At 60.8% G+C, this 54,973-nt stretch carries 59 protein-coding genes, 1 tRNA gene and 2 pseudogenes (2 of these 62 cut by a window edge); 13 read left to right on the top strand and 49 right to left on the bottom strand.

What is annotated here, in order from left to right:
* Together ACXR0M_RS19925 and tpx are read right to left on the bottom strand one after the other, a co-directional pair.
* Positions 1 to 1,161, bottom strand: the 5' portion of a protein-coding gene (locus ACXR0M_RS19925) for an MdtA/MuxA family multidrug efflux RND transporter periplasmic adaptor subunit (RefSeq protein WP_458833475.1). Its footprint begins 147 nt before the window's first position; the window shows 1,161 of its 1,308 coding nt (coding positions 1-1,161); its start codon is at positions 1,159 to 1,161; the stop codon falls past the left edge of the window.
* A gap of 175 nt (positions 1,162 to 1,336) precedes the next feature.
* Positions 1,337 to 1,837: a thiol peroxidase gene (gene tpx, locus ACXR0M_RS19920; RefSeq protein ID WP_458833474.1), complete on the bottom strand. Its 501-nt coding sequence runs from the start codon at positions 1,835 to 1,837 to the stop codon at positions 1,337 to 1,339.
* Between the two features lie 372 nt (positions 1,838 to 2,209).
* On the opposite strand from tpx, the gene ACXR0M_RS19915 reads away from it, so the two are divergent.
* The gene (locus ACXR0M_RS19915; protein WP_458833473.1) at positions 2,210 to 2,641 is read left to right on the top strand and encodes a YciI family protein; all 432 of its coding nucleotides are present in this window, start codon (positions 2,210 to 2,212) and stop codon (positions 2,639 to 2,641) included.
* A gap of 108 nt (positions 2,642 to 2,749) precedes the next feature.
* Here ACXR0M_RS19915 and ACXR0M_RS19910 read toward each other — a convergent pair whose 3' ends face one another.
* From ACXR0M_RS19910 to ACXR0M_RS19895, 4 genes are all read right to left on the bottom strand, one after another.
* Positions 2,750 to 3,427, bottom strand: a complete 678-nt coding sequence (locus ACXR0M_RS19910) for a DUF3313 domain-containing protein (protein WP_458833472.1) — start codon at positions 3,425 to 3,427, stop codon at positions 2,750 to 2,752.
* 468 nt (positions 3,428 to 3,895) lie between these two features.
* Positions 3,896 to 4,870 (bottom strand): hypothetical protein, encoded by a 975-nt coding sequence (locus ACXR0M_RS19905; protein ID WP_458833471.1) that lies wholly within the window; start codon positions 4,868 to 4,870, stop codon positions 3,896 to 3,898.
* Positions 4,871 to 5,180: 310 nt separating this feature from the next.
* On the bottom strand, positions 5,181 to 5,660 hold the full coding sequence (locus ACXR0M_RS19900) for a DUF934 domain-containing protein (protein ID WP_458833470.1): 480 nt from the start codon (positions 5,658 to 5,660) through the stop codon (positions 5,181 to 5,183).
* On the bottom strand, positions 5,657 to 7,330 hold the full coding sequence (locus ACXR0M_RS19895) for a nitrite/sulfite reductase (protein WP_458833469.1): 1,674 nt from the start codon (positions 7,328 to 7,330) through the stop codon (positions 5,657 to 5,659). Before ACXR0M_RS19895 ends, ACXR0M_RS19900 begins: the two co-directional genes overlap by 4 nt.
* A gap of 353 nt (positions 7,331 to 7,683) precedes the next feature.
* Here ACXR0M_RS19895 and ccoN point away from each other — a divergent pair, with 353 nt between their 5' ends.
* From ccoN to ACXR0M_RS19880, 3 genes are all read left to right on the top strand, one after another.
* The gene (ccoN, locus tag ACXR0M_RS19890) at positions 7,684 to 9,111 is read left to right on the top strand and encodes a cytochrome-c oxidase, cbb3-type subunit I (RefSeq protein ID WP_458833468.1); all 1,428 of its coding nucleotides are present in this window, start codon (positions 7,684 to 7,686) and stop codon (positions 9,109 to 9,111) included.
* Between the two features lie 15 nt (positions 9,112 to 9,126).
* Positions 9,127 to 9,348, top strand: a complete 222-nt coding sequence (locus ACXR0M_RS19885) for a cbb3-type cytochrome c oxidase subunit 3 (protein ID WP_458833467.1) — start codon at positions 9,127 to 9,129, stop codon at positions 9,346 to 9,348.
* 257 nt (positions 9,349 to 9,605) lie between these two features.
* Positions 9,606 to 10,298: an aspartate/glutamate racemase family protein gene (locus ACXR0M_RS19880; protein ID WP_458833466.1), complete on the top strand. Its 693-nt coding sequence runs from the start codon at positions 9,606 to 9,608 to the stop codon at positions 10,296 to 10,298.
* A gap of 1 nt (position 10,299) precedes the next feature.
* Here the strand turns inward: ACXR0M_RS19880 and ACXR0M_RS19875 are convergent, their stop codons facing one another.
* The 17 genes and pseudogenes from ACXR0M_RS19875 to ACXR0M_RS19795 all read right to left on the bottom strand — a co-directional run bounded on the left by ACXR0M_RS19875 (position 10,300) and on the right by ACXR0M_RS19795 (position 26,909).
* Positions 10,300 to 10,818 (bottom strand): GNAT family N-acetyltransferase, encoded by a 519-nt coding sequence (locus ACXR0M_RS19875; protein WP_458833465.1) that lies wholly within the window; start codon positions 10,816 to 10,818, stop codon positions 10,300 to 10,302.
* A gap of 663 nt (positions 10,819 to 11,481) precedes the next feature.
* Entirely contained in the window at positions 11,482 to 12,057 is a 576-nt protein-coding gene (locus tag ACXR0M_RS19870; protein ID WP_458833464.1) for a hypothetical protein, read from the bottom strand.
* Between the two features lie 263 nt (positions 12,058 to 12,320).
* Entirely contained in the window at positions 12,321 to 13,298 is a 978-nt protein-coding gene (locus ACXR0M_RS19865) for a LysR substrate-binding domain-containing protein (RefSeq protein WP_458833463.1), read from the bottom strand.
* Between the two features lie 162 nt (positions 13,299 to 13,460).
* Positions 13,461 to 14,408 (bottom strand): peptidylprolyl isomerase, encoded by a 948-nt coding sequence (locus ACXR0M_RS19860; protein WP_458833462.1) that lies wholly within the window; start codon positions 14,406 to 14,408, stop codon positions 13,461 to 13,463.
* On the bottom strand, positions 14,405 to 14,878 hold the full coding sequence (locus ACXR0M_RS19855; protein ID WP_458833461.1) for a YbjN domain-containing protein: 474 nt from the start codon (positions 14,876 to 14,878) through the stop codon (positions 14,405 to 14,407). The genes ACXR0M_RS19860 and ACXR0M_RS19855 overlap by 4 nt, the downstream gene beginning before the upstream one ends.
* 18 nt (positions 14,879 to 14,896) lie before the next feature.
* The gene (locus ACXR0M_RS19850; RefSeq protein ID WP_458833460.1) at positions 14,897 to 15,526 is read right to left on the bottom strand and encodes a DNA repair protein; all 630 of its coding nucleotides are present in this window, start codon (positions 15,524 to 15,526) and stop codon (positions 14,897 to 14,899) included.
* Positions 15,527 to 15,544: 18 nt separating this feature from the next.
* Positions 15,545 to 17,242, bottom strand: coding sequence for a putative porin (locus ACXR0M_RS19845; RefSeq protein ID WP_458833459.1), 1,698 nt, complete (start codon positions 17,240 to 17,242; stop codon positions 15,545 to 15,547).
* 39 nt (positions 17,243 to 17,281) lie between these two features.
* Positions 17,282 to 17,986: an energy transducer TonB family protein gene (locus tag ACXR0M_RS19840; RefSeq protein ID WP_458833458.1), complete on the bottom strand. Its 705-nt coding sequence runs from the start codon at positions 17,984 to 17,986 to the stop codon at positions 17,282 to 17,284.
* A gap of 3 nt (positions 17,987 to 17,989) precedes the next feature.
* Positions 17,990 to 18,415, bottom strand: coding sequence for an ExbD/TolR family protein (locus ACXR0M_RS19835; protein WP_096821810.1), 426 nt, complete (start codon positions 18,413 to 18,415; stop codon positions 17,990 to 17,992).
* 11 nt (positions 18,416 to 18,426) lie between these two features.
* On the bottom strand, positions 18,427 to 20,226 hold the full coding sequence (locus ACXR0M_RS19830) for a DUF2341 domain-containing protein (protein WP_458833457.1): 1,800 nt from the start codon (positions 20,224 to 20,226) through the stop codon (positions 18,427 to 18,429).
* Positions 20,227 to 20,239: 13 nt separating this feature from the next.
* Entirely contained in the window at positions 20,240 to 21,838 is a 1,599-nt protein-coding gene (locus ACXR0M_RS19825) for a ShlB/FhaC/HecB family hemolysin secretion/activation protein (protein WP_458833456.1), read from the bottom strand.
* A gap of 75 nt (positions 21,839 to 21,913) precedes the next feature.
* Positions 21,914 to 22,525, bottom strand: coding sequence for a transposase (locus ACXR0M_RS19820; RefSeq protein ID WP_458833455.1), 612 nt, complete (start codon positions 22,523 to 22,525; stop codon positions 21,914 to 21,916).
* Positions 22,526 to 22,854: 329 nt separating this feature from the next.
* Positions 22,855 to 23,031: pseudogene (locus ACXR0M_RS19815) on the bottom strand (DSD1 family PLP-dependent enzyme); the annotation flags it as partial.
* A gap of 356 nt (positions 23,032 to 23,387) precedes the next feature.
* Positions 23,388 to 23,561 (bottom strand): annotated as a pseudogene (locus tag ACXR0M_RS19810) (DSD1 family PLP-dependent enzyme); the annotation flags it as partial.
* Positions 23,562 to 23,867: 306 nt separating this feature from the next.
* Positions 23,868 to 25,076 (bottom strand): DSD1 family PLP-dependent enzyme, encoded by a 1,209-nt coding sequence (locus tag ACXR0M_RS19805; protein WP_458833493.1) that lies wholly within the window; start codon positions 25,074 to 25,076, stop codon positions 23,868 to 23,870.
* 74 nt (positions 25,077 to 25,150) lie between these two features.
* Positions 25,151 to 26,479: a D-arabinono-1,4-lactone oxidase gene (locus ACXR0M_RS19800; protein ID WP_458833492.1), complete on the bottom strand. Its 1,329-nt coding sequence runs from the start codon at positions 26,477 to 26,479 to the stop codon at positions 25,151 to 25,153.
* Between the two features lie 76 nt (positions 26,480 to 26,555).
* On the bottom strand, positions 26,556 to 26,909 hold the full coding sequence (locus ACXR0M_RS19795; RefSeq protein ID WP_458833454.1) for a c-type cytochrome: 354 nt from the start codon (positions 26,907 to 26,909) through the stop codon (positions 26,556 to 26,558).
* 368 nt (positions 26,910 to 27,277) lie between these two features.
* On the opposite strand from ACXR0M_RS19795, the gene ACXR0M_RS19790 reads away from it, so the two are divergent.
* The 3 genes from ACXR0M_RS19790 (at position 27,278) to ACXR0M_RS19780 (ending at position 31,958) form a co-directional block, all read left to right on the top strand.
* A complete protein-coding gene (locus ACXR0M_RS19790) occupies positions 27,278 to 28,903 on the top strand; it encodes an NADP-dependent glyceraldehyde-3-phosphate dehydrogenase (RefSeq protein ID WP_458833453.1) in 1,626 nt (541 codons plus the stop codon).
* A 46-nt stretch (positions 28,904 to 28,949) separates the two neighbouring features.
* On the top strand, positions 28,950 to 29,990 hold the full coding sequence (locus ACXR0M_RS19785; protein WP_458833491.1) for an FUSC family protein: 1,041 nt from the start codon (positions 28,950 to 28,952) through the stop codon (positions 29,988 to 29,990).
* 78 nt (positions 29,991 to 30,068) lie between these two features.
* Positions 30,069 to 31,958 carry an acyltransferase family protein gene (locus ACXR0M_RS19780; protein ID WP_458833452.1) on the top strand — a complete coding sequence of 630 codons (1,890 nt, stop codon included), beginning with the start codon at positions 30,069 to 30,071 and terminating at the stop codon, positions 31,956 to 31,958.
* On the opposite strand, the gene ACXR0M_RS19775 is transcribed toward ACXR0M_RS19780, so the two are convergent.
* Positions 31,945 to 32,841 carry a DMT family transporter gene (locus ACXR0M_RS19775; protein WP_458833451.1) on the bottom strand — a complete coding sequence of 299 codons (897 nt, stop codon included), beginning with the start codon at positions 32,839 to 32,841 and terminating at the stop codon, positions 31,945 to 31,947. The genes ACXR0M_RS19780 and ACXR0M_RS19775 overlap by 14 nt on opposite strands.
* Positions 32,842 to 32,991: 150 nt before the next feature.
* Here ACXR0M_RS19775 and ACXR0M_RS19770 point away from each other — a divergent pair, with 150 nt between their 5' ends.
* Positions 32,992 to 33,429: an Lrp/AsnC family transcriptional regulator gene (locus ACXR0M_RS19770; RefSeq protein ID WP_311998139.1), complete on the top strand. Its 438-nt coding sequence runs from the start codon at positions 32,992 to 32,994 to the stop codon at positions 33,427 to 33,429.
* 39 nt (positions 33,430 to 33,468) lie between these two features.
* A complete protein-coding gene (locus ACXR0M_RS19765; RefSeq protein ID WP_458833450.1) occupies positions 33,469 to 33,795 on the top strand; it encodes a YceK/YidQ family lipoprotein in 327 nt (108 codons plus the stop codon).
* 78 nt (positions 33,796 to 33,873) lie between these two features.
* On the opposite strand, the gene ACXR0M_RS19760 is transcribed toward ACXR0M_RS19765, so the two are convergent.
* Positions 33,874 to 34,545: a Bax inhibitor-1/YccA family protein gene (locus ACXR0M_RS19760; protein WP_003224442.1), complete on the bottom strand. Its 672-nt coding sequence runs from the start codon at positions 34,543 to 34,545 to the stop codon at positions 33,874 to 33,876.
* 122 nt (positions 34,546 to 34,667) lie between these two features.
* Here ACXR0M_RS19760 and ACXR0M_RS19755 point away from each other — a divergent pair.
* From ACXR0M_RS19755 to ACXR0M_RS19740, 4 genes are all read left to right on the top strand, one after another.
* A tRNA-Ser gene (locus tag ACXR0M_RS19755) sits at positions 34,668 to 34,755 on the top strand.
* Between the two features lie 207 nt (positions 34,756 to 34,962).
* The gene (locus ACXR0M_RS19750) at positions 34,963 to 35,172 is read left to right on the top strand and encodes a hypothetical protein (RefSeq protein ID WP_458833449.1); all 210 of its coding nucleotides are present in this window, start codon (positions 34,963 to 34,965) and stop codon (positions 35,170 to 35,172) included.
* A gap of 84 nt (positions 35,173 to 35,256) precedes the next feature.
* The gene (locus ACXR0M_RS19745) at positions 35,257 to 35,982 is read left to right on the top strand and encodes a hypothetical protein (RefSeq protein WP_458833448.1); all 726 of its coding nucleotides are present in this window, start codon (positions 35,257 to 35,259) and stop codon (positions 35,980 to 35,982) included.
* Between the two features lie 23 nt (positions 35,983 to 36,005).
* A complete protein-coding gene (locus ACXR0M_RS19740) occupies positions 36,006 to 36,686 on the top strand; it encodes an SOS response-associated peptidase family protein (RefSeq protein ID WP_458833447.1) in 681 nt (226 codons plus the stop codon).
* 1 nt (position 36,687) lies between these two features.
* On the opposite strand, the gene ACXR0M_RS19735 is transcribed toward ACXR0M_RS19740, so the two are convergent.
* The 24 genes from ACXR0M_RS19735 to ACXR0M_RS19620 form a co-directional block, all read right to left on the bottom strand.
* Positions 36,688 to 36,918 (bottom strand): hypothetical protein, encoded by a 231-nt coding sequence (locus tag ACXR0M_RS19735; protein ID WP_458833490.1) that lies wholly within the window; start codon positions 36,916 to 36,918, stop codon positions 36,688 to 36,690.
* 178 nt (positions 36,919 to 37,096) lie between these two features.
* On the bottom strand, positions 37,097 to 37,603 hold the full coding sequence (locus ACXR0M_RS19730; protein WP_458833489.1) for a lysis system i-spanin subunit Rz: 507 nt from the start codon (positions 37,601 to 37,603) through the stop codon (positions 37,097 to 37,099).
* Entirely contained in the window at positions 37,603 to 38,136 is a 534-nt protein-coding gene (locus tag ACXR0M_RS19725) for a glycoside hydrolase family 19 protein (RefSeq protein WP_458833446.1), read from the bottom strand. The genes ACXR0M_RS19730 and ACXR0M_RS19725 overlap by 1 nt, the downstream gene beginning before the upstream one ends.
* Before the next feature lie 57 nt (positions 38,137 to 38,193).
* On the bottom strand, positions 38,194 to 39,243 hold the full coding sequence (locus ACXR0M_RS19720) for a phage late control D family protein (protein ID WP_458833445.1): 1,050 nt from the start codon (positions 39,241 to 39,243) through the stop codon (positions 38,194 to 38,196).
* A 93-nt stretch (positions 39,244 to 39,336) separates the two neighbouring features.
* Positions 39,337 to 39,543: a tail protein X gene (locus ACXR0M_RS19715; RefSeq protein WP_458833444.1), complete on the bottom strand. Its 207-nt coding sequence runs from the start codon at positions 39,541 to 39,543 to the stop codon at positions 39,337 to 39,339.
* The gene (locus tag ACXR0M_RS19710) at positions 39,518 to 40,363 is read right to left on the bottom strand and encodes a phage tail protein (RefSeq protein ID WP_458833443.1); all 846 of its coding nucleotides are present in this window, start codon (positions 40,361 to 40,363) and stop codon (positions 39,518 to 39,520) included. Before ACXR0M_RS19710 ends, ACXR0M_RS19715 begins: the two co-directional genes overlap by 26 nt.
* A gap of 12 nt (positions 40,364 to 40,375) precedes the next feature.
* On the bottom strand, positions 40,376 to 43,054 hold the full coding sequence (locus ACXR0M_RS19705) for a phage tail tape measure protein (RefSeq protein WP_458833442.1): 2,679 nt from the start codon (positions 43,052 to 43,054) through the stop codon (positions 40,376 to 40,378).
* Between the two features lie 145 nt (positions 43,055 to 43,199).
* Positions 43,200 to 43,511, bottom strand: coding sequence for a phage tail assembly protein (locus ACXR0M_RS19700; protein ID WP_458833441.1), 312 nt, complete (start codon positions 43,509 to 43,511; stop codon positions 43,200 to 43,202).
* A gap of 11 nt (positions 43,512 to 43,522) precedes the next feature.
* Positions 43,523 to 44,026 (bottom strand): phage major tail tube protein, encoded by a 504-nt coding sequence (locus ACXR0M_RS19695; protein WP_458833440.1) that lies wholly within the window; start codon positions 44,024 to 44,026, stop codon positions 43,523 to 43,525.
* A 12-nt stretch (positions 44,027 to 44,038) separates the two neighbouring features.
* Positions 44,039 to 45,205 carry a phage tail sheath subtilisin-like domain-containing protein gene (locus ACXR0M_RS19690; protein ID WP_458833439.1) on the bottom strand — a complete coding sequence of 389 codons (1,167 nt, stop codon included), beginning with the start codon at positions 45,203 to 45,205 and terminating at the stop codon, positions 44,039 to 44,041.
* A 103-nt stretch (positions 45,206 to 45,308) separates the two neighbouring features.
* On the bottom strand, positions 45,309 to 45,737 hold the full coding sequence (locus ACXR0M_RS19685) for a phage tail assembly chaperone (RefSeq protein ID WP_458833438.1): 429 nt from the start codon (positions 45,735 to 45,737) through the stop codon (positions 45,309 to 45,311).
* A gap of 2 nt (positions 45,738 to 45,739) precedes the next feature.
* Entirely contained in the window at positions 45,740 to 47,323 is a 1,584-nt protein-coding gene (locus ACXR0M_RS19680) for a phage tail-collar fiber domain-containing protein (RefSeq protein ID WP_458833437.1), read from the bottom strand.
* Positions 47,316 to 47,924: a phage tail protein I gene (locus ACXR0M_RS19675; protein ID WP_458833436.1), complete on the bottom strand. Its 609-nt coding sequence runs from the start codon at positions 47,922 to 47,924 to the stop codon at positions 47,316 to 47,318. The genes ACXR0M_RS19680 and ACXR0M_RS19675 overlap by 8 nt, the downstream gene beginning before the upstream one ends.
* Entirely contained in the window at positions 47,921 to 48,808 is an 888-nt protein-coding gene (locus ACXR0M_RS19670) for a baseplate assembly protein (protein ID WP_458833435.1), read from the bottom strand. The genes ACXR0M_RS19675 and ACXR0M_RS19670 overlap by 4 nt, the downstream gene beginning before the upstream one ends.
* Positions 48,805 to 49,131, bottom strand: coding sequence for a GPW/gp25 family protein (locus tag ACXR0M_RS19665; protein ID WP_458833434.1), 327 nt, complete (start codon positions 49,129 to 49,131; stop codon positions 48,805 to 48,807). The genes ACXR0M_RS19670 and ACXR0M_RS19665 overlap by 4 nt, the downstream gene beginning before the upstream one ends.
* Positions 49,132 to 49,136: 5 nt before the next feature.
* Positions 49,137 to 49,388, bottom strand: coding sequence for a hypothetical protein (locus ACXR0M_RS19660; RefSeq protein WP_458833433.1), 252 nt, complete (start codon positions 49,386 to 49,388; stop codon positions 49,137 to 49,139).
* 47 nt (positions 49,389 to 49,435) lie between these two features.
* On the bottom strand, positions 49,436 to 50,011 hold the full coding sequence (locus ACXR0M_RS19655; protein ID WP_458833432.1) for a phage baseplate assembly protein V: 576 nt from the start codon (positions 50,009 to 50,011) through the stop codon (positions 49,436 to 49,438).
* Positions 50,008 to 50,526, bottom strand: coding sequence for a hypothetical protein (locus ACXR0M_RS19650; RefSeq protein ID WP_458833431.1), 519 nt, complete (start codon positions 50,524 to 50,526; stop codon positions 50,008 to 50,010). Before ACXR0M_RS19650 ends, ACXR0M_RS19655 begins: the two co-directional genes overlap by 4 nt.
* Entirely contained in the window at positions 50,519 to 51,184 is a 666-nt protein-coding gene (locus ACXR0M_RS19645; protein WP_458833430.1) for a hypothetical protein, read from the bottom strand. Before ACXR0M_RS19645 ends, ACXR0M_RS19650 begins: the two co-directional genes overlap by 8 nt.
* Positions 51,181 to 51,501 (bottom strand): head-tail joining protein, encoded by a 321-nt coding sequence (locus ACXR0M_RS19640; RefSeq protein ID WP_458833429.1) that lies wholly within the window; start codon positions 51,499 to 51,501, stop codon positions 51,181 to 51,183. The genes ACXR0M_RS19645 and ACXR0M_RS19640 overlap by 4 nt, the downstream gene beginning before the upstream one ends.
* Positions 51,502 to 51,503: 2 nt before the next feature.
* Positions 51,504 to 52,499, bottom strand: coding sequence for a major capsid protein (locus ACXR0M_RS19635; RefSeq protein ID WP_041481041.1), 996 nt, complete (start codon positions 52,497 to 52,499; stop codon positions 51,504 to 51,506).
* A 62-nt stretch (positions 52,500 to 52,561) separates the two neighbouring features.
* Positions 52,562 to 52,906, bottom strand: coding sequence for a head decoration protein (locus ACXR0M_RS19630; RefSeq protein WP_458833428.1), 345 nt, complete (start codon positions 52,904 to 52,906; stop codon positions 52,562 to 52,564).
* Complete coding sequence (locus ACXR0M_RS19625; RefSeq protein WP_458833427.1) at positions 52,903 to 54,057, bottom strand: head maturation protease, ClpP-related; 1,155 nt, start codon at positions 54,055 to 54,057, stop codon at positions 52,903 to 52,905. Before ACXR0M_RS19625 ends, ACXR0M_RS19630 begins: the two co-directional genes overlap by 4 nt.
* Positions 54,054 to 54,973: the 3' portion of a phage portal protein gene (locus ACXR0M_RS19620; RefSeq protein ID WP_458833426.1), read on the bottom strand. Its footprint extends 562 nt past the window's final position; only the last 920 of its 1,482 coding nucleotides appear in the window; its start codon lies beyond the right edge, outside the window; its stop codon occupies positions 54,054 to 54,056. The genes ACXR0M_RS19625 and ACXR0M_RS19620 overlap by 4 nt, the downstream gene beginning before the upstream one ends.

Raw genomic sequence — 54,973 nt, 5'->3', positions numbered from 1 at the left:
GCCTTCAAGCACGACACGGTCGCCGGCGGCCAGGCCTTCGGTGACCACGGTGTTGGTGCCGTCGCTGGCGCCGATCTTCAACTGGCGGATAGTGACTTTCTTGTCGCCGTCCAACGCGTAGACGAAGGTGCCGTTGGTGCCGAACTGGATCGCCGCCGAAGGTGCCAGCACCACGCCTTTGAGCGTGTCAGCGAGCAGGTGGACGTTGACGAACTGGTTGGGGAACAGCGCCTGATCGCGGTTGTCGTAACGGGCCTTGAATTTCAGGGTACCGGTGGCAACGTCGATCTGGTTGTCGAGGCTTTGCAGCACGCCGTTGGCCTGGATTTTCGTGTCGCCACGGTCCCACGCTTCGGCCGGCAGTCTGGCGCCGCTGTGGTAGCGGGCAAGCACGGTTTCGAGGCTGTTTTCCGGCAGGGTAAACACCACGCTGATCGGCTGGGTCTGGGTGATGACCGCGAGGAACGTGGTGTCGTTGGCCGCCACCAGATTGCCGACGTCGAGTTGACGCAGGCCGACGCGCCCGGCAATCGGTGCGCGGATCTTGGTGAATTCGAGATTGAGCCTGGCATCGTTGACCGCCGCCTGATTGGTCTTGACCGTGCCCAGGTACTGGCCGACCAGCGCTTCGGCGGTGTCCAGGGTCTGCTTGGCGATACTGTCTTCTTTATACAGGCCGCGATAACGCTCGACATCGACCTGAGCGTTTTTCAGCTGGGCCTGATTCTGCAGCAAGGTACCTTCAGCCTGCAGCAAGGCGTTCTGGTACGGACGCGGATCGATCTCCGCCAGCAGGTCGCCGGCCTTGACCATCTGCCCTTCCTCGAAATGGATCTTCACCAGCTCGCCGCCCACCCGGCTGCGCACATTGATGGTGTTGAGCGCAGTCACCGTGCCCAGCGCCTTGTAGTACAGCGGGAAGTCCCCGGTGACCGCCGGTGCCACGCGCACCGGAATCGGTCCGGCCGCGCCGCCGAAGCCCGGCCGCATCATCCCCGAACGCCCGGTATGCCCGGCGGCAGCCTTGTCACCGCCCTCCTTGTGGGCCGAACCGGCGGGCCAGAATTTCCAGCAGAGCACGGCGATGACCAACAGGACGAGCAGGCTGATCAGCCAGCGGCGGGAGTTGCGAGGGGTCGATTGCATGGATTGATTAACCATTGGGCGCGTGGGCTTCTTTTACGGGAGGCTGAACGATAAGCACTGGGCGGATTTAAGCAAAGCAGCTTTACCGGCAATTTACCTTCAACTTACGTTTCAAGGTGTGAGGCAAGACACTGATACACAAATGAAAACGGCCTGGACAGGGCCAGGCCGTTAACAATTGTAAAAGCGCTTATTTCAGTACGGCGAGTGCTGCGTCGTAGTTTGGCTCTTCAGCGATTTCCTTGACCAGTTCGCTGTGCAGCACGGTGTCGTTCTCGTCCAGAACCACCACCGCACGGGCGGTCAGGCCTTTCAGCGGGCCATCAGCGATGGCCACGCCGTAGTTCTCGATGAACTCGGCGCCGCGCAGGGTCGACAGGTTCTGTACGTTTTCCAGGCCTTCAGCACCGCAGAAGCGCGCCTGAGCGAATGGCAGGTCAGCCGAAATGCACAGCACTACGGTGTTGGCGATGTCGTTGGCCTGGGCGTTGAACTTGCGTACCGACGTGGCGCAGGTCGGGGTGTCGACGCTTGGGAAGATGTTCAACACTTTGCGCTTGCCGGCGAAGTCTTTCAGGGTGACGTCGGACAGATTGCCGGCTACCAGGGAAAAGGCTGGCGCCTTGGAACCGGCTTGTGGCAACTGGCCGTTGACTTGAACCGGGTTGCCTTTGAGGGTGACTTGAGCCATGACTTGAGTCCTTCTAGCGTTTGGGTTGGAAAGCATGCAAGAGGCAGAAGTTAACCACGAAATGGCCCGGTGACCTATGCCCTGATTGAATTTGTCGGGGCAACTTGCAAAAAATTGTATACAACCGCGCGATTGTTCCCTGTAGGAGTGAGCCTGCTCGCGATGGCGTAGTGTCAGTCACAACATCGGCGCCTGGCACGCCGCCATCGCGAGCAGGCTCACTCCTACAGGTTCATCTTTTGGCAGACACATCCAGCACGATATTGATGTTGGTGAAATCGCCGGGATGGTCTTTTCTTCAGAGACCTGTCGATTCATGCGCGGCCCGTTCGACTACTCCATGAATCCTCCCCAATCCCTGGAGCAACCACCATGCGATTCATGATCCTCGTCAAAGCCAGCACCGACTCCGAAGCCGGCATCATGCCCAGCGAAGAACTGATCACCGCGATGGGCAAGTTTAACGAAGAACTGGTCAAGGCCGGCATCCTCATCGACGCCAACGGTTTACACCCCAGCAGCAAAGGTACCCGCGTGCACTTCTCTGGCGACAAACGCACCGTCATCGACGGGCCGTTCATCGAGACCAAAGAATTGGTCGCCGGTTACTGGATCTGGGAAGTGAAATCGAAGGAAGAAGCCATCGAATGGGTCAAACGCTGCCCTAACCCGATGCCGGGCGACTCCGACATTGAAATCCGCCAGATATTTTCCGCCGAGGACTTCGGTGCCGAATTCACGCCAGAAGCGCGGGAGCAGGAGGAGCGGGTTCGCGAGCAGGCGAAGAAGAATGCTTGCCCCTGAATGCTGTGCTGAATATTCAATCGCCATCGCGGGCAAGCCCGCTCCCACAGAAAAGCAGCTATCTGTGGGAGCGGGCTTGCCCGCGATGAGTCCGTCAACCTCGCTGGATTATTTCGATTCGGATTTCAGCTTGCGATAGGTCTGATGCAGGTCACTGGCCCAGCCATCGATCACCGGTTTGACGTCGCTGGCCTTCATCGCCTGGGTGTCGTTCTCCAATGGTTTGCCGGTGCCTTTGCGCACCACTTGCGCCACCACCTTGTTGCTCGCGCCGTCGAGGAATACCGCCTCGGTAGCCAGCGTGGTTTCCTGATCGCGAATACCACTGGCGGTGCTGACCGCAGCGGCCACCAGTGCAATCGGCACCACTTCATAGGCACTCAGGCCTTCGGTCTTGCTGCTCACGGCGGTGATCGCCGCCCGCACCACAATCACACCCGGGCCAGGCCCGGTGGCCAGCGGCAGGTCTTTGCCGATTTCGCGCTTGAGCGCCTGATCGTAATAGGAGGTGATGCCGTTGAGGGTCTGCTGGGAGATCTTTGCGGTCGGCTGTGGTTTCGGATAGAGCTGGGTCGGCTCGATGTAGACGCTGGTGAACTTGTTGATGTCGACCTTCGGATCGATCCAGCGCATCACTTCGGCGCCAGACGGGGACTTGGCCTCCTTGAGCTGGCTGTAGTCCTTGAGGAACCCGGAATATTCATCCGGAGCGACGGTTTTGCTGGAGCAACCGACCATGCCAAGGGTCGCGATACACAGTGTGCCCATCATCACTGCTAGCTTCATGCTGTAACTCCTGTCAGAAGGCCGAACACTTTTGGATAGGGGGAGCTACAGGTATAGCTAAAACCCCAATAATTGCGATGGCAAAGCACAATATTCACGCAAGGCTGTTCGGCGGATCACAAGCGTCATTGAAAGATGTCGAGCACCAACGCTGCATCGAGCTCCTGCCATTTGCACTGGAGCGAGCTGAGCCAGCCACATGTGCTGTCGCAGGGCTGGAGGTAGATTGACGTGGGCGACCTGCGCTTGAGTGACCGGCTGGAAATCGTATTCCCTCACCCTAGCCCTCTCCCAGAGGGAGAGGGGACCGATCGGGGGAGATTCGAGAGATACACCGACGTGAACGACAGGCTTTGAATCCATAATCGACACGGTTTGCCCGGCCGATACAGAGCACCAGACACCTCGGTCAGTCCCCTCTCCCTCCGGGAGAGGGTTAGGGTGAGGGGCTTTTCAGGGTTTACGCCGTTACCAGGACGATGTTGCCCCGCTCTTCAATGCCATTTCCCGCCGACTGTTGGCGCGGATGGCCTTGATCAGCGACACCGTACCCACCAGCAGAATCGCCGCGCCGAACAGGAAGTCGATGTTGTACAACTGGAAGTCCTGCACCGGCCCCACCAGCACCACGCGCACCACGCCAATCGCCACCAGCGTGGCAAGGAAATCGATCCCCGGTTCGTCGCGATAGAACACATGCAGCAGCGGCAGGCACAGCACCAGCAGCAACAACAACACCACAACCTTGAACGAGCCTTTGCGCTCGACGCTGAACGCGCATTCGTGCGGGCCGTAGGCTTTGTAGTCCTCGTCGCGGATCATCGAGTTTTTCTCGTTGATGTACTCGACGCGGTTGTACTTCTGGATCGGCGTGAAGGTGTTGGACAGGTCCATCAGCGTGGTGATGTTCTTGAAGCGCAAGTCGATGCGCTCGCTGCCCTTGAGGTAATACAGCACCGGTTTGTAGCCGTAGCGATAGGTGTCGAAAGGGAATGCGCTGGCCTGGCCCTGCACGCTGATCGGCCGTGGCTCGAGTTCGGCGTAGGCGCTTTTGGTTGGCGAGGCGAGGTTGCGGCTCAACGGCTGAACCTTGACCTGTTCGAGAAAGATTGGCGTGACGCCATACGACCACTGCAACGGTTCCAGACGCAAACGCAGTTCGTTGCGCCCCAGGTCGTAGCGGTTGAAGGTGCGTTCGGAAACCACCAGCGAACCGCTGAGCATGAACTCGCCGCGCAGGTTGTTAGTCACGCGCACGGTCAGTTGATCCTTGCCCAGCAACGCGGCTTCGGTGGACGGCGGCGTGCCGCACCACGCGGTGCTTTCACCAGGGCCACCCAACTGGCCGTCGCGGTTTTCCTTGATCACATAGAAGTAACTGGCCCACAGCGTCAGCATCAACAGCATCGCCACCAGGCCCAAAATCTTTTTGCCCGCACTCACTACCCAGACTCCCTTCTTCGTTCCGTCGTCCAGCCGAAAACCCGCTGGCGAGCGGGACTCTACCAAAAGGCCAGCATCGACCCAAGGGAAAATCAGGGGATGGCATGGGTTCTAGGGGTTTCCCCTGTATTGAAACGCCAGTGCATAAATACTGTGGCGAGGGGGCTTGCCCCCGTTGGGCAGCGCAGCGGCCCCAATAAAGGCGAGAGTACCAGATCAGCCAGACAGCCTGCACAGCATTGCGACTGCTGCGCAGCCGAGCGGGGGCAAGCCCCCTCACCACAACATCATTTGCCAGACATTGAATAGCTCAGCGTCTGCGGAACAATGGGCGCGGTTCTATGACCGAGCGCCCATACAGCACACTCATTCCCGCCAGCCCTTTCAACGCATCCTCCGCCGACTTGTCCTCGCGCACCGCAAAGCTGTCGAAGCCGCACTGGCGCATGTGGCTGAGCTGATCGCGCAACACGTCGCCAATCGCGCGCAACTCGCCAGCCCAGCCAAAACGGCTGCGCAGCAGATACGCCTGACTGTAGGCGCGGCCGTCGCGAAAGCTCGGGAAGTCCAGGGCAATCAATGGCAACGAGGCCAGCCACGGCACCACGCTTTCAACCTCGTCATCTGGCCCGAGCCACACCGCGTGGGTCGTCGGCGCCTGCAGCCAGTGCGCCAGCGGCAGGATCAGTAATCCCCGCGGCCTGCCCGGCTCCGGCTCGCGCACCAGCGTCCATGGATCGTCTTCGATCAACCGCGCCACACCCTGCTCCAGCCGCAGCAGATTATTCATGCCGAAACCTCCAGCGCTTTCGGGTAGACCCGCTCCTTGAACGGCTCCAGGCCAATACGCGCCACGGTGTCGACGAACAGCTCCTCGCTTTCGCGGTAACGCACGAAGGTGCCGATGATCCGCTCGATCACCTGCGGCACTTCGGTCGCGCTGAACGACGGGCCGATGACTTTGCCCAGCGTGCTGTTTTTGCCCTGCGCGCCACCGAGGGTGATCTGGTACCACTCGCTGCCGTTTTTATCGACGCCGAGGATGCCGATATTGCCAATGTGGTGATGGCCGCAAGCGTTGATGCAGCCGGAGATGTTCAGGCTGATCTCGCCCAGGTCGTGCAGGTAATCGAGGTGGTTGAAGCGCGCCTGAATCGCCTGGGCGATCGGGATCGACTTGGCGTTGGCCAGCGCACAGAAATCCCCGCCCGGGCAGGCGATGATGTCGGTCAGCAGGCCGACGTTGGCGGTGCCCAGACCGTGCTCGCAAGCCAGTTGCCAGAGCGCGTACAGGTCAGACTTCTGCACATCGGGCAGGACGATATTCTGCTCATGGGCAATGCGGATCTCGCCGAAACCGAAGCGCTCCGACCAGTCGGCGACAGCGAGCATCTGCAACCCGGTGACATCGCCCGGCGGCGCGGCCAGCCCCGGTTTGGTCGACAGCACCACACTGGTGTAACCGGGTTTCTTGTGCGGCTGCACGTTACGCGCAACCCAACGGGCGAACGCCGGGCTCTCGGCCAGACGCGTGCCGAAGTCCAGATCGGTGTCGGCCAGGCTGTGGTAGATCGGCGGCACGAACGCGCTGGCGACCCGTTCATATTCAGCCTCGGTCAACTGCGCCGGACCGTCCTTGAGGTGCTGCCATTCTTCTTCGACTTCGCGGGCGAACGCCTCGATGCCCAGTGCCTTGACCAGAATCTTGATCCGCGCCTTGTACTTGTTGTCGCGCCGGCCATGGCGGTTGTAGACCCGCAGGATCGCCTCGACATAGGACAGCAAGTGCTGCCACGGCAAGCCTTCGCGGATCTGCAGACCGAGAATCGGCGTGCGCCCCAACCCGCCGCCGACGATCACCCGCAGCAGCATTTGCCCGTCGCGACCCGGATAAAGGTACAGGCCGATGTCGTGCATCATGATCGCCGCGCGATCCTGCTTCGCCGAGCAGATGGCGATCTTGAACTTGCGCGGCAGGAACAGGAATTCCGGGTTGATCGTCGACCACTGCCGGAGGATTTCCGCCAGCGGGCGCGGGTCGATCATCTCGTCCGCCGCAACCCCGGCAAAGGCTTCGGTGGTGATGTTGCGCACGCAGTTGCCGGAGGTCTGGATCGCATGCATGTTGACCTGCGCCAGCCGTTCGAGGATGTCCGGCACCTCGGCCAGTTCGATCCAGTTGAACTGCAGGTTCTGCCGGGTGGTGAAGTGGCCGTAACCGCGATCGTAATCGGCAGCGATGCTCGCCAGAGCGCGCATTTGCTCGGCGCTCAAAGTGCCGTAGGGAATCGCCACCCGCAGCATGTACGCGTGCTTCTGCATGTACAGGCCGTTTTGCAGGCGCAGCGGCAGGAACTCTTCCTCGCTCAATTCCCCGGCCAGGAAACGCTCGACCTGATCGCGAAATTGCGCAACGCGCTCGAACACCAGCGCCCGGTCGTAATCATCGTATTGGTACATGCAGCGGCTACCCCGTCAGGATCGATCATGGATCAAAACTGTGGGAGCGGGCTTGCTCGCGAATGCGCTGTGTCAGTCAACAATTCAGTTGCCTGACACAGCGCATTCGCGAGCAAGCCCGCTCCCACAGGATTTTCCCAAACTATGGCCGAACGGCGCAGCACGTTACAGATTCACCTGAACGCATAAAAACCATATCAGGGCGTGGCAGAACGCCGCAGGCACTACCTCGATCTGATCCGTATAAATCAAATATTCCTGAGCCTGTTTTGTTTCTGGCGCTGTTCCTACAGTGCAGCTCGTGCCAGACCAGGGTGGCCTGGCAAGACTTTGCAACCGTGGATGAACTGACCATGAGCACAGCAACAATCGGACAGGCTTATAACTACAAGGTCGTCCGCCAATTCGTTATCGCGACGGTTTTCTGGGGTGTCGTCGGCATGGCGATGGGGGTATGGATCGCCTCGCAACTGGTATGGCCCGAAATGAACCTCGACCTGCCGTGGACCACCTTCGGCCGCTTGCGCCCGCTGCACACCAGCCTGGTGATTTTCGGCTTCGCCGGCAGTGCGCAATTCGCCGCCAGTTACTACGCGGTACAGCGCACCTGTCAGGTGCGGCTGTACTCGGACAAGCTCGCCGCCTTCACTTTCTGGGGCTGGCAGTCGGTGATCGTGATCATGCTGATCACCCTGCCGCTGGGCTACACCACCACCAAGGAATACGCCGAAATCGAATTCTCCGGCGCGGTGTGGATGGCAGTGGTCTGGGTCGCCTACGGCATCGTGTTTTTCACCACCGTGGTGCAGCGCAAAACCAGACACATCTACGTCGGCAACTGGTTTTTCGGCGCGTTCATCCTGGTGATCGCCATGCTGCATGTGGTCAATCACCTGTCGATCCCGGTGGACTGGTTCAAGTCCTATCCGGTGTATTCCGGGGCCACCGACGCGATGGTGCAGTGGTGGTACGGGCACAACGCGGTGGGTTTCTTCCTCACCACCGGATTCCTCGGAATGATGTATTACTTCGTGCCGAAACAGGTCAATCGCCCGGTGTATTCGTACCGCTTGTCGATCGTGCACTTCTGGGCGCTGATCACTCTGTACATCTGGGCCGGGCCGCACCATTTGCACTACACCGCGCTGCCGGACTGGGCGCAGTCGCTGGGCATGGCGATGTCGCTGATCCTGCTCGCGCCGAGCTGGGGCGGGATGATCAACGGCATGATGACCTTGTCCGGTGCCTGGCATAAATTGCGCACCGACCCGATCCTGCGCTTCCTGGTGCTGTCGCTGGCGTTCTACGGCATGTCGACCTTCGAAGGGCCGATGATGGCGATCAAAACGGTCAATGCCCTGTCCCACTACACCGACTGGACCATCGGCCACGTCCACGCCGGCGCTCTGGGCTGGGTGGCGATGATCACCTTCGGCGCGACCTATCACATGGTGCCGAAAGTGTTTGGCCGCGAGCAGATGTACAGCACGCCGCTGATCAACCTGCACTTCTGGCTGGCGACCATCGGCACGGTGTTGTACATCGCCTCGATGTGGGTCAACGGCATCACCCAAGGCCTGATGTGGCGGGCGATCAACGAAGACGGCACGCTGACCTATTCGTTCGTCGAAGCGCTGCAGGCCAGCCATCCGGGGTTCATCGTGCGCTTTGTCGGTGGGGTGTTCTTCCTCAGCGGCATGTTGCTGATGGCCTATAACGTCTGGCGCACGGTGCGCGTGGCCGATGTGGCGCTGGCACGCAGCCAGGCGCAGATCGCCTGAGTCGGAGAGCTGATCATGTTCGATATGTTCCTGAATGGGCTGGGCGTGGTGTTTCTGTGGCTGGCGGTGGAGTACTGCCTGCGCCACCAGACTTCAGAAAGCCTGGATGACGCGAGTATGGTGCCGTTTGCCGATGACCCGGAGGTGGCACGGCGGGTGGAGCTGGCGACCGGCAAACCCGTCAAGGCGACGGCACCGGAAGAACCCAAACCGGGCTGGATCAACCTCGATATGTAAACGCTCCCCCTGTAGGAGCTGCCGAAGGCTGCGATCTTTTGACTTTGATTTTTTTAAAAACAAGATCAAAAGATCGCAGCCTGCGGCAGCTCCTACAGGGGTAACGGCGTTTTCGGGACATTGGCGCCGCAGGGCACCATGACACCTGGCAACAGGATCAACGGTACAGTTGTTTTGCGCTGGCATCCGCCCTTGAGTCGATGGACACTCAGACGCAGCCCGGCTCTTCAACCCGGGCCATAGCCAGAGGAATTTCAATGCGCACCATCGGCCTGATCGGCGGCATGAGCTGGGAGTCCAGCGCCGAATACTATCGCCTCATCAATCAACAGGTCCGCGATCGGCTCGGCCCGCTGCGTTCGGCGCAACTGCTGATGCACAGCGTCGACTTCGGCCCGGTCGAACAGGCCCAGCATGCCGGGCGCTGGGACGATGCAGCGATGATTCTGGTGGATGCCGCGCGCCGACTGGAGGCTGGCGGTGCCGAATGCGTGGTGCTGTGTACCAACACCATGCACAAGGTGGCGGAGCAGATTCAGGCGGCGATCAGCATCCCATTCCTGCACATCGCCGAACCGGTGGCGCAGGCCGCGCTGGACATCGATGCGCACACGGTCGGCCTGCTTGGCACGGCGTTCACCATGGAGCAGGACTTTCTCAAGCAGCGCTTGATTGCCAAGGGTTTGACCGTGCTGGTGCCGGACGCCATCGAGCGCCAGGACGTGCACCGCATCATCTATGACGAACTGTGCGTCGGGGTGATCAGTGACGAGTCGCGCAAGATTTATCAACGGGTGATCGAATCACTCACCGCGCGCGGCGCTCAGGCGATCATCCTCGGCTGTACGGAAATCGGCCTGCTGGTCAAACCCGAACACAGCACCCTGCCCCTGCTCGACACCACCGAACTGCATGCGCAGGCGGCGGTGGCGTTTGCTTTGGGCGAGTGAGTCAGGTTTTTATGCGCGTGCGCAGACGGGCCATGCTCAGGGTGTCAACCCATTGCCCGTCACGCACTGCATAGTCGCGAAACAGCCCCTCGTCCTCGAAACCGAACTTGCGGTACAAACCGATGGCCGCGGCATTGTCGGCGTACACCGTAAGCTCGACGCGGTGCAGATTCATCCAGTTGTCGGCAACGTCCAGCGCCGCTGCCAGCAATCTGGAACCGACCCCCTTGCCCTGCCACGCCACAGCGACGCCCATGCCAAGACTGGCGGCGTGGCTGCGGCGCATCCGCGAATAGCCTTCCAGGCCCAGATTGCCGATCACCTGGCCCTGATGCAGCGCCACCAGCTTCACCGCCCGCTCGTTGTCCGCCATCAGCCGTTGCCGCCAGACCTCCGTGGACTGAAACGGCATCTGCAACACCTGCCGCGCCACGGCGGGGTCGTTGTACAGCGCGGTCACGCCCTCGACGTGGGATTCGTTGAAGCGTTCGAGGTGGATGGCGGGGCTGTGCTCGGGCATGGCGGATCCTTCCTGGATCGAGGTATGGCTGATCACTGTAAACCGCCGACCAAATTATCTGCCAGAGGTAAACACGTATGGGCCTTCGCCTGCTTGCGATTGCGTCGGTACACCTGACATCGCTTTGCCTGACACACCGCTATCGGGAGCAGGCGAAGGCCCACAGGAGATTGTTGTTGGTTTCAAGGACCTTGTTCAGTTCAACTCCGTCGAAACTGAGTGTTGCCGTGTTGAGCATTCCGTTCAGGTACGCTTGGGCGCTCTGCCGGCCCTGCGAACACTGGCTCGCCAGCGTCGCAAATTTCCCGGCGCGGTCTGAGCATTTTTGTACAGTCCCGTCGCCTGTTTGCGCACCGCTTCGATATTCTTCGGATCATTCACACCGAGAAAAGAAAGCCCAGTACGTCTGCAAGACGAATCGTTTGAGGGCTGAGCTGGCCAGTGAAAGCGCCAGTGCTGGCTAGATCGAAACTGTTGGATTTCAGTTATCAATGAATTACGCAAGAAACCGCGTTTAAGACAGGGCGACCAAAAGGCCGCCCGACATACAAAAATGAATAAAACATTTCAGCTCTATATACTTTTTACCAAAACTGCTATTACGACGCGCTCGATGAACACCAGCTCAACAAACAATTAAACAGAGCCCTCATTCCACCAGCACTAATTTGCCACCCATCGAGTGCCGAAATTTTTTTCACTAATAATTTCCTCTCTAGCTTTGTCATATGTATAGACGCTGCCATCGGCATTGCGACATCCGCCGTTTTTCAATCGATCGAGCACCTCATCAACTTCGGCTTTATAATCCGTGGTTTTAAATTTGAATCGTACACCGCCCCTTTGACCGATTATTCGAGCCTTCACCATTTCGTCTGGAATATCCGACAACCCAACCTGATGGTGAATTTTTTTGAACTCCGAAATTTTCTTGCCGTACTCGTCGATCAATTTCTGTTCTTCTTCATTTAGCGGTCTAGGAGGATCAACCCCGATACCACAGGCTCGGAGCGCATCGATTCTGGCAGAACCTTCCAAAGTGCCCGCCTCTTCCAACTTTTCAAGTTCTTTCCGAGATGACTCTTCCTGGGATGACCCCAAAGATTCAAACATAGTAATAATTGAGCGTCTAAAATCACTACCAAGGTCGCGATTAAATTTTTCAATCTGTGCCTTTCTGCTCAACGCATTGTTTGTATCAAGGTCGGCCGACGGAAAATCAACAAATTCCAATCCCATGATAGTTCTCCTTGAAAGTATGGGCATTCAGACGACTTCATCTTCCGCTACAAAAAAAATATAAACACCTGTCAGATTTAACAGGTATTTATATCAATTCGCGATATGGATAACTGACAGTTATAACATTAAAGGTGCAAGCCCACACGTAGATTGTTGACTACCATCAACTTCCCCTCAACTGCTGCTTGATATCGGATCTATTCGATCCTGTTTCTCGGCAAAAAAGGGCGAGGGGGATCAGCGCCTCGCCACTGAAGGCCTTACAGAAACCACTCCCGACGTTCTTCAAACGTGTGCTTAATCAAATCCACCAACACCTGTACTTTCCGGGCCTCCTGCGATTCACTATTCACCGCCAACCACACCTGCAACTGCATCGCCTCATCAAACAACCCCGGCAACGCCACCAGCCCGCGATCAAACCGGCTCATATACGCCGGCAACAACCCGATGCACGCACTGCAACGAATCATCTCCAGCATCAATTCATACGACTGCATCTGCACCACGCCGGCCAGGCGCTGTTCGACCAGCTCATTCCACGGCCGGAAGCTGTCGATGTGCCGGTCGGGTTGCCGTTGCACCAGCATGAAATCGCTCAGGTCGTCGGCCGTGGCCGGGCGGGCGGTGACGCGGGAGTAGCGTTTGGCGATGTGCGGCAGGTAGTCCAGACGCGCCAGCGCCTGCGGCTCCGTGGTGGCGAAGGTTGGACCGGGGCTCGGTTGTTGACCGGGGGCCAGCCACAGGACGATATCGGCGCTGACGGCTTGCAGGGCCAGTTCGCTGTCGAGGGCGATGATTTCCAGACGCAGGCTGGCGTTGCGCCGCAGCAAGGCGATCAGGTCGCGACCGAGGATGTCATGCAGGAGCGACTCGGCGACGGCCAGGCGCACCAGCGGCTGCTCGATCACTGGCAGTTTGCGCTCGTGAGCCATGGCCACCAGTTGCGCCTGCAGTTGCTGGCCCTCGCGGGTCAGGCTCAGGGCGCTGCCCTGAAAGCTGAACAGCGAGTGCTGCAGCTCGTGTTCAAGCTGCGCCAGTTGCTTGCGCAGCAGGGTCGAACGCACGTTGAGGCTGCGCGCCGCCTGCATGAAACAGCCACAGCGGGCGCTGACCAGAAAGTATTGGGCGACGTCGGCATCAAGGGTCGCAGCGCGCGCCAGCCATGGCTCGCGCTCGCCCTGTGCCCAGCGGTAATCGGCGCTACCCTGGCGTCCTGCGGGTTCGGTGAATGACATCGATGACTCCCTGTCGATCTATGTATTTTTGGAAAACGTCACGGCTCCAATGTGGGAGCGGGCTTGCTCGCGAAAGCGATGTGTCATTCAACGAACAAGTTGTCTGGCATGGCCCCTTCGCGAGCAAGCCCGCTCCCACAGGGGTTCAGAGGTGGATCTGAATCACAGTTTTTCCTCCAGCACCTTGTTCAGTTCAGCGCCGTCGATACTCAGCGTTGCCGTGTTGAGCATGCCGTCCAGGTACGCCTGGGCGATCTGCTCCTGACGTTGCGCACGCAATGCCTGGGTCAGTTGATCACGCAGTTCGTCGAGGGTCGCGGTGCGCGCCGGTTGCTGTTCGGTGAGTCTGATCACATGGAAGCCGGCGGCGCTTTGCAGCGGGTCGGACACCGCGCCGACTTTCAAGCGGGCCACGGCGCCTCGGACTTCCGGCACCAGTTGCTGCAACGGTTGCAGGCCAGTGTCGCCGCCGCGCTGCGCCGTAACCCGATCCTGCGAGAACTGCGTGGCCAGCGCGGCAAAATCCCCCGGTGTGGCTTGGGCCTTTTTGCTCAGTTCCGTCGCCTGTTTGCGCACCGCTTCGAGGTTCTGCGGATCATTCACGGCGAGGAAAATCTGGCTCACCCGGTACAGCGCCGGGGTCTGCCATTGCGCCTTGCCGGCGTCATACGCCTGCTGCAATTCGGCCGCACTCGGGTAATCCGCCGGCACGGCGCTGACCGAACGCAAATAATCGCGGAAGACGATCTGCTCAGTCGCGGCACGGGTTTGCCGCACCACGTCCGGACGCTGCGCCCAGCCTTGGGCATCAGCCTGTTCGAGCACGGCCTTTTCCGCCAGACGCGTGCGCAGCCAACGCTCCAGTGCTTCACGGTTGCCGCGCAGTTGTTCGCGGGTTGCCGGCGGTACCGTCGCCAGCAACGCCTGCAACTCCTGCGGCGTCACCTGCTGATTACCCAACCGCGCCAATGCCGGCCCCGCAGCAACGACCGCCAGTGGCGACGATTGCTGCGCGGCGACCGGGTCGGTGCCCGGTCGTAGCACCAGCGCCACGGCTACCACCAACAGCGCCACGGCTCCGGCGCCAATCACCATGGCCGGTTTTTTCACAGCGCGACTTCCTCTTGTCCGGCAACGGCGACTTTGGCGGTTTGCGCCGTTGCTGCCTGAGTGAAATCACGCAGGTAAACGATGAACTCCTGCAGCAGGCGATCCCACAATTCAAGATTGCCACGCAGGTGATCGTGGCTCACACCAGCGGCGACCACCACATCCATTTCCATCAGCAGAAACTCGCCCTGCAACGACAACCGCGCGAAGCGCCGAGTGGCGTTCCACTGCTCGGCCACACCCGCTGGCAACTCACCTTGCACCCGCAGCGCGCAGCTGAAGGTGAAGTCGACATAGCTGCCCTGCTCCGCCACCGCCGGGTTGCCGAAACGCACGGCATAGCCGATGCCCTGGCTGGCGCTGAGCAATTGCACGATGCCGTTGTGCTCGGTCTGGTTGACCCGGTAACCGGCGGCTTGCAGCACGTCGGTCAGGGACTGGGCGGATACGTGGCTGGTCAATTGAGTCATGCTGTCTTCCTTGTCAAATCAGTGAGCGAGCGCCGCTTGCGGGGCGTCGAATTGGGTCTTGTAGAGTTCATCGCCAAAGCCCTGGGCCAGTTCATCGAACTTGACCCGTGCGCTCCCCGCAAAGGGCTGGCGGATCTTCATCACCTCGGCCACGTCGATGTTTTCGTAGGCGGTGAGGATCTGTTTGGCGACCCCGTACATCTGCTGATTCTTGACTGAACATTGCTGCACTTGTGTGTCACGTTCAGTCAATTGCGCCTGAAGTTTTGCCCGTTCGGCCTCTTTGGCACGGGCCATGACCAGCAACTCGTCGTAGGCTTTCTTGAACTTGCCGACCTGCTCGTTGCTCGCTGCAACTTGCGCCTGAGCCTGGCTGTGCAGGTTCTGCTGCTGGTCAGCCAACTGCTCGGCGAGGCCTTTGGCCTTGGCCAGTTCGGCGCTCAATTGCTTGATCTGCGCTTGCGCGACCTTGGCCTCGTTTTGCGCCGCCAGTTGCGCGGCGCTGGCCTGGGCCTGCTGGCTTTGAAGGGCCTGCAGTTGCTGGGTGGTGCTGCGCAACTGAGTGCGCAGACGTTCCTCCATGCCTTCGGCACTGGCGCCCTGGGCGATGACCAGACTCAGCCCCAACAGTAAAACTCGTGCGTGCATGACCGTCCTCCCGGCGCCTTAGAAGCGCGTGTTGATCTCAAGCTGCAAGACGTCGATGTCAAACGGCGCGCCGTACACCGCCTCGGTGCTCAGCCAGCGGCCCGTGGCGTAGACGTTCTTCGCCAGACCGTAATTGCCGCCGAGGAAATAGCCCTTGGCGTTGGTGCCGCCGAGGTGGAACGAGGAGTCGTTGAAGCCGTCCGGCAAGGCGTCCGGCTGGATGTACTTGTAGCCGGCGAACAGGTTCCAGTCGCCCTGCTTCTTCAGGTCCAGCGCGTTGCCGAGGGTGAACTGCACCATCCACGCATTGGCGCCGCTTTCGATGTCGCCGCTGCTGTCGAGGTTGTTGACGAGCTGTCCTTCGGCGCGCTTGCGCATGTCGCCTTCGTCATAACCGAGGTTGTGGATGTAGTTGCCCTGGCTGCGCAATTTGAAGTCTTCAGGTAGGTCGGCGTCCCACACCAGGTTCAGATCGAGCAGGTTGAACTCCGACGCCAGGCCAACGAATTGCGGTTGCGCCGTGGTGGTCGGGTTGGCCGGGTTCGGCGTGATGTCGCGCAGCAGGAACACGCTGTTGCCCTTCTGCATGAACGCCGCGCGGCTGCCGTCGGTGTCGCAGCCCGGGGCGCCGGCCCACGGCTCGCAAGGGCTGGAGCGCTGACCTTGAATGTCGTCGAAACGGTAATAGGCCAAGGCACCTTTCAAGCGGTTGTTGCTGTTGATCGCCCATTTGGCGCCAAGCTGCGCGCCGTACAGCCACTTGTTGTCGCTTTCTTCCTTGTCGAAGCCGTTGCTGGTGCTGGTGTCATTGGTGTAATCCACCGGGAACGCACCGACGGTGCCGAACACGCCCCAGTCGCGGTTGAGCTTGTGGTCGAAAATCGCCGCCACGCCGTCGAAGTTGAGGTCGTTGGAATACAGCATGTCGGTGGACATGAACGGGTTGGCGAAACGTCCGCCGGTCAGGGTCAGCTCATCCGTAGGCTTCCAGTTCAGATAACCCTGATCGAGCCAGATGTCTTTCTTGGCGAAGCCGCCGCCAAGGTTCTGCGTGGTCGACACCGGGTTGTTGTCCGAACCGGTGCCGATGCGAATGCCGGCGGTCCATTCCGGCGTGATCACCGCTTTCATGCCCAGCCGCGCACGGATGCGGAATTGATTGGTGCGGTCTTCGCGAGTGTTGAGCAACGGCGGCAGGCTGGTGCTGCTGTTGGGGTTCACGTCGTACGGGCCGTTGTTGTTGAGCTTGGCGAAGTCGACGATTTCGTTGCTGTTGCTATCGGAGTAGTAGCGCGATTCGTCACGCAGGCGGATGTCGCCGTCGAAGCTGATGCGCGAGGCCCAGTCCGGGAAGGTATTGGGCGCTGCCCAGTTTTCCTGTTTGGCGGTGGCCATGACCTCGGCCTTGACCTGATCGCGGATCTGATCACGCACCGCAGCTGGCACATATTGCACGCGCACGTCGCCCGGCGCCGCCACCGGCCCGGCCGCCACGGCGGTGGAGGCCGCCGCCTGCTTGGCCTGCGCGGCTTCGTTCTGCGCCTGGGCGATCAGCGCGTCGGCCTTGTCCTGTTTCAAAATGCCCTGCTCGACCAGCAAGCGGATCAGATTGATCGTGGCGTTCTCCGAGGGCGCAGGCGCTGCTGCGGCCTGACCGACCAGGGTCGCGATGACCATGCCGACCGCCAGGGACAATCGATTCACATTGGAAATCATCTGCACACAACTCCTTTTGGCAAAGCTTGAAAATGGGGATTAACCCGGACGCCGCCCCTGCAGGGACAGGCGCACGGGCAAGGTCATCGAGGCCGGTGGCCGTTCGCTCAAATGTGGCGCGTTGCGCAGCGCCGCCAGTACCTGGGTGTCGATCTCGGGGTTGCCGCTGGACTTGATCAGCTCGACACGAGTGATCTCGCCCACCGCGCTCAGCCACACATCGGCCTGCAGCGAAAACGCGAGGTTGCGCAGGTCCGGGTTCTCGCGCAGCAGCTTCTGAAAGGTGAACGCGAGGAACTGGCTGTAAGTGCCGTTGCCCAGCCGCCCGCCGCCGGCACCGGCCATGCCGCCGCCCTTGCCCGCGCCGATGTTGAACGCGTCGCTGCCGCTCTGGGCCTCGCCGTCCATTTGCATCGGGTTGGCCAGATCGTCCGCCGGTGAGGGCGGCGCTTCCTCTTCGGGCTTGACCTCTTGCGGCTCGGGCGTCGGTTCGGGCTCGACGATTTTTTCTTCCACCGGGGTTTGCGGCTCCGGCGGTTTTTCCGGGGGCGGCGGCGGTGGTGGCGGCAACGGAATGATCGTCGGCACCTTCGGCGCTTCACGGCGGATGCCGCTCATGTCATTGGCCCACTGCCACAAAAAGTACGCGGCCAGCGCGCCGAGCAGCAGCCCGGCGCCCCACTTCAGGTAACGCAGTGGCGAGCGCTTCACCGGCAACGGTTCGATCGGGAGTTGTGCAGTCATCACTCAGCCCTGGCTCGGTTTGCCGGTCACCAGACCGACCTGGGACAGTTCGAGCCGGCGCAGCAGATCCAGCACTTCGATGACTTTCTGGTACTGCACCGTGGCATCGCCGCGCACGATCACCGGGAAGTCCGGGTTCTGCGCTTTCTCGATGCGCAGGCGTTCTTCCAGCTCCGGCAGAGTCACCGGGTAGGCATCGAGAAAAACCTGACCGCCGTCGTTGACCGAGATCGCCTTGGTCTTGGCTTCCGACAACGACACCGCGGCGCTGGCCTTGGGCAGGTTGATCTGGATCCCCGAAACCTGCGCGGTGGCGGTGAGGATGAACATCACCAGCACCACCATCAGCACGTCCACCAGCGGAGTGATGTTGATGCTGTCCACCGCTGCATCTTCGTCATCGTCGTGGGAGGCATTTACGGACGCCATGGCAATGCTCCTCAGGCCGGTACGGAGTGATTGGCGTGATGCCCGCGCGCATGCGCCGCTTCACTGGACTGGCCTTCGCCGTGCATCTCCGCCAGACGGGTGATGAACTCGTCGACGAACACGCGCATGTCGGCGCTGACTTCCTTGTTGCGGGTGATCAGGCGGTTGTAGCCAAACAGCGCCGGGATCGCGACGAACAGGCCCATGGCGGTGGCGAGCAACGCGGCGGCCATGCCGGGGGCGATGGCGTTGATGTTGACGTCGCCGGCCATCGCGGTGCCGAGGAACACCACCATGATCCCCAGCACCGTGCCGAGCAGGCCGATGTACGGGCCGCCGGCGATGGCGTTGGACAGGGTCGAGAGTTTCGAGCTGAGCGCCTGGTTTTCGCGGGTGCGCACGCCGTCCATCGAGCAACGGATGGCTTCGATGGTCGCGGCCGATACCGACGAGGTATCGGCGCCTTGCTCGCGGCGGGTGCGGATCTCCTTGACCGCCACCAGGTACAGGCGCCACAGCGACGAATGCTGCAGGCGCTGGGCCAGTTGCGCGTCATCGGCGAACATTTCCAGACGGGTGCCGACCTTGGCGAACTGCTCGCGAAAGGCTTCGTTGGCCTTGCTCACGCGGCTGAGGGTGCGGTTCTTGCGCAGCATGATGATCCACGACTGGAACATCATCAGCACCAGCACGGCGATGATCACCCAGGCATCCACCGGCACTGCATTGAGCAGGAAACCGAGACTGCCGAAACCGAAACCGGACTGTTCTTCATCGACGCCATAAGCCACCAATTTCGACTCGGCGCCTTGCGCGGTCGCGTCGGCCAGCAGCAACGCCGCCGGGCGCGCGACTTTCGACAGACGCAGTTCGTCGATGGCGCCCACGAACGGCTGGAACGGGCCTTGTTGCAGATCAGCGCCAATCGCCATGACCGAGTTGAACGCCGGCATCGCCTGAGCGAGGGTCGCGCCTTCACGGCCATTGTTGAACAGGCTGACTTTCGCCCCTTCGGCGGTCAGCGCGACGTGCTGCCATTGCCCTGGGTTCAGCGCCTGCGTGGCGACCGCGCGCTGGCCATTGATCTCCACGAACGGCACGCCTTGATTGACCCCCAGCAACAGACTGTTGGCGCCTTCGCGGCGGGCCAGAATCAGCTGCTCGCCATTGGCCTGATCCAGACGCAACCAGGCGCTGAAGGTGAACGCGCTGCCGGCGTTGTGTTGCAGCGACGGACTGGCCGGCAGCAGCAACGGCTGGGCACTGAACTGCAAGGCACGCCCGACGACACCGTCAATCGCCGCGCCGGTGGCACTTTGCGCGGTGTTGCCGTAAGCGGTGGTGTCTTTGGCCGGAGTGCCGGTGGCGCCGTCGAAGTGATACAGCGCGGTGTAATTCGGGTCGAAGGTCAACTGGCCGTTGCCGGTGGCCGGGGCTTTCTGATTGCCGTAGTACATCCAGATATCCTGACGCTGGCCGCCCTCGACATTCGGCACATCGACCCAGATCAGCGCCATACCCATCAGCGCGTCGAAGCTTTCGATCTGGTGGTTGAGCACGGTCTTGTCATCGGCGGCGACAAAGCGCAGATCCGAGCCGTCTTCCTTGACCCCGTCGAAGGTGAAGTTGCCGGTGTGCAGGCGCACCAGCAGCGCGGTGCGGCCCAGCGCCTGATTGATCGCGGCGCCCTGCGGCGTGGTGTCGACGGCGATCTGCTTACGGTAATGCCAGTCGTCCTGCCACCAGGCCTGCGCCGTGGCCGGGAGCACGAAGCCCAGGCAGATCAACAACGAAAGAATGAGGCGCTGCATGAATCGTGCTCCTTTAGAAAGTGGCTTGAAGGTTGAAGTGCAGGCGCGATTCCTGCTTCGAAGTGTTCGGCCCTTCGAGGAGCGGATAGCCCCAGTCGACGCTGCCGGACAGCCATTTGCTCAGGCTGGCGCGGGTGCCGAGGCCGATGCTGGCCAGCGCATAACTGGCGTCCTGATCCGGCAGTTCGTCGCGCAGGTACAATTGCGCGCCTTCGGCGAAGGCATAGAAGCGCCATTCCAGCATCCAACTGCCGGCGTATCTGGCCAGCGACGGGGTGCGCAGCTCCTGACTGAGCAGCACGCCGTCATCCGCGGTGCGCTCGGCGGCCAGATAACCGCGAACCGAAGTCGCGCCGCCGGCAGAGAATTGTTCGTTGGAAACCAGTGGTCCCGACGCCAGCTGGAACGCGCCTTTGCTTGCGCTCTGCCAGTCGTTGTCGAAGGTCCAGGTGAAGCTGCTGTCGCCCTTGAGCACGGCGAAACTCGGCTTGGCGCGGTAACGTTTGTAGTCGAAATCTTCGTCGGAACTGCCGTAGCCGAAAATGCTCCGGGTGGCGGCGACGAGGCTCAGGCCAAGGCCGAGCTGACTCTTTTCGCTGTAGCGGTAGCCGTTGTAGGCGAAGGTGAACGGTGCGTATTTCAGCGGCACTTTGTCGCTCTCGCCGGACAGGGTCAGGCGTTCGTCGAAGTCCTTGAAGTCGATGCCGGCCGACAGCGAGTTCGACCAGTTGCCGCTGGACGGAATCGTGTAGATCGCCGACACACCATAGGAATGGCCCTTGCCCAACACGTTGCTGCCGCCGATGGTGGCGACGTTGCTGTCGGACTGGTAACCGGAGAACTGCACGCTCCAGCGCTCGCTTAGCGGCGCGGTGTAGGAAGCCGACCAGACCTTGGCGTTGTCGGTGTCCTGCGGCGCGGTGAAGTAGGTCAGGTTGATGCTGTGGCCGAGCTGCCAGAGGTTGTTGTAGCCGAGGCTGGTCACGGCGCGCAGCTTCTCGGTGTCGGCGCTGTAATCGTTGTTGAGGCCGACACTGGCGGTCCACGGGTTCTGGTCTTCGACCTGCAAATCGACGTCCATGGTCCCGGGGCGCTGGCCTTCGCGCACCAGCGGCATGACCTGACGTCCCGGTGTCTTGTTGAGTTGCGCCAACTCGCCCTGGACCTTGGCGAAGTCCGGCACCTCGCCTTCCTTCAGTGCCGGGACGTTGTCGCGGATGTCCAGCGGCGAATAGTGTTTGGCGCCGACCACGCGCACCCGGCCGACCTTGGTTTCGCTGACCTGCAGGTAGACGATGCCATCGGCCACGGCCTGCTCCGGCAGTTCGACGAACACCGACTGGTAGCCTCGCTGCTGATAAATTTTCTGCAGCGCATCGCGGGCGCCTTCGATGTCGCTCATGGTCTTCTGCGGGCCGAGAAACGGGTACACCGCTTCTTCGATCGCCCGTGCGTCAAGCACAGTGTTGCCGCGCACGAAGTATTCGTTGACGTCCACCAGACGCTGCGGCGCAGCGCTTGCGGCGGCCTCGTCGGCAAACGCTGGCTGAGCGCCGGCCGTCACCAGCAGCCAGCTCCACAGCGCCAGCCGTGACGTGAAAATCTGATCCACACTACCCCCTGAATTCGCGATGACCTGTCGGCGCTGTTGCGCGCCTTTTGTGTGTTGTGTCGATGGCTGGCGCGGCTAATTGCTGACGGGCGAGGCACCGCTGTGCTTGCCGAGCCAGGTGTGCAGCAGCGCGAAGTTCAGGGAGAACTCGGGCATTTGCAGCAAGGCACCGCAGAACACTTCGCCGATGATTTTCTGGATCAGCAGCACCGCGCGCGGCTCGTTGAGCAGCGTGGCGATGTCGCGACTGAGGACGTTGAAGCTCCAGACTTTCTGGTTCAGGCCGAGGCCGACGAACCAGCGGAACAGCAGGTTGTAATTAAGCTGTTCATAGAGCTGCTGCTCGCTGGGCACCGAGTACAGCAGCTGCAGCAGCAGAATGTGCATCACCGTTTGCGCGGAAATCAGCATGCCGGGCTGGGCATTGAGGTCGTGCATGAGGTCTTGATGGGCGTCGAGCAAATCGTCGATCTGCGGGCGCAGCAGCACCAGCGAATGGCCGGGCGGAATGTAGCTGGAGACCTCTTTCAAGGCGCCCTGCCAGTCATCCTGCGACACGATCCAGACCCACGGCGCGCCGTAGCGATACACCGAAACCGGCTTCTTGCGCGCCGCTTCGACGATCTTCGACAGGCGTTGATCGAGCTCCTGCATGCCCACTTTCGAGTAGCGTTCCATAGTCCCCATTGCCTCACTCCCGGCGTCCCGCCTCGGCTTGTGAAAAGCGCCCCATAGGGCCCCTCAAGCGCGTTACATAGGCATGACCGGATGGGCAATGTGCTACCGAACTTTTGTCATAAAAGCTTCATTACAGAAATTGATCGGGGAATTGCAGACACCACAAAATCTTGTGGGAGCGGGCTTGCTCGCGAAGGCGTCCCGTCATCACCCTCTTAATGACTGACACACCGTTTTCGCGAGCAAGCCCGCTCCCACAGGGTTATGGGGTATTTTCAGAAAAACATTCCGTCAGGTATAGACGGGCCAAGTGTCGACGATTTTGCCGCCACGCACCGGCAACGCCCGTACACCCTATTGCTTTGCAAACCGGCAGGCGATTCGAACTCGGCCATCCAGTTGCCGCCGTAGGTGAAGAAGGTCTGGCGCTGGTTGGTGTCCCACCACGAGAACAGTTTCGACTTGTCATCCAGCGCCGGGATGTTCACCGCGCCGGTGCTTTTCAACCGGGACGTGTTCAACCAGCAAGGGTAAGCTGCCGCTCGCTGGGCACGAGTACAGCAGTTACAGCAGCAGAATGTGCATCACCGTTTGCGCCGGAATCAGCATGCGAGGCTGAGCATTGAGCTCAAGCATGAGGTCTTGGTGGGTCGAGCAAATCGTAGAAATTGATCGGGGAATTGCAGACACCACAAAACCTTGTGGGAGCGGGCTTGCTCGCGAAGGCGTCCCGTCAGTCACCCTCTGAGTGACTGACACACCGTTTTCGCGAGCAAGCCCGCTCCTACAGGGTTATGGGGCATTTTCAGAAAAACATTCCGTCAGGTGTAGACGGGCCAGGTGTCGACGATTTTGCCGCCACGCACCGGCAACGCCCGTACACCCTATTGCTTTGCAAACCGGCAGGCGATTCGAACTCGGCCATCCAGTTGCCGCCGTAGGTGAAGAAGGTCTGGCGCTGGTTGGTGTCCCACCACGAGAACAGTTTCGACTTGTCATCCAGCGCCGGGATGTTCACCGCGCCGGTGCTTTTCAACCGGGACGTGTTCAACCAGCAAGGGTAAGCTGCCGCTCGCTGGGCACGAGTACAGCAGTTACAGCAGCAGAATGTGCATCACCGTTTGCGCCGGAATCAGCATGCGAGGCTGAGCATTGAGCTCAAGCATGAGGTCTTGGTGGGTCGAGCAAATCGTAGAAATTGATCGGGGAATTGCAGATACCACAAAACCTTGTGGGAGCGGGCTTGCTCGCGAAGGCGTCCCGTCAGTCACCCTCTGAGTGACTGACACACCGTTTTCGCGAGCAAGCCCGCTCCCACAGGGTTATGGGGTATTTTCAGAAAAACATTCCGTCAGGTATAGACGGGCCAAGTGTCGACGATTTTGCCGCCACGCACCGCCAGCAGATCACCGAACTGCAACAGCACCGCCTCGGTCTGGGTCGGGCGCAGGAAAACCTGGTCTTCGACAGTCAGGCCCACGGCATTCGAGCCGTTGACCATCTCCTGATTCGAACTGCGCCCGTACACCCCATTGCTTTGCAAACCGGCAGGCGATTCGAACTCGGCCATCCAGTTGCCGCCGTAGATAAAGAAGGTCTGGCGCTGGTTGGTATCCCACCATGAAAACAATTTCGACTTGTCATCCAGCGCCGGGATGTTCACCGCGCCGGTGCTCTTCAAAACCGGTGTGGCGATATACACCGCCGGGACGTGTTCGACCAGCGACGGCAAGTCGTAATGCGTCGGCTTGAGCATCGCCGTGCCCACCGACACCTCGCTGCTCAGTTTCTCGTTTTCATGGATGTGATAGCTCGGGCTGCCAGCGGTGTTCAGGCACAAGCCGTCATGCCACAACGCGGGGAACTGCTGCCGGGTGAAATCGACGCAGCGCTGATAAATCACCATCACCTTGGCGAACAGTTCCTCCGGGGAGCCGAGAATCCCCGGCACGCCCATGCCCACGAACGGGTCGTAACCCATGAAGCCGGCGAACTCCAAATGTTGCGGGTTGGCGCTGATCAGCGTGAGCATCTGCCCCAACACATTCAGGTCACTGACCCCGCCGCGATGCAGGCCGACATCCAGCTCGATGTTGATGCGCATCCGCGTTCCCAACCCCTGCGCCAACGCCAGGTATTGCTGCAGGCGCTCCGGCCCGTCGAGCAGCCATTGCAGCTGCTTTGATGGATCGAACGGACCTTGATGATTTTGATAAAACAACTGCGCCGAGCGCACCGGCAATGGCTTGCCGAGCAGAATGTCGGACTGCGGAAACGTCAGCGCATCGTGATTGAGAAACGGCTGATGAAACGACATTAGCTTTTGCGTCCCGGCGCGTTGCGCGATGTAGCTCAACAGCTTCGGCGACGGCAGCGATTTTTCCACCAGCCGCAGTTGCTTGCCGCCGCGTCGGACCGATTGCATCACCACGTCGATGTTGTGGTCGAGGCGATCGAGGTCGATCAGCAGCACCGGGCGCATCGGCCCGTGGTCCTTCAATTCTTTATTCAGCGCGCGGAAATACTCGCTGTACGGCGCACCGTGATCCCCCGGGCGCAACCATGCGCCAACTCCCACCAACAAGGCACCGACACCCAGCGTGCCAAGGACAAAATTGCGTCGATTGACCGCCATCAGCTCACCCCCAGAATCGACGCCAAGTGCGCATTAAGAAACTTGCCGCTGGGGTCGAGCGCCTGACGCACCTCGACAAACTCGCGCCAGCGCGGGTACAGCGGCTGCAGCGTCCGGGCATTGAGCGTGTGCAATTTGCCCCAGTGCGGGCGGCCGTTGTACTTCCAGAAGATCGGCTCGACCGCGGCGAAGAAGTTGTGATGATCCATCTGGTAATGCTGATGCACCGAGATCGAACAGCTGTCGCGCCCCTCGAACATGCTCAGCGGGATGTCGTCGGCCTTGACGTAGCGATACTCGATGGGAAACCAGGTGCGCAGGTCCTTGTCCTGAATCAGCTTGAGGATTTCCCGCAGGCAGGTCGGGCCGTGTTCGGCAGGCACCGAGTATTCCATCTCGTTGAAACGCACGGTGCGCACGTTGGCGTAGATGTCGAACGAGTCGCCGACCCGATCCTCGAAACTCGCCAGATGGCGCAGGCTGTTGAGCAGGGTGCGGCGCAGTTCGGGGAAGTCGCTGCCGTACTTGTCGATCTTCTCGATCAGGGTGACGAACTCGTTGCCGCCTTCCTCTTCGGGCGGAATCGGCGGCGTGGCCGGGTCGCTGGTTTCGTTGAGCGCGATGGACAGCGCGTAGCCGGAATGGGTCACCACGAGCATTTCCCAGTGCTGGTTTTCCCGGGTGTTGTTGTCGACGTCTTCCAGCAGCTCTTCGGTCTTGGCGATCCACTGACGCTCGCGCAGGCGATAGGCCGGACGGTTTTGCAGGCGGATTTTGCTCGCCACGCCGAGAGCGCCCAGGGACACCCGAGCCGCATTGAACACTTCGGGATGGTGTTGACTGTCGCAGTCCAGCACCTCGCCGCTGGCGGTCACCAGTTGCATGCCGCAGACGTGCGCCGAGTAGGACTGAAAGGTCTTGCCGGTGCCATGGGTCGAGGTGGAGATGGCTCCAGCGAGGGTCTGGTAATCGATGTCGGCCATGTTTTGCAGGGCCTGGCCGATGTCCTTCAACGGCAGGCCCATGCGTGACATTGGCGTGCCGGCGCCGAACTCGGCCTGCAAGGTGTTCGGGTCATGATCGAGCAGACCGGTGAAGTAACTCAGCGACAGCAGCGTGCCGTCGGTGGGCACCAGCGCACTGAACGAATGCGCCGAGCCGACCGGACGGATCTTGCCCTGCGCCTGGCGAATTACGGCGGTCAATTCATCGAGGTTTTTCGGCGCCAGCCGCGCCGCCGGCAGGCAACTCTGCCCGCCCGACCAATTGCGCCACGGAATCAAACGTGGCGCACGCAGCAACTGCCCCAGCGCAGGATTAGCCGCCAGTGCACTGAACGCACCGACGATGCTTGCCCGCTGCAACAACTGGCGGCGTGTCAGATCCATGCTCATACGCGCGCCCTTATTGTGGGAGTGGCTGGTCGGCCATGAAGCCGATCAGTTGCAGGAATTGTTCTTCCGAACACTCGACACACTGGCCCATCGGCGGCATGCCGTTGTAGCCATTGATGGCGTGGTCGAGCAGCGTATCGGCGCCCTGCCGGATGCGTGGTTCCCAGGCGTTGCGATCACCGGTCAGCGGTGCGTTGGCGGCCGGGTTGGCGTGGCACAGCTGGCAGCTGTTGGCGTAGATCTGTGCCAAGGCCGGGTCTTTGGGGATCGCGTTGTGGGCGGTGGTTTGCGGCTTGGGTGGTTCGCCGCAACCGGGCAGCGTTGTGGACAACGCCAGCAGCAGAATGAATCGGAGTGCCTGCATAACGAACCTCAAGGATGGCCGTGCTTATTGTTGTGATCACACCTTACGGCAGCGGCGGCAATGGGTTGAGGGCATTGCGGGACAGTCATGGGGGCATCCGGGGCCAGTCAGGATTTACCCTGGATTCGACTACAAACCCAAAACCCTGTGGGAGCTGGCTTGCCAGCGATGGCGTCATCTCAGCAAATCTTTACTTCGCTGACAGTCCGCTATCGCTGGCAAGCCAGCTCCCACAGGGTTTTGCGGTGGTGCCAGACCCTCTGTTACGCGCCTTGGCGTGACATTCGCGTGACATTGGCGGGTTTAAATTTCAGCGGGTTCAGGCGTATAACTTGTCAGGACTTTCAATTGGCACGCGGGGTAGCGACATGAGCACAGCAAACATCCTTGGCAACCTGTTCCCTTCTGTCAGCGACATCCCGGAAAAATACCGCCTCGACGCGCAGATCGAGCAACGCGAATACCTCGTCGACGGGCAACTGCGGCGCTGGGACGGCCCACTCGCCACGGTGCGCAGCCCGGTGTACCTGCACGGCGAAAACGGCGATGAACAAGTGATTCTCGGCAGCACGCCGCTGCTGGATGCCGACACCGCGCTTACCGCGCTCGATGCGGCCGTGCGCGCCTACGATCGCGGTCAGGGCCTGTGGCCGACCATGCGTGTGGCCGAGCGCATCCAGCACGTCGAAGCCTTTCTCGGGCGCATGCGCCAGCAGCGCGAGGCGGTGGTCAAGCTGCTGATGTGGGAGATCGGCAAGAACCTCAAGGACTCGGAAAAAGAGTTCGACCGCACCTGCGATTACATTGTCGACACCATCAACGCGCTGAAAGAACTCGACCGCCGCTCCAGCCGTTTCGAACTGGAACAGGACACTCTCGGCCAGATCCGCCGCGTGCCGCTCGGCGTTGCACTCTGCATGGGGCCTTACAACTATCCGCTGAACGAGACCTTCACCACGCTGATTCCGGCGCTGATCATGGGCAACACCGTGGTGTTCAAACCGGCCAAGCTCGGCGTGCTGCTGATCCGGCCGTTGCTCGAAGCGTTCCGCGACAGCTTCCCCACCGGCGTGATCAACGTGATCTACGGCAGCGGCCGCGAGACCGTCAGCGCGCTGATGGCCAGCGGCAAGATCGACATTTTCGCCTTCATCGGTACCAACAAGGCCGCCAGCGACCTGAAAAAACTGCACCCGAAACCGCACCGTTTGCGCGCCGCATTGGGGCTGGATGCGAAGAACCCTGGCATCGTGTTGCCGGAAGTCGATCTGGACAATGCCGTCAGTGAAGCGGTGACCGGTTCGCTGTCGTTCAATGGCCAGCGCTGCACCGCGCTGAAAATCCTCTTCGTGCATGAGGATGTGGTCGACGCCTTCATCGAAAAATTCAACGCCAGACTCGCCACACTCAAGCCGGGTATGCCGTGGGACAGCGGCGTGGCACTGACGCCGTTGCCGGAGTCGGGCAAGGTCGATTACCTGCACGGCCTGGTGGCCGACGCGCAGAGCCATGGCGCACAGGTGGTCAACCCGAATGGCGGCGAGAGTCGCGAGTCGTTCTTCTACCCCGCCGTGCTGTACCCGGTGACGCCGCAGATGCGCGTGTACAACGAGGAACAGTTCGGGCCAGTGGTGCCCATCGTGCCGTACCGTCACCTCGATACCGTGATCGATTACGTGCTGGAATCGGATTTCGGCCAGCAACTGAGCCTGTTCGGCACCAACCCGGTGGCGATCGGCCGACTGGTCGATACCTTCGCCAACCAGGTCGGGCGGATCAACCTCAATGCGCAGTGCCAGCGCGGCCCGGACACCTACCCGTTCAACGGACGCAAGAACTCCGCCGAAGGTACGCTGTCGGTACACGATGCGCTGCGGGTGTTTTCGATTCGCACGCTGGTGGCGACCAAGTTCCAGGACAGCAACAAGGATCTGATCAGCGAGATCATTCGCGGGCGTGATTCGAGCTTCCTGACCACCGACTACATTTTCTGACGAGGACCCTGCACTGAGTACATTCAGCACTTCCCGACTGCCACCGCTGTTGCGGCGAATCCTGCGGCCATTGCTGGACCCGTACCGCCGCTACCGGCACGCCCGGCTGATTCATGCGGTGCGCGTGGCGCTGGGGTTGCTGGCGACCATCCTGCTGACCACAGGGATCAACCTGCCCCACGGCGAGTGGGCCTCGGTGACCATGCTGGTGGTGATCGGCGGCCTGCAACACCATGGCAACATCGGCAAAAAAGCCGCCGAACGTGCCACCGGCACCTTGATCGGTGCTGGTGTTGGCCTGGTGCTGGTGGCGCAACATGCATGGCTGGGCCTGCCGTGGCTGACGTACTTTGCCATGGCCGTGGTCTGCGGATTTTTCTCCTATCACGCCATCGGCAAGGGTGGTTACACCGCCCTGCTCTCGGCGATCACCGTGTTCATCGTCGCCGGGCATGGCGACAACCCGATTACTGACGGCTTGTGGCGCGGGGTCGATATCCTGATCGGCATCGCCCTGGCCCTGGCCTTCTCTTTCGCGCTGCCGCTGTACGCGGTGTATTCGTGGCGCTACAACCTGGCCGATGCCTTGCGCGACTGCGCGACCTTGTACGGACGGATCATCAGCGGCCAGCCGGTCAGCGCCGATGAACACCTGAAGCTGATGGGCCGGGTGACCTCGGTGATGGTGCAACTGCGCTCGCTGATGCCGTCGGTGTCCAAGGAAGTGAAGATTTCCATGACCGAGCTGGATGCGATTCAACGCAACCTGCGCATGTGCGTCAGCACCCTGGAAATCCTCGGCAACACCCGCCCGGATGCCAACGATGCGGACGCCATGGCGCATCTGCAATCGGCACTGCGGGCCGAACACCGGATGATCCGCGTGCAACTGATCGGCATGGCCCGGGCCTTGAAGACCGGCGCCGTGCAACGCCTGGAACGCCCGCTTGAACTGCCCGATGCCAGCCTCGGCACGCCGGTCTACAGCGCCCTCGACGGTTATCGACTGTTGACCCGGCAACTGGTGGCCAACATTGGCGAACTGCGGCAACGACTGAGTAAAACGGCGCCGCGCTGGAATATCTGAGTCTGCGAAAAACCCATGTAACAAAGCCGACATCAACACTACAATGCGGCTCACAACGGATGTGTACATGGATGCAAAATGCAGTTCAGGACGAATATCAACGCGTTACGCGCGGTCGCCGTTTTGGCGGTGGTGCTGTTTCATTTCAAGGTGCCAGGTTTTAAGGGCGGGTTTGCCGGGGTAGACGTGTTTTTCGTCATTTCCGGCTTTCTGATGACCGGCATCATCGTCAATGGCGTGCAACAGCAGAACTTCTCCCTCCTCGGCTTTTACGCCTCGCGCGCCAGGCGCATCATCCCCGCGCTGCTGACGTTGTGCGTTGCGCTGCTGATCTTCGGCTATGTGTATTTGCCGCTGGACGACTTGCGCGAAACCATCCGCACGATCAAGAGCAGCCTGCTGTTCAGCTCGAATTTCAGCTTCGCCCGGAGCGGCAACTATTTCGCCGCGCCACTTCACGAAAACTGGTTGCTGCACACCTGGTCGCTGTCGGTGGAATGGCAGTTCTACATGCTCTACCCCGTGTTGATCATGGGCCTGCACAGGTTCTTCGGCGCCACCGGAACCCGCGTGGCGCTGGTCGCACTGACGCTGATTTCGCTGCTGGCGTCCAGCGTCGTGACCCGGCTCGATCCGACTTTCGCGTTCTACATGCTGCCCACCCGTGCGTGGGAAATGCTCGCTGGCGGGCTGGTGCTGCTATTTCCCCTGCGGCTCGGCCCGCACGGCGGTTTGCTCTGCGAAGCGTTTGGACTGGCGGCGATCGGTATCAGTGTGCTGGGCTTCTCCGAGCAGGATCTGTGGCCCGGTTATCTGGCGTTGGTGCCGGTGTTGGGCACGATGCTGGTGATTTATGGCAACACCCGGTCGATGTTCAGCCGCAATTCTGCGCTGCAATTTATCGGGAGCATTTCCTATTCGGTGTACCTGTGGCACTGGCCGTTGGTAGTGCTGCTGTACCTGTGCGGGCTATTGGGCAGTTGGCCGCATGTGCTCGGTGCGATTATCGCCTCGTTCGTCCTCGGCACCCTCTCCTTCTACCTGGTGGAGTCTCAGGTCAAGAGAGGCCCGACCGCGACCCGCACAGTGCTCAAGTTCGCCTCGCTGACGGTGGGTGTGGTTGCCGTGTCGGCGGCGATGTCTTCGCTGGTCAAGCAACACCCCGATTGGCGCCCGGCGCTGGTCGAACACGGTCAACCGCAATACATCAGCGAGCTATACCCGCAAGAATGCTATCCCAACGCCTACGCAGCGGCGGATTGCAAACTGGGCACGGGGGATGTCAAGGTGATCCTGTACGGCGACAGCCACGCGCAATCGACCGCCGCAGCGGTGCAAATGGAGAACCCTCAAGCGGCACTGTCATGGTCGCGGGGCGGTTGCCCGACGCTGGCGAATTTTTCCATGCACGATAAAAGCGTCGAACGCCAGTGCCGGGATTTCAATCAAGAAAAACTGCAACAACTGAAAACCGCCTACGCTGGCGTGCCGGTGGTGCTGTTCAGCCGTGCGGCGCTGTACGCGGATCCCGGTCGGGAAAACAGCTACCGGATTTCCTTTCCCGAGCGCCAGGCCCGGTTTTCCGAGGCGTACACCGAAGAGTACGTCAGCACGGTCTGTTCAATCGCTGAAAACCATCCGGTGTACATCGTCAAACCGATTCCGGAAATGCCCTTCAGCGTCTACAAGGGTTTGAATCTGAATCAGCGACTGTTCGGGCAAACCACGGATATTTCGGTACCTTTGCAGACATACGAACAGCGCAACCACGTCGCCATCGCGACCATCGAGGCCGCCGCCAGCCGCTGCAATGCGACGGTGATCGACCCGACGCCGTACCTGTGCCCCGACGGCCAGTGCATGGGTTCCAGAAACGGCGTCCCCCTGTACTTTGATGACAACCATCTGGTGGATGCCGGCAATCAGCAGTTGAAAGGACTGTTCCGCAATCTGCTCAAACCGATTTGAGCTGACCCCGGAGCTTCAAGCCCCAACCCCGTTGCATGCCGGCGGCAGCCAGCAGAATCGCTGCCACGCCGAACCATTGCAGGGGTTCGAGTCGATGGCCGAAGGCGAACCAGTCGACGAAGATCGCCGCAATCGGATAGATGAACGACAGCGCGCCGGTCAGGGCGGTCGGCAGCTTCTGAATCGCGCCGTACAACAGCACGTACATCAGACCGGTGTGGACGATGCCCAGCGTCAGCAGGCTGGCCCAGGCAGTGGGCGCTTGCGGCATCGCTGAAAAATGCGCGAACGGTGCAAGCAGCAGCACCCCGGTGCAGACCTGGATCAGCGCGATCAGATGCGGTGGCGTACCGGTCAGGCGCTTGATGATCAACGCAGCGATGGCGTACAGAAACGCCGCCCCCAATGCCAGCGCGATCCCCATCAGGTACTCATTGCCGCCCTCGCCCTGCTCACCATGAGCGCTGACTATCGCCAGCATGCCGAGGAAAGCAATCGCCAGCCACAACAGCTTCTGCAAGGTGATCTTCTCGCCCAGGATCAGCGCCGCCAGGCCGACCAGCATGAACGGCTGCACGTTGTACACCGCGGTGCCGATGGCAATCGACGCCCGGGAATACGAGGCGAACAACAGCACCCAGTTACCGACAATCGCCACGCCACTGAGCACCGCCAACAGGAACGTGGTGCGGGTTAGAATGCCCGGGCGCAGGAAGCCGAACCCGGCGCAAATCAGCAGCAAAGTACCGGCGCCGAACACGCAACGCCAGAACACCACGTCCAGCACCGGTTGCCCCGACACCAGCACGAACCAGCCGATGGTCCCGGAAATCAACATGGCAGCGGTCATTTCCAACGAGCCACGGCGGATTGCATTGTCCATCATCGATCTCCCTAAACATTTGACGAAAGCCTGGCAAAAGTATGCCCAGCCGCGACCCCGCGCCTCCAGCGCATAAAGCAGGCTAAACTCGACTTCTGCCTTTTTTATTGCGGGTAATTTCCCGCAAATGCCTAATCCCGGAGTTGCGTCATGACCGACGATATCGACCAGATCCTCATCAGTGCGCTGATGGAAGACTCGCGCCGCTCACTCAAGGCGCTCGCGCAGATCAGCGGCCTGTCGTCGCCGAGCGTGGCCGAACGCTTGCGCCGGCTGGAAGAGCGCGGTGTGCTCAAGGGCTACACCGTCGAGATCGATCCCAAATGCTTCGGTTACCAGTTGCAGGCCATCGTCCGGGTTCGACCGCTGCCGGGCCAACTGCAGGAAGTGGAGCGGCAGATTCTGGCGATCCCGGAATTCACCGAGTGCGACAAGGTCACTGGCGAGGATTGCTTCATCGCTCGCCTGCACGTGCGCTCGATGGAACAGCTCGACACTCTGCTCGACCGACTCAATACGCTGGCGGAGACCAACACCGCGATCGTCAAGAAAACCCCGGTCAAACGTCGATTGCCGCCGATGGCCTGAGCGGCGTAGATTGATTTTTTCCAGCGAAGGATTCGCGGTATGAAAATTCAGGCGGTGATACTGGCGGCATCAATGCTGGCTGGTTGCGGGACTATTCAAACGGTGGCGCTCAGCGATAAAGCCAGCGTGGACCAATTGAAGGCCAAAAGAACCTACTGCGGCGCCGTACCGCGCATTTACAGCGGCGTGACGTACGACTTCTGCATGCTGCACGCGGAAAAACCGGATGACGTCGATGCCTTCAATTACAACAACCCATCCCTCGGGCTGGTCGTCGACGGGGCGGTTTCCGGGGTGCTGGATACGCTTCTGCTGCCCTACACGATTTACAAGCAAAGCGCCGATGGCAGCCTGGAGATCAACTGACCACCTGAGGCCCTGCCCGTTTTTCGCAGGCAACAAAAAACCCGCCGAGGCGGGTTTTTCGTTATTGCACGACATTGATCAGTCGTCGCGGCTCATGATGCCGAAGATCTGCAACAAGCTGATGAACAGGTTGTAGATCGATACATACAGGCTGATGGTCGCCATGATGTAGTTGCGCTCGCCACCGTGAATGATCGCGCTGGTCTGGAACAGAATGCACACCGACGAGAACAGCACGAAACCGGCGCTGATCGCCAGTTGCAGGCCGCTGATCTGGAAGAACATGCCCGCCAGCGTCGCACCCAGCAGCACGAAGAAGCCTGCAGTGATGAAACCGCCGAGGAAGCTCATGTCCTTGCGGGTGATCAGCACGTAGGCCGACAGACCACCGAACACCAGCGCAGTCATCGCGAAGGCCGAGCTGACCACTTCAGCGCCGCCCTGCATGCCCAGGTAACGGTTGAGGATCGGGCCAAGCAGGAAACCCATGAAGCCGGTCAGCGCAAATGCAGACACCAGGCCCCAGGCCGAATCACGGAGTTTGTTGGTGAGGAAGAACAGCCCGTAGAAACCGATCAGCACCACGAAGATATTCGGGTAGCCGACGCGCATCTGCTGGGCCACGAACGCCATCACACCGCTGAATGCGAGGGTGAGTGCGAGCAAGCCATATGTGTTGCGCAGGACGCGGCTAACCTCTAGCTGCTCAGCCTGCACGCTGTTGTGAACTGCGTAATCCTGTTCGCGCATGGCGACACTCCTGTTGGTTTGAAACGTTCAGTCGCAAAGATCATAACAGACGCTCTGTAACAAGCCATGCAGAGAGTTTGACAGTGTGTTTCATTCAGGTATTATGGCGCCCGCAACGCAACGGAGGTGTGGCCGAGTGGTTTAAGGCAACGGTCTTGAAAACCGTCGACTGTAACAGGTCCATGAGTTCGAATCCCATCGCCTCCGCCATATTTGATACGACAAAGCCCTGATTATTCAGGGCTTTGTCGTTTCTGGGGTTTGAATTATCCGCCGAGCCTATGGAAGCGTTACAAAACTTTTTGATACGCGTTACAAAACTTTCTGGCTTCTCTCCCTTCATTGGCGTCCTGCCGAACGTAAAACACTCTTCATGTAACACAGTGCTACGCTGGGTTCTTTCACGGAGGAAACCCAATGTCGAATTCAGATCTACTCCCTTCTCTTCTCTTTAAGATCAACGAAAATCAGCTCGCCCTCGAAGCCGCGATCATGGAGTTGACGATCTGGGTAGAACAGCGCGGCTCAGCGGACGTCGCCGAGAATGTGCGCAGCTCCCTTGCAGCACTCGACAGGAATGAAGAATTTATCAAGATGACCTTGGCTGTCCTGATGACACCCGACTGACAGCTCGTCGCCTGCTACTCGCCGAACAGCTGCCTCTCGATTACTGTACATGCATACAGCACTTGTACAGCGAACCCTCCTTTCATGAATTTCGACCAGGCCAAATCTATCCGGCTCCAGCGATGGCGTGCGACTCTCGACGACCAGGATTTCCGCATGCAAAGCCCGGAGGGCTACCGGGAAACTCTTTATGCGATGGCTGCTGCGCTGCACACAGAAGGATTGATCGATCAGCTTGAGCAGTTCGACATGAACGAGATGGCAGACGCCGCCTACTGGCACGCTGTCGAAGAGTTGCAGAACTCACCGGGTCAGTACCGCGGCGCCTCAACCTACGACGTAGTTGATATCAATACCGGAAAGCTGCTCGGCACTATCAGTCGGTCGATCTTCGACTTCGCGAATGACGAACCGCGCGGGGCGTCCTTCCCTTACGATGGGAAAGTCTACTCGGGCGCGGATGGTGTACGGCTGACCTTGGGTCTTTCGCGGAAAATTGGACGGATTTCAGGCTTGGTGCTGGAAATGAATGGTCGCCGATATCAGCTGGTAGAGACCGAGAGAATGATCTCCGGCGTAACACGCCGACCACTTTCCGATGCCGATGCTTATCGAGCGCTCATAGATGCAGCGCAGATCGCGCAGGAGGAGCGGGATCTGCGCGCCTTTGAAAAGGTACGCCCTCACATCGAGTCAGCAGCATTCCGTATCTGCCCTGCCTGCCTTGATCGCTTCGATTCGCGCGACGACTGCTCGACCTGCGACGGAGAAGGTTTTGTGACAAAGCAGGCACCCGCGGGTCTACGCTGAAAGATCCCTTCGAGGAACGGGCAATGTGCGGACGACTCTCCCAGTACAGCGGCATTCACGACTTCGTAGCAGCGCTCAGCATGCCGAATGCGCTGATCAACTCGACCGGAGAGCAGCCTTTCGAACGGTACAACGCCGCGCCGTCCACTCAACTTGCCCTCTTCCACCAGGAAGGCGAGTTCCTGCACGCCGACATGGTCCGCTGGGGATGGCGGCCACACTGGGCCAATGACCGCGCGGCGCCGATCAACGCTCGGGTAGAGAAAGTCGCCCACGGCCCTTTCTTCCGCGCGATCTGGCCACACCGGGCGATCATCGCAATCAACAACTGGTTCGAATGGGTCGACGAAAGTGGCCCGAAGAAGCAGCCCTACTTGATCAGGCATAGGGACCAATCGCCGATCCTCTGCGCCGCAATTGGCCAATACCCGAATGAAGAGCATGCCCCCGGCGAGCATGACGGCTTCGTGATCATCACCGCCGACAGCGCTGGCGGCATGGTCGATATCCACGATCGCCGGCCGGTAGTGTTGCCGCCCGAACTCGCCCGGGAATGGCTGGACCCGGCCACGCCGAAAGAGCGCGCCGAGCAAATGGTGCTGCACCAGAGCGAACCGACAGAGGTTTTCGAGTGGCTCAAGGTTGATCGGGCTGTGGGGAACGTCCGGAACCAAGGGCCTGAACTGATTAGGCCTGTTGCCTGACTCATGCCTTCGACAGGGTTTTCAAGCGCTCAACCAGCGCAGCTTCGAAAATGATGTACAGCCTTTCAGCATCGCCGGTGCGCAAAGCGCCGCCGGTTTCCAATCCCAGCACGAAGCCATCCGCCCGCGCTCCCGCCTTTACAGCGATGATCATCGAATCAGCCCGGACAATCTGCGCCAGCAGCCGATCCGCTTCTCGCTGCATCTTATCGCTCAGCACCACGCCTTCCAAATCCATCGCCCTTTATATTCAGTGCGACATCCAATACATCACCAATAAAACGACCGTAACCCAAGCGAGGGTCAGTAAAAACGAGAGCCCTGCGAGTCGCTTGTCCACTTCCATGACGCCATTTTAAAAAGGAATGATGGTTCACGACCCGCCCCTTCGCAAGTGTGGCGCAGAGCCATCAAGGGCGCAGGTTTCGCACATAGTCTTGGCATGCCTGCAGAGCGATCAACCCCCGGTCGCCGGTGTCGGTGATGGCAATAATTCGTTGAGCATGCGCTGGGTCAAGTCGGGCGCGTACGGCTGCATGATCCATGCTGCCGGCGCCGGCGGTGGCTGGCACCCCACAGCCTTTGGCAGCGTCGGTTGCGTCGAGGAGGACTGACAGCCGCAAATCAGAAGTGGCAAGGCGATCGCGCAGGAGATCCTGTTTCTTTTGAGCATCGGTCATTTTCTCGAAGTGGGTTTGTTCACTGGACGCCATCCGTTGCTCGAGCGCCAGGTGCCTGTCCTGCTCGGCCCGCTGCGCAGTGGCGGCCGCCTGCGTAAGTTGGTTGAGGGTTTCGGCGTGTACCCGAGCCTGCTCGGCCAACTGTTTGCCGTAGCGCCAATCCTGAAATTGCCAGACGCTGCCGGCGCCGATCAGCACCAGCGCCAGTACACCGACTATTTTCCACGGGACGACGATCACACCAGCACCGCCCGCGCACGCGACCAGATGTCCAGTCGATCCTGTAAACCATTCAGACCGCCATTAATACGGCGAGTGATGGTGTTGAACTGGTCTCGGTCAGCCAGATCGTTCAGCCCGTTCTGCTTCCAGAACCACGCTGCTGACATGGCCGCGTACTGGGGCAGTTCCAGCAGCTCCGGCTGAGTGATCAGGTCGAGGCCCAGCGCCTCGCCGCACGCGGCATAGTTCGCCCGGCCGGTAATCTGGATCAGGCCCCGGCCAAGATATTTCGAACCATCTCCGGGTTGGGTATTGCCCAGATCTGCTCGCCCCTCGTATTTCGCTTGAGCCGGGGTCGGTCCCCAGATCTCGCGAATGTAGCGCAACTGTCCCGACTCATGGCCGAGCTGGGCGATGAACGCGGCAACACGCTTTCTACCGACGATTTGATAGCGCTGCATTGCTGTATTCAAAACAGGTACGAAAACGCCCGCTTGGCGGCGGGCGTTGGGCATGATGCTATGCAGCTGTTGTTCCGTGATTGACATACAAACTCCAGACATGAAAAAGCCGCACAAGGCGGCAGGATGGGGTGCGCTTGTGCGCTATTTGAGGCTGACAACCTTTACGGGCTTGGCCGGCTTTTTCCCTTTCTTGCCCTTGGCATTGGCCTTGCCGCTCTTGCCGCCGTTACATTCAACCGTGGTCGACCAGCCGGATTGCGTATAGGTCTGCTGCACCGACTCGGCCAGATAATCGCCGTCGAGTCCGACCTTGAAACCCTTGGCAACGATGGGGCACTCGGCAAACACATCCGTGCGGCCTTTCATCTCCAGCCGCACGCCGGCCGTGGAACGGTTGAACGCTGCCAATCGCGCCTTGGCGGCTGCCTGGGCGGCGCTCTTGTTCGGGTAGATATGTCGATCGGTGTGCACCGAGGGCAGGCCTGCAGGCGCGTCGTCGTTCTCCAGCAACACCACGGCAAGCTGGCCGGTCTTCTTGTCCTGATGCTTGGCGCCGACCGACTTGTGAGACTCGCGATCCTCGAAGTTGAATTGCCAGCGGCTGACGTCGCTTTTGTTGATCACGATCGCCGGCAGCGCCTTGCCGCTTGCGCTCTGCCCGCCCTGACGCGGCATGACCAACAACTTCCCGTCGGCGACCTTCGCCGTGCAGTCATATTGCTTGGCCAGGCGCGTGATGAAATTGAAGTCGGATTCGTTGAGCTGATCAGCTCGCGCCACCTTAGTCTCGACCGGACAGGCCGGCGCCCAGCCATTGCGCGCGGCGACGTCGGCCACGATCTTCGACAGCGGCACGTTTTCCCAGCTACCGCTACGGATGGTTTTGCCACTGCCGCGCATGTCGCTGGCCTTGCCCTTGATGACGATCGTATCCGGCGGCCCGGACACCGTGACGCCGTCGACCACGTAGCGGCCCAGCCTGACCAGCGAGGTTTCGAGATAGCCCAGGTAAATCTCGATCCCCACGCCCTTGCGCGGCAACGTCACCAGCCCGTCCCGATCGTCAATACGCAGTTCAAACTCGTCGGACTCCATGCTGGCTTTGTCGGTAACACTCAACTGAAGAAGTCGATCGTTCAACAGCGCCGTGATGTCGGTGCCATCGGCAACAATTCGGAATCGGGGGGTCATGGTTCTATCCAAAGAAAAGCCCGCACAGGGCGGGCCAAGAGAGCGGAGCGTTACGCGTAACACGAGGTGATGCCGGCGGCGTGTCCGGACGGGTCAATCCCACAAGGTGATCGACTCGGCCACCGGCGGCGGCAGATCCGGCAGCACGATCAGCAAGCCGGCGCTGTAGGGCTGCTCCTGATCGGCCAGCCCCTGATTGGCATCAAGCACCGCTTCGACGCAGCCGCTCAGATGCCCGTAGTAGTTGTGACAGATGGTGTCCAGCAAATCCCCGTCAGACGTCCTGCATGTCGTCGCCATAGCGTACAAACTCCAATGTAAAGGCCTGTTTGCGCGGAATGCCGCCGGCCATCAGCGCGCTCTGTTCCTCGTCCACGCTTTTCAAGCACCACGTTCCAAGCACGTCGCCATACCCGGTGGTCAAGGTCAGCGGCTCTTGCTGGGCGCCCATCGATCGCAGCGTATCGAGTTGCTTGAGGCCGCCTTTCAGGCCCGGAAAGATCGCCCCCTTGAGGGTGATTTTCTCGTCGCCCATGCCGACCGCCTGCTGTGCAGGACGGCGCGACAAGCGCTCTTGCGAAGCCCAGCGGAATTCTGTCGATCGGCGCAACTCGTCAAACGCGGCCGTGTCCAGATTGAACGTGTACTGCGGCGCCTTCGGGTCGCGCGGCTGGATAATCAGCAGGTGCGGGAACGGCTTCACCGCTTCCGGCGCCGGCGTCTGGTCCGTCGCAAAGGCACCGGTGGGCACGATGTTCGCCAGCGATGGGCTGACCTTGCCCGCGATCTTGTTGATGGCCGTGGCGGCCTTGCCGGCTTGTTCCTTCAGCACGCCCAGGCGCTCCTCCACCTGGGCAACCGCGCGGGTGGCGGTGCCGTACATGGCCACCACCCGCCCCACTTGCGCCTGCGCGGCGTTGATCCCGCGCATCGCGCGCTGCAGCTTTTCCCCGACCGCCGGCCCGACAAAGGGCAAGCCCTCCAGCTCTGACGCGGCGCCGGTGATTTCGCCGATCGCGCCATTCACCGGCCCCAACATGCCGTCCAGGCTGCGCCGGCCCGTCTCGCCGGCCGTGGCCAGATACTTCAACCCCGACTGCAACTGCCCCAACGCTTCCATTTCCATCCCCCCTTAAACGTGCGGCTTGTCATAGAGCTGATTGCTCCCCACCTGCTTGGCCATGTCGCGGTAATACTGATCGAGCTGCGGCTTGATCTGCGCGAAGAGCTGGTTGCCGTCCTTCACGTCGCCGTTCACCGTCAGCGAAAACGGCGCCTGAATCGCCACGTTGGACTCGACTTTTGGCGCCACCGGCGCTGCAGCCATGGGCTTGACCAGCGCCCCCGCCGCAGCGTCTGCACCGGCAGGCGGCATCATCATGTCTTTGGCGGCCATGCCGATCTGCGGCGGCGGTACAGGATCCTCCAGCCCGGAGCGGATCACCTTCGGTCGACGCAGCTCGGAACCCGGGAAGCGCACCTTGTTGGCAAAGTGCGGCAACAGCATGGCGTCCTTCGAATTCAGGTCGCGCGGGTCATACGACACCGGCGGCGCCTGCGGCAAGGCCGGCGCCATTGATGCGCCAAGGTCCACGCCCTTGCCGGGATTGGTCAGCATCAGCGGACCGGTGGCCGCCGGCGCGAACGCCTTGGCGGTAGCCCCCAACGATGTACTGCCCAGCTTGGGCGCCATGTCCTTGCCGGCATTGGCCATCATCAAAGGCCCGGCGTCCGGGACCTTTTTCAGCGACTCGTCGGTACCGAACATCTTTTTACCCATGTAGCCGCCGAGCAGATCCCCGCCCTGACTGCCCAGGTACCCGCCAATCAAGCCGCCGACAATCGTGCCGATAACCGGCACCGCCGAACCGATCGCCGCGCCCGCTGCCGCACCGGCCAGCGTGCCCGCCAAGCCGCCAGCGGCCGCGCCGTACCCCTCGGCCTTCTCGTCCTGCGTCTCGGCGTTCTGATAGGTGTCATAGACCTTGTAGGCGGCCTCAGCCACTGCCACCACCGCCGTGCCCTTGACCACGCTCCCGACGCTCGGCTGCTTGTAGCCTTTCGCCCAGCTTTCCTTGGCGCCCTTTCCACCCTTGCCCTTGCCCTTTTTGCCATCGCCGGCATCGAGGTCGCCAGCATCCAGCCCGCCGCCCATGCCGCCGGCGCCCATGTTGGTCACGATGACTTTTTGCGGGATGTTCGGATTGCCCATCAGCGAACCCCGGCCGAGGTTCATCAACCCCTTGGCCATCTTCAGGCCGCTCATTGCCGTCGACAGGCCGATCAAGCCAGCCGTGGCCAGACCGATGCCGATCACCAGTCGCGGCGACTCGTCGGCCAACTTGGCCATGCCCTGAGCCACCGAACCGATCCCGTCGACCACGGCATCCGTCACCGGCCGCATGGCGTCGCCGATCGCGCGCATCGAGTCGTCAAGGTTCTGCACCATTTCCGACTGCTTTTGCGCCGACGACTGCCGGCGTTCTTCCAGGTTCTTATCCAGAATCCCGGTCGCGCTGGCAGAGTCCTTTTTCAGCTTCTCGTACAGATCCTTGTTCTGCATGTACGCGGTCAAGGCGCCCTTGACCTGCATGTCGGCGAACAGGTCGCCCGTTCGCAACGCTGACTCCAGCGAGGCGATCATCGCCTTGGCTTTCTCCGGATCAGACTCCTTGCTGATCGCGGCCGTGGCCTTGGCCATCTCGGCGGCCTTCTTGGGGTCGGTCGCCTCAATGTACTTTTGGGCCAGCGCAAAGCTGGACTCCAAAGTCGACTTGCCATTTTGAAGCCCGGTGTTCATCGAGCCTTGATAGTCGATGCCGGCCTTCTTGTACGCCGCGACGGTGTCGCCGGAGCCGATTTTCTCCATCCAGTTCTTGAGGTTGTTCGCCGCCTCGTCCGAGCCGCCGGCAGTCTTCATCTGCACCTGCAGCATCGCACCCAACTGCGTCACCGAGTCCATGCCGGTGATGCCCAACTTGCCCATGCCCGCCAACAGCTCGGGGAACCACTTGGCCATGTCGGCCGCTTCGAAGCTGCCCGCCTGCCCTTGGTAGGCGATCGCCTCAAGCGCTTTTTGCATCACCTCGGGGTCGGTGATCTTGGCGTTTTGCCCCAGGGCGTTGATCATCTTGGCGGTTTCAGTGCCGTCAGAACCCTGACCGACAGCGAACTTCGCCGCTGTCGGCGCATACGACAGCGCTTTATCCAGTTCCATGCCGGCGCCCACCAGGGCGTTGACTACCTCGGCCACCTGATTGCGCGCCATGCCGGTATCGCGCGACGTGTCGATCACGGTCTTGGACAGCGTCGCCTCTTCAGGCGCGTTAGCAATGCCGGCCTTGATCGCAATGTCACGAATGATTGCGCCATAGTCCGCGCTGATCTTGGCCGGCACCGCCATCGCGGCCGACGCGGCGGCAGCCCGGCCGATGCTACCGCGCATCTGCTGCTTGCCTTCGTCAAGCTGCATATGCCCCTTGGCCTTCAGCTCGGCCCCGCGCGCCGTCTTGCCCATCTGAGTGTAAGCCTTGCTCAGATTGCGGACTTCGACGCCTTCCTTCTTCAGCGCTGCCAGATTGGCTTCCAGCTTCCTGCGCAGGGCGTCGGCGCCCTTCTCGCCTGCCAAGTGCGCCTTACGCCACTCGTCACGCAGACGCATGGTGTCGCCAATGGTCTTTTCGAGTACCCGGGCTTTTTTCCCGGTGTCCTCCAATTTTTTGATGCGGCCGCTGACGTCCTTGAACGCCGCTCCCACCGTGGAACTGACCGCCCCGCCAATCACCAGCCCGAGCGCGAGTTTATTGCTCATGTGCTTGCCCTATCTTGCAGAGTCGAAAGCGGCTCAATCCCTGAGCCACCACAGCATCCGGTCAAAGGGCATGGCCTCGATCTCGGCGGCAGAGAAACCCGTCTCTCTCGCCAAGGTCTTGGCCGCCACCCGTTGGGTCTCGGCGTTAAAGCTCATCCTCTTCGACCAAGCGAAAATAGCCGGCCTGCAGGCGGTTGTAGTTGCGCGTGGTCAGGGCCGCAATCTCGGGTTCGGTCGCCTGCAGCAGACTGCAGAACATGTTGATTTCGAGCTGTTCGTAGTCGCCTTTGGCACCCGCCGAAGCGGCGCGCTGATCGCGCACAGTCGGCGCTCGCATGGTCACCTTGTCGACCTTGATGCCGCCGAATTCGGCGGTGCCTTTGAAAGTGATAACCGCGCCCTCATCGGTCACGGACAGCCACGACGGGTCAGGTTTTTTTGCGCTTACTTCAGTCATTTTCAAATTCCTTACATGCCCAGGGCAGAACGCTCTGCAGCCAGTTGGTCGACGCCATCCACCACAAAAATCATGTTCAGCGGATCAGCTTCGAACATCACACGGCCGTCAATTTCAAGCTTGTAGTAGGTGATCTTCACGCCGTGCTTGATTTCACCCACGGTCGCTGGCTTCCAGTCGCCCATGTCGACCTCTTTCACACCGCCGCGCATGGTGACGATCACCGGCGTCACGCGGCCTTTCAGATCCGCGAAGGCGCCACGGAACACCAGACTGGCCGCCGTCTGGTCAGCCAGACCGAAGAACTTCAGCGCCTCGCGGCGCACGCCGTTGGTGGTAAATGCCGATTCGATTTTTTCCAGACCCACGGCGAACTCGATCGGGGCGAACATGCCGCCGCCCTGATAGTCCTCCACCTTTTGGGTCAGCTTCGGCAACGACAGGGTCGGCACGTCGCCGGAGAAGCTGACGCCGTCGACAAACAGGTTCATGTTCTTCAGAACTTGAGGAATCATTGATAAGCCCCCTTAGGCTTCAAGCACTTCAGTCAGCCACTCGTTGGTGACCTCGATCAGGAAATTCGGGTTTTCCGCCGGCGGCACGTCGGTGAAGCGGATGCGCCAATAAATCTTGCCCTGCTCGATCTGGCTGGCCGTGTTCAGCTCGGTGTCCGCGTAGACCTCGAAGTTGATGATCGCGCCGTCGTTCTTCTGGTCGCGCATGAACGCCTGCAGGCCTTCGGTCACGTCCTTTACGTAGGTTTTGGTGATCGAGCGGTCGACCGCCCATTTGTGGCCTGCCTGAATCGCATCCATGAGGATGTCGCAGGTACGCACGCGGGTAACAAACGACCACTTCGGATCGCTCGACAGGGTGCGGTTGCCCCACAGGCGATAGCCGCCATCACGAATGATTGTGGTGACATTGGCGTTGTTGAGCAGGTTGGCCCGGCAGGTTTCGTCGCCGTCCAGAAACTCGATCGGGCGAGAGGTGCCGGTAATGCCGACGAACTCCTTGTTCGACGGCGAAGCCCAGTAGCCGTAAGTCGCATCGGTCCACGCGAACAGACCCGCCACCCACGCAGACCCCGGCGCGTCCACCGTGGCACTGGTGACGGTGTCCCAATACCGCACGCCCGGATCGACCAGATACAGACGCTTGCTGCCGAACTCCTGGGCGTAGGCCAGCACCGCCTCGTCGGTGGTATTCGGGCCGTCGATGATCGCGATCGCGCGCAGCTTGGCGGCCAGTGCGTCCATGGCAGTCGCCACGGCCTGAGTGGCCGAATGCTTCGGCGCGATCAGCAGCTTGGGCTGGGCGTTGTGCTTGCTCTTGCCATCGAGCAGCGCCTGCAGGCCGGTACGCTGATCCGAGGTCAGAACGCCGCCGATAATCGCTGAGGTTTGCAGCGCGGCGTCTTCCAGCTTGGGCACGCCGACAGCGACGATCACCGCCTTGGCGCGCACATAGATCGCCTGGGCGGCCTTGGTAATCGCCGAGTCAGCACCGAAGGCGGCGATCGCCTCGCGCTCGGACGTGAGCAGGATCAGTTCGCCAGCCTTGGCCGTGCCGCCGCCGAGAAGGCCGGGGGTGAAGGTGTCGCACAGACCAATGATCGAGGACGACGGCAGCGAGATAGTGCGCGCACCGGTGTCAATCAGCGTGGTCGTGACACCGTGAAAAAAACCACTCATAAGGGTCAATCTCCAGAAACGAAAAAGCCCCGCATAAGCGAGGCTGTGAGGGTGTTCGTGTTACGCGTAACGGAAAAGAAAACGCCCCGTCAGTGCGGGGCGTTTATTGAACCTGCTCGGCTAACCAGGGCGGCGCGATAGGGCGGTGTTCGGCGAGTGGGAATTGCTCGCCTTGCGGCCAATCGCGCAACAGCCGGCGGTAGCCTTGCAGCTCGGTATATTGCTCAGGCGTGATCGAGGTCGACCCGCCTTCCTCAACCTCGTCGCGATGGCGTGAAACCAGAGGGTCAGTAGTCGCCAATTGCCGATCGCGCCAAGCACGCTCAGCTGCGGCCATCACCTCAGCGCCAGGCGCCGGTCGCTCGACCAGGATAGGGCCGCCGAATTCGTCAGCAGCAACAACCATTCCGGCAGACTGACCATCCAGAATCGCGCGGCGGCGCTCATCGGAAACCTCGACGCCGTCATCAGGCACGTCGAGGTTAATGGTGTCGTCGTAAAAGCCGCGCTCAGACGCGCTGTAAAAGATCATGATCAATACCCCCACGCTCGCCAAGTTACGAGCTGACTGGCTGAAAGGTTAGGCCCGGTGTTTGCGTTTACAGAAATGGTACTGAGGCTGCTGCTGTTCTTTCTCGCGCCGGCCGTTGCGAACTCACCACCACCCGATATGGCCGAATTGGATACCCCCGCAATCATCCCAAGGACTGCATTCGGGAAAGCGATGGGCAAAGTGACAACTATCTCAGTGTTGTCATTGATCGTTACGGTTCCCCATTGCTCGATCAACCCAGACGGTAACTTCTGGTATCCGTTTTGCCCGAGGCTCGACATAAACCCTTGCCTGAGCTTCTTCGGCGTGACGATCGTCGCGTCATCGGTGCCGGCATCAAACTGCGCCTGCGTGGCGATCTTGGCCGTACCGAGCTTGATTTCGGTGGCCTGGGTCGCCAGCGCTGCGAGCGCGGCAATGTCGATGTTTCCCTGATTGATCGGCGCATTCCACGCCTTGATACACCACATCACCGCCAAGTTGCGCGGGCGGACGGTTCGCCAATAGGCAGCGCCGTAATTGCCGCTCAACATTCCCTGAGAGGTGTAGTTGATGTCGGCTGAGAAATTCGGCGCAGAGTCAGCGTCGATTTGCGCAACGTTGGCGATCCCCTGAACGGTTGGGCCTATACCATCATCCCCCTGCACTTTCGTGCCCGCCTGATAGCTGCCAACAGCGCGCCCAGCATCTACGCCCCGCCCATGGTCCCAGCCTCGCAGAAACTCGCCGCGCGAGTCAGGCAAGCGGAAGTTGCCGGCGCCCTCGTCCCCCTTGTTGAAAGCGGTGCCGAGGAACGCCGCCAGATCGGGATAGACAGCAATGCTCTTGACGCTGCCGTCCAGCTCCAGAAACCCGGGCGCCACCTTATCCAGCGGAAAGGCCACCGTGGCACCTACAGGCAACGCCGAGGCCTGCGCGATCATCGCCTCGATTTCCGGTTTGGTGTAGGCATCAGTGATGCCCATCCCGGCCAGCGTGGCCGGGTTGTCACCTGAGACGAAAACCCCGCGATCGTTGACCTTGACGCGGGTGTACTGACCCGCTTCCTTGTTCTTCGGCAGCACCTCCAGAATGACCGCGTCGACGTAGGCCCGCGAGGCCAGCACGATCGCCGGGTCGATCTTGAGCTGAATGTTGCCGGTACTGGTGACAACGAAGTTCATCCGCACGATCTGCGTGCGACCCGAGCCTTGCGAAAGCAACGGCTTGAAGCTCGGCGCGCAGTTGGCCACCGCCACCAGATCGCCGTCCGCATCGTAGAGGCCGATTTCGCGGATCCACTTACCGCCTTCATCGGCCGGAATGACCTGCTCGGCGATGATCACCGCCGGGTTGACCGGGTCGATCTTCAGTTGATTGAGTGGCTTTCGGCGCCACTCATTGAGCAGTTTGGCTTGGCCGGCCGAGGGCACAGGGTTGGGCGGATCGGCCAGCCCGTTGGGGTTGGCATCCCCCACGCCCATTTGCGTGATCAGCCAGGGAATGCCGAGCGCGTCGGCGTTCGCCTGCTTGGCCATCCCCACATTCGTGAGGATCGCGAAAAACTGCGAGTTCGCATCAATCATAGTAAACATCCAGGGTATCAATGGTGTGTTCGCGACCGACCACGCCAAAGCTGCCGGTGACCTCAATGTCACGCATGACGGGCGGGTAAACGTCGATTTCGTCGCCTTCGTAGAGGGACACGGCGATATTCAAATTGCCTTGAGTTTCCAGGCTGATCGCCAGCCCGGTCAGATGCCGGGTGACAGGCTTGGCGTCGTCGATCAGGCGCTCAAGCTCCTGATACATTTCTTCGGTGATGCCGGTATCGAGAACCCCGACCTTCAGCGCGAAGGTGCCCGGCTCGCCCTCGGGAACGGTCTTGAACCACTCGACGATCTCGATCAGATAGCCCAGCGGCTCGACCACGCGGCGAAGCGCGCCGATCGTGCCCTTGTGCTTGTGAATGTAGAAAGATGCCTTGATGGCCGCGCGCTTGGTCGCTTCAGACCATCGGTAATCCCAGCGATCGACCGACCATGCCCACGCCAGATGCGGGAGCAGTTCGACCGGGCAGGTGTCGGGGTTGTACAGGGTGCGCAGCGGGACAATCGTTCGGTCGTAGAAAGCCGCCTCGATTGCCCGCTCCAGAGGCGTGCTATTGCTCGGCAGCAGGCTTTTCATGTCGCCCCCGCCATCGTCACGTCATAACCGGTGCACCACGCTGCCTGCGCCTTCGTAGGTGCCAGATCCTGCCAGCCCACCAGCTCGACCCGGGAAACGCCGGCAATGTGCAGTTGAGCGTCCACAGCCGAACGGGCCACCTCAACCCCCAGCCGCTTGCGTGGGTTGATCCACGCGGCGAGCCGGCGCCTCGCCTCGGTCAAACTGGCGTCACCCTCAGGTCCGGCGCTGCTCATGTGCAGGATGGCGTCGATCCGGTACTCAAGAATTTCCGCGCTCTGCACCTTGACCCGATCGGCGACCGGGCGGGTGTCCTCGTCATCCAGTGCCTGGCGGACAATGTCCAAAAGCTCGGGGCTAGCCTCGCCTTTGCCTTCGGTACTCAGCACCGTTACCGTAACGTTGCACGGCGCCGGGCTTTCGGCCGAGGCGTCAGCCACCAAACCCGAGGCGTTACGTGTGTGCAGGATGTAGCTGTTACGCGGCCCCGCCGTGGTCAGCCCCTCATAGGCCAGTTGAATACGTTCTCGGTATGGATCGTCCTCTTCCAGCACTTCAGGCACTGGCGGCGTGGCCGTCAGATCCTCGGCCTGAATAACCAGGCGCGGCAGATTGACGTTGCCGCCAAGCTGATCGAGGTCACTCTTGATCGCGTAGGCCAGCAGCAGCGCCTTGGCCCCGTCGTTGACCCGGGCACGGTTGCCGAGCTTGTTATAGGCGCCCACCTCCAGCAGCTTGACCACCGGATCTGATTCAAGGTTGGCCGTCCAGTTGTCGCCCATGGACCCGCGAAAGATGCTCAGGGTGCCTTGATAGGTGTCCTCAAAGTCCAGCGGCTCCAGCACATCCGGCGCCGGCAGCGCTGACAAATCCAAGATACTCATGCGCTCACCTCGGCCAGAAAGTCGTTACCCAGGTATTCGCCGGCAACAACCAAATCAATTTTCCCGCCCAGCACTGCCACCACCCGGACGCTCTTGAGCTTCACGCGCGGCTCCCATCGATCGATCGCTCTCACCGCTTCGGCCTGCACCGAGCTTTTCCAGCCGGCATTGACCGGCAGGTCCACGTAGGTGCCCAATTTGCTGCCGTATTCGGGCCGCTCGCGTCGACTGCCGAGCGGCGTGCTGAGAATGTCGCCGATGGACTGAATAACGCTGTCGATGCCGGTAATGGGCTGGCCGGTACGGCGATCCATTCCGATCATCTGCGTTACTCCTGGGCTTCAAGTTCGGGATGGGACTTCAAGAAGGACACCGCCTGTTCATCGGATACCGACACCTCTACGGCGGCCTTGACCACCGCCAGCGTGCGATTCGTGCCGGGGATGCACAGCGTGCGCGAGATGTAGAGCTTGTCGCGAAACTTCAAAAGCAGGTCCGGTGCTAGCAGTTGTGCGGGCACGGGTTGGCGAATCGGTGACGGCAGTGGCTCATCTAGCGCTTGCTCTTTGTTCTTGGCCATGGGTTTCCTCCGGGCACAAAAAACCCGCACTTGGCGGGCTGGGTTGATTAATGCTTGTGGTGGTTGTCGCTGTTGCCGGCGGCTATGATGTTTGCGTCGCCGTCGATGTTGCCCGTTACGTGTAACGGCCCGTCGATTTTCACCGGCCCTTTGATGTTCACAGCGGCCTCAATGTCGACCGTACCAGACTTCACAGTCACCGCGTTATCCGTAACGACCAGCTCTGTACCGCCGACCTTGATTGTCACGGTCCCACTGGGCACGGTGATCGTGTAGCTGCTTGCTTCCCAGTCGTAGACCAGCGAACCCTCATCATCAAACCGCCAGACCTCGACGTGATCGCGATTGTCGGGCTGGGCGCCGGCTTGGCCGTAGAGCCCGGGGATAAACGTCCCGATTCCGGCCTGACCGCTGGGGTTGAACAGCACACCTTGCTCGCCGGGGGTCGGCGCCCGCCAGTGCCGAGCCTTGCCAGCTGCGAGGCTGTGCCATCGCACCCAGGCACTTGTCCATTCGCCACTCGATACCCGCACCGTCCCCGCTGGCAGATCGACCCCGACCACTACGCAGGGCATCAGCATGGCCGCGATCATGCGGTCATGCTCACCGCTCGGATAACTCATGGCAGGTCCTCCGGCGCGAAGAACTCACTGCCTTGGGCATCATTGATGCCGAACAACAGCGAACCCGGCGGCTCGTCCGGCCAAGGCCATTCCTCTGCTCCCAAATGAAGTTTGTGAGTCCACTCGACGACCCAAACGGTGTAGCCATCCAGCTCCGGTTTGGTCCAGTCCTGCATGGCCTGGACGAACTCAGCGGGTTCCACCGCAACGCCCCAGGTTTGCATGCGTAAGAGCACCGCCAATTGAGCCGCCAACTGGGCGGCTTGCTGACAATGCTTCGCGCGAATGGGGTCGACGATAATCCGTGCTTCAAACCTGCAGATCAGAGGTGTCTGCCCGGTACCGATATCAGTACCAGGTTCCATCTCTGCCATTTCAATGAACACCGCGGGCAGCGCGATACGATCCTTGATATCGGGCCATGCCGTGACAGCTCTGACGCCTGGCAGATGGCTCAACAGGTGCTGCTCGATCGCTTGATAAAGCTCATCAAGGGTGAATGCTTCGTCAGACATTAACCGCCCCCTTCAGGTACTTTTGAAACTCGAAGTTCAGCTCCTGCTGCAGGATCTCCAGCAAGCGGGCATGAGCGCGTTTGACCCATTCGTCGAAGTGCGGCCGTGCGCCTTCCAGCGATACTTTGGCCTTGGCCAGTGGAAACCGACTGCCGTTTTCTGCGACCCAGCCCGAACTGGCGCCACGACTCGCCGACACTGTCGTATCGGGGTAGTCGTCAGAATGGAAGTGCTTGCTCGCCGTGCGGATCCAGATGTCGGGCTTGTTGCCGTATACCTGTTTGAGGAAAGCGCCCTGATAGCGCCGACCAGCCACCGATACGCCTTTGCCGTTTTGCCGCGCTCGACCAATTCGGCTGGACTCAATGGCATTCAGCCCGAACCACAATTTGCCACTTGCGGCTCTGCCGGCTACCGGGTAGCTGCGCAAGCGCTGACGCACCGCCGCTACGGCAATGCGCTCCTGCCGGCCGACTGCACGCGCAATGTGAGTACGCAACCAGCCCAGCGTTTTGTTGATCGCTCGACGCTGAGCAGCAGCGGCAGCTTTCGGTACCAACGCAGCGAAACCTTCGAAGGCTTGCAGATCCGCCGCCGAGGACTGAATTGTGAGCATTCCACCACTGGCCGAGGATTTGTAATAGCTGCCGACGCTCATGCTCGCATCCTCAAAATCAACGTGACCAATCCGTCACCGCTCGGCTCGAGCTGAATCAGGTCGTAGTCACCGCCACCATCCAACGCAGGCAAGTCAACGCTGACCAGCATGCCCTGCTGCAGCCCCTGCGAATCGCTGACGCGGATCTCGAAGCGCGGTTCGCGCAACCCGGTGTTGAGCTTGCCGAACTTGGGTTGTAGCCAAGGCGCGGCGAACATGCCGAACACTGGCTCTTCGCGACCCTCGATCCGCGCCATATCACCCAGCGTTTCGAACACCACCGCGTCGACATCGGCGATCAGATCACGAAAGCCCATGGTCAGAGTTCCAGCAGGATCTGGGCGCGCGGTCGAGTGCACAGATGCAGCGGGTTCGACTGGGCTTCGCCGGCCATGCCTTTGTTGAAGGGCAGCGGCTCAATCATGCTGTAGTACGGAATGCCCTGCGTGTTGACCGTTTCCATGTAATCAGCCGGCGCGAACACCGAGATGTACAGGTCGGGAACGCCTTCCGGGACCAGCAGCGCCTTGTCGTCATGGACAAAGGAAACGCCGGCTACCTTGCCACGGTAGCGCTCCCAGATGATGCCGCCGAACTCGAAGCTTTCACGAGCATCACCGCGCAGAGCCGCTGCCTGTTGACTGTTCAGGTAGGTCTCTTTGACCGACTTGTGAACGATCAGCTTGTTCCAGAAGTTCTTGCCGCAGAAAGCGCGCGAGCCGGTACTGGTCACGCTGCCCAGCGCATCCTCCTGCATGTCCAACGCCTCACCGCATTTGACCCGCAGCTCGGTACCGGCTTCAGTCAGCCCCATGGACAACTTCTGACGCTGCACACCGAAGCGCTCATACAAATCCAGCAGAACCGTCGAGCCATCAGCGTCGAGGATCTGGCCGTTGAGTGCGCCCATGCGCTGGAACTCATGCGTGGCGTCCAACTGTCGACGCGCCTTAGCCAGACGCGCATTGACCACGTCCTGCACCGCCTGCAGCTCAGTGCGAGTGCCGAACGCGCGGATGCCTTGGATCTCATCCGCCTTAATGGTGAAACGCTCCGGCAGATGCACGGTGTTGAACGGGATCAGGTTGCGCTTGCTCGCAGCAACCACCAGGCCAGAACCACCGCGCTCACCGGCCGGCACCAGTGCCAGGGTGTCACCGTCCTTTTCAATCTGCACGGTCAGGGTGGTAATGCCTTCCTCGCGGAACAGGCCCAGGGCGCTGATGCGGCCCGGCAAGTAGGGTTGATCATTGAGTGCAGCGGTCAGCGAGGTAACGGTAAACGCTTCGTCTTCAAAAATGGCGATATCGGCCATGGGTACTCTCCAGAAACGAAAAATCCCGCACGCGGCGGGATGCATATAAAGAAGGAAACGTCTTAGCGGAGGATCAGGAAATGAGCGGCCAGATCTTTTTCGGCTTCAGGATCCAGCCCCGTCAGGTGCGCTTCGCTGACCTCAGCCATGCGTGCTACCGCGCGACCACGGCGCACGATGTCCGACTCGCCCAACGGCCCGTAAAGGATCGCGACAGCAGATTGGGTGCCGTCTTCGGCGGCCGGATCATACGGCGCAAACTCGCCCGTGGCCGTCACCAGACCGAGGACTTGGCCCGAATTCAGTGCCGGGCCGGCGGCGACATTGATCGTTTCCCGCGAAATATTTCCGGCGCCTTCGGACAGCAGGAATTCACCTGCGTGCATCGGTTCCTGTTTGATGTTCATGCTCGTGCTCCTTTCGCGCTTTGCGCGGTTCCAGTTTGGGCCGCTTGACGAGCGGCCCAAATCGAGTTGGGGTCAGGTTGTTTGGCCAGCACCTTGGGCGCCAGATCGTCCGCCAGCGGCAGACTGTTGTCGATTTCAAAGCCCTTACCGCTGGTGACAATTTTGTCGAACAGACGCGCCCGCACCGCCGGCGCATCCAGACCTGCCGCGACATACTCGGCGCTGAATTCAGGCAGCCGCGCGGCCACGCAGAGGTCGTTAATCGCCTTGGCGCGTGCCAGGCCGGCCAGAACAATTTCTTCGCTTTCGAGCTTGGTCGAACTGAGTAGCGACTCGACCAAGTTGCTGATGCCCGCTGCCGTACAACGCTGGGTGATCATCAGTGCCAACTTGGCCGAGTCGACTACAGGCGGTACCAGCGGAGGTTCTATAGGTTCGAGTTCGGGATCCGACTCAGGTGGCTCGTCGAGCTGCGCCACCAGCTCAGCCGGAGCGTGCTGGAACCGTTGCAAAACCGCGCCTTGACCTAGGCAGGCTTTGACCTTGATGCCGTCGCCGACTTCGTCTGCAAGACCAAGCGCCACTGCTTCGTTGGCAGTCAGCCAGGTTTCGGCATCAACCATTCGCCGTAGCTCGGCCTCATCGATGTCGGGCGCCTTGGCCTTATAGGCCGCGATGATCGCCTCCAAGGTTTGATCCAATACGTCAGCGACTCGGCGGAAGTCCTCGGCGCCCCCGCCTGCATAGGTGTATGGGTTGTGAATCATCAACATGGCGTTCGCCGCGATAACTACGCGGTGGGCACCGCACACAGCAACACTGGCAGCACTCGCTGCCAGTGCATCGATCCGGCCGGTGCAGCGCTCGCCCAGCCGCGACAGCGCGTTGTGCATGGCCAGCCCGTCGAACAGGTCACCGCCGATACTGTTGAACGCGGCGACCACCGGCGAAACACCGTCGTCCATGGCGCGCAGATCCTGCACAAACTGATTGGCAGTGATGCCCCACGCGCCGATCTCGCCATACACGAAGACTTCGATCACTCGCTCGATGGACTCGCCGCTGGCATGAACGGCGTACCAAGTCTTGTCCTTGACCTCGACGCGTTTGCCGGCGCGGTTGTAAATACGCGGTTTCGCGCGCTTGCTCATGGTTGCTCCTTGTCGTCGGTGTCTTCGACGGCATCAAGGGTGTTGTAGTTGAGGCCCAATAAGGTGGCGCGTGCCAGATCAGCAGCGTTTTCCAGATCGACCGTTTCGGCGTCGTAGCCAGTGCGCAAAACCATCTCGCTGCGCGACGAAAAACCGGCTCTCACCTCCATCGCTCGCGCCTGCACGTCCTGCACCGGCTGGATGTAAGCCCAGCCTTGTGGCACCCAGCGGGTGCGCAGGTATTGGCGGCGCTTCTGTGCGTAATCGTCCAGCACCAAGACACCCGACAGCACCGCCATGTCCATCCACGCAGTCCGTACCGGGCGGCAGAGTTGATGCACGTACACGCTGAACTGCAGCTGTTCCAGGCGACGCCGAAACTCGTTGAGTACCACCCGCAGCGCTCGATCGTTGATGCCGCGCATGTCGCCGGTGAGGATCTCGTAAGGCGTACCGCTACCCGCCGCTGCAGCCATCAACTGCTGACGCATGAAGTCCGAGTAGTTGTTACCCGCGTCCGGCGGTTTGGAAAATTCCACCTCTTCGCCCGGACCGAGTTCCTGCATGGTGCCGGGTTCGAGCGCAACCATGGGCGTGAAGCCGTCGCGGTCCAGATCCAATAACGCGCCGGTGACCGGATCGCGTGGAGCCGGCCCCGCGTCCGGCGACGGGCGCTTGATGAAACCGGCGAACAGGTTGGCCACCTCCTGACGGAACAGCACCGCGTCGTCGTAGTTGTCCAGACTGCGCAGCCGTTTGAGTACCGGCGACAATCGCGGCACACCGCGCAACTGGCCAGGTTCGACCGGTTCGAAGATGTGCAGCACCTGTGCGGCCGGGACGCGCACTAGCTGGTTGTAGCCGGCATTCAACGAGGCCGCATCACGCGGGTGCGACAGGTACATCCAATACGCTA

The organism is Pseudomonas sp. Eth.TT006, assembly GCF_054456575.1.
Note: the sequence above shows the minus strand (reverse complement) of the source record. Positions and strands in the feature narration are given on the sequence as shown.

Excerpts from the sequence above, each read along its gene's own strand:
- ACXR0M_RS19790 (WP_458833453.1), top strand. The coding sequence starts at position 27,278 with ATGAGCACAGCAAACATCCTTGGCAACCTGTTCCCTTCTGTCAGCGAC.
- ACXR0M_RS19665 (WP_458833434.1), bottom strand. The coding sequence starts at position 49,131 with ATGATCGGAATGGATCGCCGTACCGGCCAGCCCATTACCGGCATCGAC.
- ACXR0M_RS19880 (WP_458833466.1), top strand. The coding sequence starts at position 9,606 with ATGCGCACCATCGGCCTGATCGGCGGCATGAGCTGGGAGTCCAGCGCC.
- ACXR0M_RS19875 (WP_458833465.1), bottom strand. The coding sequence starts at position 10,818 with ATGCCCGAGCACAGCCCCGCCATCCACCTCGAACGCTTCAACGAATCC.
- ACXR0M_RS19850 (WP_458833460.1), bottom strand. The coding sequence starts at position 15,526 with ATGCACGCACGAGTTTTACTGTTGGGGCTGAGTCTGGTCATCGCCCAG.
- ACXR0M_RS19830 (WP_458833457.1), bottom strand. The coding sequence starts at position 20,226 with ATGCAGCGCCTCATTCTTTCGTTGTTGATCTGCCTGGGCTTCGTGCTC.
- ACXR0M_RS19680 (WP_458833437.1), bottom strand. The coding sequence starts at position 47,323 with ATGATTGATGCGAACTCGCAGTTTTTCGCGATCCTCACGAATGTGGGG.
- ACXR0M_RS19770 (WP_311998139.1), top strand. The coding sequence starts at position 32,992 with ATGACCGACGATATCGACCAGATCCTCATCAGTGCGCTGATGGAAGAC.
- ACXR0M_RS19635 (WP_041481041.1), bottom strand. The coding sequence starts at position 52,499 with ATGGCCGATATCGCCATTTTTGAAGACGAAGCGTTTACCGTTACCTCG.
- ACXR0M_RS19675 (WP_458833436.1), bottom strand. The coding sequence starts at position 47,924 with ATGAAAAGCCTGCTGCCGAGCAATAGCACGCCTCTGGAGCGGGCAATC.
- ACXR0M_RS19625 (WP_458833427.1), bottom strand. The coding sequence starts at position 54,057 with ATGAGCAAGCGCGCGAAACCGCGTATTTACAACCGCGCCGGCAAACGC.
- ACXR0M_RS19655 (WP_458833432.1), bottom strand. The coding sequence starts at position 50,011 with ATGAGTTATCCGAGCGGTGAGCATGACCGCATGATCGCGGCCATGCTG.
- ACXR0M_RS19865 (WP_458833463.1), bottom strand. The coding sequence starts at position 13,298 with ATGTCATTCACCGAACCCGCAGGACGCCAGGGTAGCGCCGATTACCGC.
- ACXR0M_RS19795 (WP_458833454.1), bottom strand. The coding sequence starts at position 26,909 with ATGCAGGCACTCCGATTCATTCTGCTGCTGGCGTTGTCCACAACGCTG.
- ACXR0M_RS19715 (WP_458833444.1), bottom strand. The coding sequence starts at position 39,543 with ATGGCGACGACATGCAGGACGTCTGACGGGGATTTGCTGGACACCATC.
- ACXR0M_RS19745 (WP_458833448.1), top strand. The coding sequence starts at position 35,257 with ATGAATTTCGACCAGGCCAAATCTATCCGGCTCCAGCGATGGCGTGCG.
- ccoN (WP_458833468.1), top strand. The coding sequence starts at position 7,684 with ATGAGCACAGCAACAATCGGACAGGCTTATAACTACAAGGTCGTCCGC.
- tpx (WP_458833474.1), bottom strand. The coding sequence starts at position 1,837 with ATGGCTCAAGTCACCCTCAAAGGCAACCCGGTTCAAGTCAACGGCCAG.
- ACXR0M_RS19765 (WP_458833450.1), top strand. The coding sequence starts at position 33,469 with ATGAAAATTCAGGCGGTGATACTGGCGGCATCAATGCTGGCTGGTTGC.
- ACXR0M_RS19775 (WP_458833451.1), bottom strand. The coding sequence starts at position 32,841 with ATGGACAATGCAATCCGCCGTGGCTCGTTGGAAATGACCGCTGCCATG.
- ACXR0M_RS19885 (WP_458833467.1), top strand. The coding sequence starts at position 9,127 with ATGTTCGATATGTTCCTGAATGGGCTGGGCGTGGTGTTTCTGTGGCTG.
- ACXR0M_RS19840 (WP_458833458.1), bottom strand. The coding sequence starts at position 17,986 with ATGACTGCACAACTCCCGATCGAACCGTTGCCGGTGAAGCGCTCGCCA.
- ACXR0M_RS19725 (WP_458833446.1), bottom strand. The coding sequence starts at position 38,136 with ATGTCAATCACGGAACAACAGCTGCATAGCATCATGCCCAACGCCCGC.
- ACXR0M_RS19630 (WP_458833428.1), bottom strand. The coding sequence starts at position 52,906 with ATGAACATCAAACAGGAACCGATGCACGCAGGTGAATTCCTGCTGTCC.
- ACXR0M_RS19760 (WP_003224442.1), bottom strand. The coding sequence starts at position 34,545 with ATGCGCGAACAGGATTACGCAGTTCACAACAGCGTGCAGGCTGAGCAG.
- ACXR0M_RS19640 (WP_458833429.1), bottom strand. The coding sequence starts at position 51,501 with ATGGGCTTTCGTGATCTGATCGCCGATGTCGACGCGGTGGTGTTCGAA.
- ACXR0M_RS19685 (WP_458833438.1), bottom strand. The coding sequence starts at position 45,737 with ATGATCTTTTACAGCGCGTCTGAGCGCGGCTTTTACGACGACACCATT.
- ACXR0M_RS19705 (WP_458833442.1), bottom strand. The coding sequence starts at position 43,054 with ATGAGCAATAAACTCGCGCTCGGGCTGGTGATTGGCGGGGCGGTCAGT.
- ACXR0M_RS19750 (WP_458833449.1), top strand. The coding sequence starts at position 34,963 with ATGTCGAATTCAGATCTACTCCCTTCTCTTCTCTTTAAGATCAACGAA.
- ACXR0M_RS19650 (WP_458833431.1), bottom strand. The coding sequence starts at position 50,526 with ATGTCTGACGAAGCATTCACCCTTGATGAGCTTTATCAAGCGATCGAG.
- ACXR0M_RS19645 (WP_458833430.1), bottom strand. The coding sequence starts at position 51,184 with ATGAGCGTCGGCAGCTATTACAAATCCTCGGCCAGTGGTGGAATGCTC.
- ACXR0M_RS19780 (WP_458833452.1), top strand. The coding sequence starts at position 30,069 with ATGCAGTTCAGGACGAATATCAACGCGTTACGCGCGGTCGCCGTTTTG.
- ACXR0M_RS19720 (WP_458833445.1), bottom strand. The coding sequence starts at position 39,243 with ATGACCCCCCGATTCCGAATTGTTGCCGATGGCACCGACATCACGGCG.
- ACXR0M_RS19710 (WP_458833443.1), bottom strand. The coding sequence starts at position 40,363 with ATGGAAGCGTTGGGGCAGTTGCAGTCGGGGTTGAAGTATCTGGCCACG.
- ACXR0M_RS19855 (WP_458833461.1), bottom strand. The coding sequence starts at position 14,878 with ATGACTCAATTGACCAGCCACGTATCCGCCCAGTCCCTGACCGACGTG.
- ACXR0M_RS19740 (WP_458833447.1), top strand. The coding sequence starts at position 36,006 with ATGTGCGGACGACTCTCCCAGTACAGCGGCATTCACGACTTCGTAGCA.
- ACXR0M_RS19695 (WP_458833440.1), bottom strand. The coding sequence starts at position 44,026 with ATGATTCCTCAAGTTCTGAAGAACATGAACCTGTTTGTCGACGGCGTC.
- ACXR0M_RS19835 (WP_096821810.1), bottom strand. The coding sequence starts at position 18,415 with ATGGCGTCCGTAAATGCCTCCCACGACGATGACGAAGATGCAGCGGTG.
- ACXR0M_RS19845 (WP_458833459.1), bottom strand. The coding sequence starts at position 17,242 with ATGATTTCCAATGTGAATCGATTGTCCCTGGCGGTCGGCATGGTCATC.
- ACXR0M_RS19915 (WP_458833473.1), top strand. The coding sequence starts at position 2,210 with ATGCGATTCATGATCCTCGTCAAAGCCAGCACCGACTCCGAAGCCGGC.
- ACXR0M_RS19690 (WP_458833439.1), bottom strand. The coding sequence starts at position 45,205 with ATGAGTGGTTTTTTTCACGGTGTCACGACCACGCTGATTGACACCGGT.
- ACXR0M_RS19820 (WP_458833455.1), bottom strand. The coding sequence starts at position 22,525 with ATGGGGACTATGGAACGCTACTCGAAAGTGGGCATGCAGGAGCTCGAT.
- ACXR0M_RS19895 (WP_458833469.1), bottom strand. The coding sequence starts at position 7,330 with ATGTACCAATACGATGATTACGACCGGGCGCTGGTGTTCGAGCGCGTT.
- ACXR0M_RS19870 (WP_458833464.1), bottom strand. The coding sequence starts at position 12,057 with ATGGGATTGGAATTTGTTGATTTTCCGTCGGCCGACCTTGATACAAAC.
- ACXR0M_RS19670 (WP_458833435.1), bottom strand. The coding sequence starts at position 48,808 with ATGAGTATCTTGGATTTGTCAGCGCTGCCGGCGCCGGATGTGCTGGAG.
- ACXR0M_RS19660 (WP_458833433.1), bottom strand. The coding sequence starts at position 49,388 with ATGGCCAAGAACAAAGAGCAAGCGCTAGATGAGCCACTGCCGTCACCG.
- ACXR0M_RS19910 (WP_458833472.1), bottom strand. The coding sequence starts at position 3,427 with ATGAAGCTAGCAGTGATGATGGGCACACTGTGTATCGCGACCCTTGGC.
- ACXR0M_RS19700 (WP_458833441.1), bottom strand. The coding sequence starts at position 43,511 with ATGACTGAAGTAAGCGCAAAAAAACCTGACCCGTCGTGGCTGTCCGTG.
- ACXR0M_RS19900 (WP_458833470.1), bottom strand. The coding sequence starts at position 5,660 with ATGAATAATCTGCTGCGGCTGGAGCAGGGTGTGGCGCGGTTGATCGAA.